Source organism: Streptomyces tateyamensis, from assembly GCF_003205575.1.
Taxonomy (GTDB): domain Bacteria; phylum Actinomycetota; class Actinomycetes; order Streptomycetales; family Streptomycetaceae; genus Kitasatospora; species Kitasatospora tateyamensis.
Window position 1 is genome coordinate 38,170 of sequence record NZ_PYBW01000030.1, and the last position, 56,953, is coordinate 95,122.

52 protein-coding genes and 1 pseudogene are annotated in these 56,953 nt (G+C 71.8%); 32 read left to right on the forward strand and 21 right to left on the reverse strand.

The window, feature by feature from the left end:
* Positions 1–220 precede the first annotated feature (220 nt).
* The 13 genes from C7C46_RS09610 (at position 221) to C7C46_RS09670 (ending at position 10,815) form a co-directional block, all read left to right on the forward strand.
* A complete protein-coding gene (locus tag C7C46_RS09610) occupies positions 221–772 on the forward strand; it encodes a hypothetical protein (RefSeq protein ID WP_110667805.1) in 552 nt (183 codons plus the stop codon).
* On the forward strand, positions 769–1,467 hold the full coding sequence (locus C7C46_RS09615) for a hypothetical protein (RefSeq protein WP_110667807.1): 699 nt from the start codon (positions 769–771) through the stop codon (positions 1,465–1,467). The genes C7C46_RS09610 and C7C46_RS09615 overlap by 4 nt, the downstream gene beginning before the upstream one ends.
* Positions 1,468–1,690: 223 nt before the next feature.
* Entirely contained in the window at positions 1,691–1,897 is a 207-nt protein-coding gene (locus tag C7C46_RS09620) for an antitoxin VbhA family protein (protein WP_110667809.1), read from the forward strand.
* Between the two features lie 2 nt (positions 1,898–1,899).
* Complete coding sequence (locus tag C7C46_RS09625; protein ID WP_110667811.1) at positions 1,900–2,577, forward strand: Fic/DOC family protein; 678 nt, start codon at positions 1,900–1,902, stop codon at positions 2,575–2,577.
* A 589-nt stretch (positions 2,578–3,166) separates the two neighbouring features.
* Positions 3,167–3,616 (forward strand): hypothetical protein, encoded by a 450-nt coding sequence (locus C7C46_RS09630; RefSeq protein ID WP_110667813.1) that lies wholly within the window; start codon positions 3,167–3,169, stop codon positions 3,614–3,616.
* A gap of 169 nt (positions 3,617–3,785) precedes the next feature.
* Positions 3,786–4,934 (forward strand): DUF932 domain-containing protein, encoded by a 1,149-nt coding sequence (locus tag C7C46_RS36330; RefSeq protein WP_110667815.1) that lies wholly within the window; start codon positions 3,786–3,788, stop codon positions 4,932–4,934.
* Between the two features lie 84 nt (positions 4,935–5,018).
* Positions 5,019–5,291, forward strand: a complete 273-nt coding sequence (locus tag C7C46_RS09640) for a hypothetical protein (protein ID WP_110667817.1) — start codon at positions 5,019–5,021, stop codon at positions 5,289–5,291.
* Positions 5,292–5,563: 272 nt separating this feature from the next.
* Positions 5,564–6,079 (forward strand): hypothetical protein, encoded by a 516-nt coding sequence (locus C7C46_RS09645; RefSeq protein ID WP_110667819.1) that lies wholly within the window; start codon positions 5,564–5,566, stop codon positions 6,077–6,079.
* Positions 6,080–6,145: 66 nt separating this feature from the next.
* The gene (locus C7C46_RS36335; protein WP_245984317.1) at positions 6,146–6,628 is read left to right on the forward strand and encodes a hypothetical protein; all 483 of its coding nucleotides are present in this window, start codon (positions 6,146–6,148) and stop codon (positions 6,626–6,628) included.
* An 88-nt stretch (positions 6,629–6,716) separates the two neighbouring features.
* Complete coding sequence (locus C7C46_RS09655; protein WP_110667821.1) at positions 6,717–7,634, forward strand: DUF2637 domain-containing protein; 918 nt, start codon at positions 6,717–6,719, stop codon at positions 7,632–7,634.
* The gene (locus tag C7C46_RS09660) at positions 7,597–8,445 is read left to right on the forward strand and encodes a phosphoadenosine phosphosulfate reductase domain-containing protein (RefSeq protein ID WP_110667822.1); all 849 of its coding nucleotides are present in this window, start codon (positions 7,597–7,599) and stop codon (positions 8,443–8,445) included. Before C7C46_RS09655 ends, C7C46_RS09660 begins: the two co-directional genes overlap by 38 nt.
* Positions 8,442–9,629, forward strand: coding sequence for a hypothetical protein (locus C7C46_RS09665; RefSeq protein WP_146259033.1), 1,188 nt, complete (start codon positions 8,442–8,444; stop codon positions 9,627–9,629). The genes C7C46_RS09660 and C7C46_RS09665 overlap by 4 nt, the downstream gene beginning before the upstream one ends.
* 184 nt (positions 9,630–9,813) lie before the next feature.
* Positions 9,814–10,815 carry a hypothetical protein gene (locus C7C46_RS09670; RefSeq protein ID WP_110667825.1) on the forward strand — a complete coding sequence of 334 codons (1,002 nt, stop codon included), beginning with the start codon at positions 9,814–9,816 and terminating at the stop codon, positions 10,813–10,815.
* 78 nt (positions 10,816–10,893) lie between these two features.
* On the opposite strand, the gene C7C46_RS09675 is transcribed toward C7C46_RS09670, so the two are convergent.
* Complete coding sequence (locus C7C46_RS09675) at positions 10,894–11,772, reverse strand: hypothetical protein (RefSeq protein ID WP_110667827.1); 879 nt, start codon at positions 11,770–11,772, stop codon at positions 10,894–10,896.
* Between the two features lie 94 nt (positions 11,773–11,866).
* Positions 11,867–12,400: a hypothetical protein gene (locus tag C7C46_RS09680; protein WP_146259034.1), complete on the reverse strand. Its 534-nt coding sequence runs from the start codon at positions 12,398–12,400 to the stop codon at positions 11,867–11,869.
* Positions 12,401–12,643: 243 nt separating this feature from the next.
* On the opposite strand from C7C46_RS09680, the gene mobF reads away from it, so the two are divergent.
* Positions 12,644–17,671 (forward strand): MobF family relaxase, encoded by a 5,028-nt coding sequence (gene mobF, locus C7C46_RS37275; protein WP_181442275.1) that lies wholly within the window; start codon positions 12,644–12,646, stop codon positions 17,669–17,671.
* 1,411 nt (positions 17,672–19,082) lie between these two features.
* On the opposite strand, the gene C7C46_RS09695 is transcribed toward mobF, so the two are convergent.
* Complete coding sequence (locus C7C46_RS09695; protein ID WP_110667835.1) at positions 19,083–19,331, reverse strand: vitamin K epoxide reductase family protein; 249 nt, start codon at positions 19,329–19,331, stop codon at positions 19,083–19,085.
* Between the two features lie 435 nt (positions 19,332–19,766).
* Between C7C46_RS09695 and C7C46_RS09700 the strand changes: the two genes are divergently transcribed.
* Both C7C46_RS09700 and C7C46_RS09705 read left to right on the forward strand, forming a co-directional pair.
* On the forward strand, positions 19,767–20,768 hold the full coding sequence (locus tag C7C46_RS09700) for a 2-hydroxyacid dehydrogenase (protein WP_110667837.1): 1,002 nt from the start codon (positions 19,767–19,769) through the stop codon (positions 20,766–20,768).
* A 277-nt stretch (positions 20,769–21,045) separates the two neighbouring features.
* Entirely contained in the window at positions 21,046–21,729 is a 684-nt protein-coding gene (locus tag C7C46_RS09705; protein ID WP_245984318.1) for a helix-turn-helix domain-containing protein, read from the forward strand.
* 166 nt (positions 21,730–21,895) lie between these two features.
* Here the strand turns inward: C7C46_RS09705 and C7C46_RS35870 are convergent, their stop codons facing one another.
* The 7 genes from C7C46_RS35870 to C7C46_RS09740 all read right to left on the reverse strand — a co-directional run bounded on the left by C7C46_RS35870 (position 21,896) and on the right by C7C46_RS09740 (position 28,969).
* Positions 21,896–22,375, reverse strand: a complete 480-nt coding sequence (locus C7C46_RS35870; protein ID WP_110667842.1) for a DUF5994 family protein — start codon at positions 22,373–22,375, stop codon at positions 21,896–21,898.
* Positions 22,351–23,220, reverse strand: coding sequence for a CBS domain-containing protein (locus tag C7C46_RS09715; RefSeq protein WP_110667844.1), 870 nt, complete (start codon positions 23,218–23,220; stop codon positions 22,351–22,353). The genes C7C46_RS35870 and C7C46_RS09715 overlap by 25 nt, the downstream gene beginning before the upstream one ends.
* An 8-nt stretch (positions 23,221–23,228) precedes the next feature.
* Entirely contained in the window at positions 23,229–24,230 is a 1,002-nt protein-coding gene (locus C7C46_RS09720; RefSeq protein ID WP_110667846.1) for an Acg family FMN-binding oxidoreductase, read from the reverse strand.
* A gap of 27 nt (positions 24,231–24,257) precedes the next feature.
* Complete coding sequence (locus tag C7C46_RS09725) at positions 24,258–24,536, reverse strand: dsRBD fold-containing protein (protein WP_425470045.1); 279 nt, start codon at positions 24,534–24,536, stop codon at positions 24,258–24,260.
* A gap of 311 nt (positions 24,537–24,847) precedes the next feature.
* Entirely contained in the window at positions 24,848–27,814 is a 2,967-nt protein-coding gene (locus C7C46_RS09730; RefSeq protein WP_110667850.1) for a cation-translocating P-type ATPase, read from the reverse strand.
* A 7-nt stretch (positions 27,815–27,821) separates the two neighbouring features.
* Positions 27,822–28,253 carry a CBS domain-containing protein gene (locus tag C7C46_RS09735; RefSeq protein WP_245984319.1) on the reverse strand — a complete coding sequence of 144 codons (432 nt, stop codon included), beginning with the start codon at positions 28,251–28,253 and terminating at the stop codon, positions 27,822–27,824.
* A gap of 14 nt (positions 28,254–28,267) precedes the next feature.
* Positions 28,268–28,969 (reverse strand): BON domain-containing protein, encoded by a 702-nt coding sequence (locus C7C46_RS09740; protein ID WP_110667854.1) that lies wholly within the window; start codon positions 28,967–28,969, stop codon positions 28,268–28,270.
* 423 nt (positions 28,970–29,392) lie between these two features.
* On the opposite strand from C7C46_RS09740, the gene C7C46_RS34235 reads away from it, so the two are divergent.
* Positions 29,393–29,746: a hypothetical protein gene (locus tag C7C46_RS34235; protein ID WP_146259036.1), complete on the forward strand. Its 354-nt coding sequence runs from the start codon at positions 29,393–29,395 to the stop codon at positions 29,744–29,746.
* Positions 29,747–29,810: 64 nt separating this feature from the next.
* On the opposite strand, the gene C7C46_RS09745 is transcribed toward C7C46_RS34235, so the two are convergent.
* On the reverse strand, positions 29,811–30,524 hold the full coding sequence (locus tag C7C46_RS09745) for a CBS domain-containing protein (protein ID WP_110667857.1): 714 nt from the start codon (positions 30,522–30,524) through the stop codon (positions 29,811–29,813).
* A 150-nt stretch (positions 30,525–30,674) separates the two neighbouring features.
* A complete protein-coding gene (locus tag C7C46_RS09750; protein WP_110668156.1) occupies positions 30,675–30,977 on the reverse strand; it encodes a DUF4193 domain-containing protein in 303 nt (100 codons plus the stop codon).
* A 179-nt stretch (positions 30,978–31,156) separates the two neighbouring features.
* Between C7C46_RS09750 and C7C46_RS09755 the strand changes: the two genes are divergently transcribed.
* Positions 31,157–31,618: a universal stress protein gene (locus C7C46_RS09755; protein WP_181442276.1), complete on the forward strand. Its 462-nt coding sequence runs from the start codon at positions 31,157–31,159 to the stop codon at positions 31,616–31,618.
* Positions 31,619–31,690: 72 nt separating this feature from the next.
* Here C7C46_RS09755 and C7C46_RS37280 read toward each other — a convergent pair whose 3' ends face one another.
* A complete protein-coding gene (locus tag C7C46_RS37280; protein ID WP_281278534.1) occupies positions 31,691–31,873 on the reverse strand; it encodes a hypothetical protein in 183 nt (60 codons plus the stop codon).
* Positions 31,874–31,888: 15 nt separating this feature from the next.
* Here C7C46_RS37280 and C7C46_RS09760 point away from each other — a divergent pair, with 15 nt between their 5' ends.
* The gene (locus C7C46_RS09760) at positions 31,889–33,436 is read left to right on the forward strand and encodes a sensor histidine kinase (RefSeq protein WP_281278535.1); all 1,548 of its coding nucleotides are present in this window, start codon (positions 31,889–31,891) and stop codon (positions 33,434–33,436) included.
* Here the strand turns inward: C7C46_RS09760 and C7C46_RS09765 are convergent.
* Positions 33,428–34,135 carry a response regulator gene (locus C7C46_RS09765; RefSeq protein WP_110667860.1) on the reverse strand — a complete coding sequence of 236 codons (708 nt, stop codon included), beginning with the start codon at positions 34,133–34,135 and terminating at the stop codon, positions 33,428–33,430. The two genes, C7C46_RS09760 and C7C46_RS09765, sit on opposite strands and share 9 nt — an antisense overlap.
* Positions 34,136–34,477: 342 nt before the next feature.
* On the opposite strand from C7C46_RS09765, the gene ppsA reads away from it, so the two are divergent.
* The 4 genes from ppsA (at position 34,478) to C7C46_RS09780 (ending at position 38,731) form a co-directional block, all read left to right on the forward strand.
* A complete protein-coding gene (ppsA, locus tag C7C46_RS09770) occupies positions 34,478–36,847 on the forward strand; it encodes a phosphoenolpyruvate synthase (RefSeq protein ID WP_110667862.1) in 2,370 nt (789 codons plus the stop codon).
* 98 nt (positions 36,848–36,945) lie between these two features.
* Positions 36,946–37,134 (forward strand): hypothetical protein, encoded by a 189-nt coding sequence (locus C7C46_RS34240; protein WP_146259037.1) that lies wholly within the window; start codon positions 36,946–36,948, stop codon positions 37,132–37,134.
* Entirely contained in the window at positions 37,131–37,790 is a 660-nt protein-coding gene (locus C7C46_RS09775) for a cytochrome b N-terminal domain-containing protein (protein WP_110667864.1), read from the forward strand. The genes C7C46_RS34240 and C7C46_RS09775 overlap by 4 nt, the downstream gene beginning before the upstream one ends.
* Positions 37,787–38,731, forward strand: coding sequence for a hypothetical protein (locus tag C7C46_RS09780; RefSeq protein ID WP_110667865.1), 945 nt, complete (start codon positions 37,787–37,789; stop codon positions 38,729–38,731). The genes C7C46_RS09775 and C7C46_RS09780 overlap by 4 nt, the downstream gene beginning before the upstream one ends.
* A gap of 112 nt (positions 38,732–38,843) precedes the next feature.
* On the opposite strand, the gene C7C46_RS09785 is transcribed toward C7C46_RS09780, so the two are convergent.
* The 4 genes from C7C46_RS09785 to hypE all read right to left on the reverse strand — a co-directional run bounded on the left by C7C46_RS09785 (position 38,844) and on the right by hypE (position 42,102).
* A complete protein-coding gene (locus C7C46_RS09785) occupies positions 38,844–39,287 on the reverse strand; it encodes a universal stress protein (protein ID WP_110667867.1) in 444 nt (147 codons plus the stop codon).
* A 185-nt stretch (positions 39,288–39,472) separates the two neighbouring features.
* Positions 39,473–39,613 (reverse strand): universal stress protein, encoded by a 141-nt coding sequence (locus C7C46_RS09790; RefSeq protein WP_110667869.1) that lies wholly within the window; start codon positions 39,611–39,613, stop codon positions 39,473–39,475.
* Positions 39,614–39,719: 106 nt separating this feature from the next.
* Positions 39,720–40,829 carry a site-2 protease family protein gene (locus tag C7C46_RS09795; RefSeq protein WP_342775389.1) on the reverse strand — a complete coding sequence of 370 codons (1,110 nt, stop codon included), beginning with the start codon at positions 40,827–40,829 and terminating at the stop codon, positions 39,720–39,722.
* Positions 40,830–41,025: 196 nt separating this feature from the next.
* Positions 41,026–42,102 carry a hydrogenase expression/formation protein HypE gene (gene hypE, locus C7C46_RS09800; RefSeq protein WP_110667873.1) on the reverse strand — a complete coding sequence of 359 codons (1,077 nt, stop codon included), beginning with the start codon at positions 42,100–42,102 and terminating at the stop codon, positions 41,026–41,028.
* Between the two features lie 216 nt (positions 42,103–42,318).
* On the opposite strand from hypE, the gene C7C46_RS09805 reads away from it, so the two are divergent.
* On the forward strand, positions 42,319–43,758 hold the full coding sequence (locus C7C46_RS09805) for an MBL fold metallo-hydrolase RNA specificity domain-containing protein (RefSeq protein ID WP_110667875.1): 1,440 nt from the start codon (positions 42,319–42,321) through the stop codon (positions 43,756–43,758).
* Between the two features lie 72 nt (positions 43,759–43,830).
* Here the strand turns inward: C7C46_RS09805 and C7C46_RS09810 are convergent, their stop codons facing one another.
* The gene (locus C7C46_RS09810) at positions 43,831–46,557 is read right to left on the reverse strand and encodes a bifunctional acetate--CoA ligase family protein/GNAT family N-acetyltransferase (RefSeq protein ID WP_110667877.1); all 2,727 of its coding nucleotides are present in this window, start codon (positions 46,555–46,557) and stop codon (positions 43,831–43,833) included.
* Between the two features lie 249 nt (positions 46,558–46,806).
* Here C7C46_RS09810 and C7C46_RS09815 point away from each other — a divergent pair, with 249 nt between their 5' ends.
* Entirely contained in the window at positions 46,807–49,257 is a 2,451-nt protein-coding gene (locus tag C7C46_RS09815) for a glycoside hydrolase family 65 protein (protein WP_110667879.1), read from the forward strand.
* Positions 49,258–49,264: 7 nt separating this feature from the next.
* Here C7C46_RS09815 and C7C46_RS09820 read toward each other — a convergent pair whose 3' ends face one another.
* Positions 49,265–50,314 (reverse strand): zinc-binding alcohol dehydrogenase family protein, encoded by a 1,050-nt coding sequence (locus tag C7C46_RS09820; protein WP_110667882.1) that lies wholly within the window; start codon positions 50,312–50,314, stop codon positions 49,265–49,267.
* A gap of 366 nt (positions 50,315–50,680) precedes the next feature.
* Here C7C46_RS09820 and C7C46_RS34915 point away from each other — a divergent pair, with 366 nt between their 5' ends.
* The 7 genes and pseudogenes from C7C46_RS34915 to C7C46_RS09855 all read left to right on the forward strand — a co-directional run bounded on the left by C7C46_RS34915 (position 50,681) and on the right by C7C46_RS09855 (position 56,062).
* Positions 50,681–50,989 carry an Hsp20/alpha crystallin family protein gene (locus tag C7C46_RS34915; RefSeq protein WP_181442277.1) on the forward strand — a complete coding sequence of 103 codons (309 nt, stop codon included), beginning with the start codon at positions 50,681–50,683 and terminating at the stop codon, positions 50,987–50,989.
* Positions 50,990–51,063: 74 nt separating this feature from the next.
* A complete protein-coding gene (locus C7C46_RS09830; RefSeq protein WP_110667887.1) occupies positions 51,064–51,597 on the forward strand; it encodes a flavodoxin domain-containing protein in 534 nt (177 codons plus the stop codon).
* A 136-nt stretch (positions 51,598–51,733) separates the two neighbouring features.
* Complete coding sequence (locus tag C7C46_RS09835) at positions 51,734–52,414, forward strand: helix-turn-helix domain-containing protein (protein ID WP_110667889.1); 681 nt, start codon at positions 51,734–51,736, stop codon at positions 52,412–52,414.
* A 52-nt stretch (positions 52,415–52,466) separates the two neighbouring features.
* Positions 52,467–52,694, forward strand: a pseudogene (locus tag C7C46_RS37535) (DUF1918 domain-containing protein); the annotation flags it as partial.
* A 176-nt stretch (positions 52,695–52,870) separates the two neighbouring features.
* Complete coding sequence (locus C7C46_RS09845; protein WP_110667894.1) at positions 52,871–53,743, forward strand: universal stress protein; 873 nt, start codon at positions 52,871–52,873, stop codon at positions 53,741–53,743.
* 102 nt (positions 53,744–53,845) lie between these two features.
* Positions 53,846–54,754: a universal stress protein gene (locus tag C7C46_RS09850; RefSeq protein ID WP_342775390.1), complete on the forward strand. Its 909-nt coding sequence runs from the start codon at positions 53,846–53,848 to the stop codon at positions 54,752–54,754.
* Positions 54,755–55,018: 264 nt separating this feature from the next.
* The gene (locus C7C46_RS09855; protein WP_110667898.1) at positions 55,019–56,062 is read left to right on the forward strand and encodes a zinc-dependent alcohol dehydrogenase family protein; all 1,044 of its coding nucleotides are present in this window, start codon (positions 55,019–55,021) and stop codon (positions 56,060–56,062) included.
* Between the two features lie 253 nt (positions 56,063–56,315).
* Here C7C46_RS09855 and C7C46_RS09860 read toward each other — a convergent pair whose 3' ends face one another.
* Positions 56,316–56,591, reverse strand: a complete 276-nt coding sequence (locus C7C46_RS09860) for an SHOCT domain-containing protein (RefSeq protein WP_110667900.1) — start codon at positions 56,589–56,591, stop codon at positions 56,316–56,318.
* Between the last annotated feature and the right edge of the window lie 362 nt (positions 56,592–56,953).

Sequence of the window (56,953 nt, forward strand, 5' to 3'; positions counted from 1 at the left end):
GAGCTGGCCGCCGAGGAGGAGCTGAGCCGGCACCTGGCGATCATCGCGGGTACCGGGTCGGACGACTCGGAGAAGGACTGGGAAGCGATGTACCCCGAGATCAACGAGGCCATTGCCGCCTAGGCCCAAGGGGACGAGAGTCCCAGGCTGAACCGGCCGGGGGGTCCGATGGCACCGGACCTCCCGGCCCTGCTGACCACACCACCCCGCCGGAGGACCCGTGCACCTGCATCTCGCCACCACCGACCACCGCCCGGCCACCGTCCGCGCCGACCTCGCTGTCCATCTCGCCGGGCACCACGAAGCCCACGCCGTGCTGATCGCTCGCACCATCCTGCTGACCATGCCGTCCGTCCGCGTCCGCCTGGCCCACCCGCAGCCCTCGTATGAGGCGTACAAGGCGTGGACGAGCCTTGCGGACCGCGCCGACCGCGTGTTCGCCGGGACGGGATGTGGCACGGTTCCCGAGCCCGAGGGAGCCGTGTCCGGAAATCTCCGCCTCGACCGTCCGGTGCCTCCGGCGGTCGTGGAGACGCTGCCCGCGAAGTTGAGCCCGACCCGCGCGCCGCAACTGCGGGTCAGCGTCGGCGGCCTGCTGACCGTGGTCACCGACAAGGCGGCGTTCGCCAGCCAGCTCAACCTCTGGACCACCGCCTACCGCCACGCCGCGCGCCGGTGGGACAACCTCCCCTCCGTCGAGGAGCTGGCGGCCGGATCGCTGCCCCGCTTCGACGACATCGCGGCTCCGGTGCTCGCCAAGGCGGCGGCATGAGTGACACCCGGCCGACCGGCCCGCAGTACGTCGCTCTGGTCACCGAAGGCGGCTACCGGATTCACGCCACGATCACCCTGGACTGGGAGATCGGTGCCGCCCTGTATCGAATCCCGGAGCTGGGCGGCACGATCACCGTGGGGTGGGAGTCCGGCCACTACTACACGCGATGCTGCGACGGGAACGCGATCCAGATCACCTACGGCAAGCCCGACCGGAGCCCGTTCACCAAGCACTACCAGGACGCGCCGACCGTCTACGGCGTCCGACTCGCCGACCAGGCCGTTTTCCATCCCGAGTCGATGAGCCCCACCAATCACCGGTGGTTGATCGTCCGGCGCGAGATCGGTGGCCACTACAGCCCCAGCGCGCCGGAGGGCACCCAGCGCAGGACAGCCGCCATCGTCCACGCGATCACCCAGCACATGCTGTCCCGCCCGTGGGCCGACGAGCTTCGACGCGCCCACGACGAACAGCAGGCCCCCGCCCGGCACCGTCACCACCAGCGGACCATCACCGAGCTGGAAGACGAAGCGGCCAAGCTCCAGGAGAAGATCACGCAGGAGAAGACCCGGGCGGCCGTCCAAGCCATCGTGATCGAGGAAGCGGCCAGCAGAGCGGGCGGAGCCCAGGCGCCGCCCGCTCTGCTGGCCCAGCACCAGCACCAGCACCAGCACCAGCAGCTCGCTGCCTGAGACCGGCCGCCCGATCCGACGACACGGGTCGGGCGGTCGGGCGGCCGGCACCGCTGGGGAGGGGGCATCGAGCCCCCTCCCCAGCGCCCGCCTCCGCCGTCCGGGGCTGACCCCCTGCCGCGACGGACCCGCCGACCATCCGGGCACCACCGTGCCCACCGCAGGGACGTACGCTGATGAGAGCACCCGCGCCCGCCCGGCGCGAACCCGAGGAGCCAACCCGATGCGCCACCCCGCCCCCTCCCCGGAGGACCGCCGCCGAGCGGTCTCCTCCGCCACTGGCTCGGTCCGAGCCGAGCGCCTCACCCCCAGCGCGGACTACCTCACCGACGCGGAGGAGTACGCGGCCGGGCGGATCACCGCCGACGAGCTGGTGCAGCGCGCCGAAGCCCGTCACCGCGTGCCTGACGTCGAGCAGCCGACCCCCTGACGATGGCCGACCCCTACGCCGACTCAGACAGCGGCGTCCTGCGCAACCGGCTGGGCATCACCGACCACCAGGCCCTCGCCGCCGCCGAAGCCGACATCACCGCTGCCCGCCTCACCCGGATCGCCGAGCAGCCCGTTCCCGGCCGGTACGACCTCGCCCACCTCCAGGCGTTCCACCGCGAGGTCTTCGGCAGCATCTACCCGTGGGCGGGCGAAGTCCGATCCATCGAGATCGCCAAGGGCAACACCCAGTTCTGCCTCGTCCGAATGATCCCCGCCTTCGCTGACGACACCTTCGGCCGCCTTGCCCGCCGCCAGGACCACCTCCGCGGCCTCGACCGCGACCAGTTCCTCACCGGCCTGGCGGACCTCTACGGAGACGTCAACGCCCTGCACCCGTTCCGCGAGGGCAACGGCCGTGCACAACGAGCCTTCCTCGGCCAGCTCGCCGCCGACGCGGGGCACCCGATCGACTGGACCCGACTCGACCCCGACCGCAACGAGCTCGCGTCCATCGCCTCGTTCAACGGCAACACAGGCCCCCTCCGCGCGATGCTCGCTGACCTCACCGTTGAGCAGCCGGCCCCCAGGACCACGCCGACAGCCAGGCCCACCGCACCGGTGCAGCTGATTCAGCCGCCGCCGGTCCAGACGGACATACGGCCGACCATCCGCCCCTGATCCCCAAATGTGGACGGCCGGTGGACACCCCCGCGAGCGGGTTGGCACGGTCCACCGGCCAGAGACCACAGCACCCCGCAGGCGGGGCGTGCAGAACCTCCAGCGTAGACGAGACGCCACCTGCCTCGAAACACCGTCCCGGGGGGTTGGTCGCGCCGTTGGCGCGGCGGTGTTGTCGGGGCGGCGTTGCCGCCGGCCGCCTTCGGCGGCGGATGCGGGAGCGCCTTCGGCGCTGCGTTCCTCTTGCCGGGCGCCCCGCTGCGCGGTTCCCCCGGCCCCCCTCCCGCGGCCCAGTATCCGGAGCCGGCCGCCCGCCTCAAGGGCGCTCCCGTTGGTCGCGTGGCTGCGCCACCGGCCTGCGGCCGGCCCTTGACCCGGACGACCTCTTTGCCCCGGACCCCAGGCAGCTATCGGGGGGACGGGGGAGGTGCGCCCGCTGATCTGACGGTCCGTCAGCCGTCCGACCGGCGTGCCGGACCACGCCTTCAAACTTGACCAGAAACCCCCAGTGAGGTAGTATTGTCATTGTTGGGAGGGGAGGGCAACCCCGACCGGCGCCCACGATGAACCGAACGAAAGGCGTCATCGCATGACGATCACTCTCGACCGCGCCCGACTCGAAGAGATCAACGCGGCCAAGCAGGCCGAGTGCGGCCACAGCGGCGGGTCGGGCTGCGCCTGGTGCTGGCTCACTCCCGACGCCATCGCCGAACTCCCCTACGCCGAACGTCTGGCCGTCGCCGTCGATCTCGACCACCGGCTCACCGGGCTCGGCATCCCCCGCGCGCCCCGCACGGTCGTGATCGTCTCCGCCGCCCACACCTACGCCGTGCAGGTCATGTGCGAGGAGCTCGGCACGTGGGAGCTGCGCATCCCTGCTTCCGGCGAGGAGTACGCCCTGTTCCGGGGCGCGATGTGGGCCGACCCCGACGCCCAGGTCCGCAGCGACGAGGTTCCGACGTGGGTCAGGGGTCAGGACGACCTCGCCGATATCGCCCGCAGCTTCGCGGGTCTGCTCTGGGCCGCTGGCCTCCGTTGAGCCCAGCCCCGGCCTGGCGGTCCGCTGGGCCGGGGCCACTCCTCACTGATGACCCATGCCCAAGGGTTTGACTGAAAACCCCTATTGAGGTAGTATTGTTCTTGTTGGACGGGGAGGGCAACCCCGGCCGGCACCCACGACAGACGAACCCCCGTGCGAAGGACTTCACATGACCATCACCCTGGCCAGGACCTCCACCCGCAACGCAAGCCTGTCCGAGATCGTGGGCATTCTCCGCGAGCAGCACCCCCGCAAGGCGGACGTCGTCGCGCCCGTCCAGAACATCCGAGCGGAGGGCGGCCGACTGATCATCGAGGGCGCGGACCACGACCTCACCCCGGACGGAGTCACCAGCAAGCCTGCGGAGTTCCGGCTCACCGACGTGTGCGAGTCCGGCGTGGCCGAGAAGCTGGGCATCCCCGTCGGCTACCTGCGGAAGACCAGGATCGAGGCCCCGCACCTGTGGGACACCAACGTCAACGGGTGGCTCGGCCACGAGAGCCGCGCCGACAAGTCGTTCATGGTCCGCACGCTGACCCCCGCCCAGGGCGAGGACACCGGCACCGCTCGCGCCTTCCTGAGCCCCAGCTACCGGATCATTGACAATCTGGACATCCTGACCGCCGCGCTCCAGGGCGTGCGGGACGCAGGTGTCGAGGTCCGGCTGGACAAGTGCGACCTGACCGACCGGAAGATGTACGTCAAGATCACCGCCCCGCAGGTCAGCGCCTACGCGCCGGAGCTGTTGAAGGACTACAAGAGCCCGTTCAGCGGCGCGCGCGGCGCGGACAACCCGACCGTGTTCGCCGGATTCGAGATCAGCAACTCCGAGACCGGGTGCGGGGCGTTCACCATCGTGCCCCGGCTGGTCGTCCAGGTCTGCGACAACGGGATGGTGATCACCAAGGACGTGATGCGGTCCGTACACATCGGCGGCCGACAGCAGGACGGGGTGATCCGGTGGAGCGACACCACCCAGGCCCGCACGCTCGAACTCATCGCCTCCCAGACCACCGACGCCGTTTCGACGTTCCTTGACCGTGACTACGTCGTCCGACAGCTGCGGTCCATCCAGGAGACCGCCGCAGCCCGGATCAAGAACCCGGAAGCCACGATCACCACCGTCGCCCAGCGGCTCAAGTTCACCGAGGAGCGCCGGGCCGACATCTTCGCCCACTTCATCCAGGGCGGGGACCTGTCCGCCGGTGGCGTGATGCACGCCGTCACCTCCGTCGCCCAGACTCTCCCCGACGCCGACGACGCCCACGAGGTCGAGGCGCTCGGCATCCGCGCCATGGAGCTGGCCGCCGCTCTGTGACCGGCCCGCCGCCCGGCCCACCCGGGCCGGGCGGACCGGCACAGACCGCCACTGCCGCCAGCCCACCGCGAGGACCGGAAGCCCTTGAACACCACCGTCGAACGCCTGCTCACCCTCGTTGCCGAGGTCACCACCTTCGAAGAGGAGTGGGAGGACAAGTTCCGCGCGGAGCTGCCGTCCTACGACCCGAACCGCGCAGACTTCCCCGTCGGCCCCGACGAGGAGGAGAGCTACTACACGCTCTGCGCCGACCGCGCGGCCGAGGCCCGCGACCAGCTCCACCGGGTGACCATCAGCATCGAAGCCCTCGCCCGCGACCTGACGGACACCGTCGCCGAGGCGGACCAGCCCGGCTGACCGAACCACCGGCCGCCCAGCGCGAAGCTGGGCGGCCCCGGCCGGGAGCGCCGAGCTGCGGGGATCGACCCCGCACCACGGCCCAACCCCTCCCGCAGCCCACCCGCCGAAGCACCATCCGGCCGCACCGCCCGCCGGCCCCTGCCGCCCGCACCCGGGCGGCCCCGGCCGGGAGCGCCGAGCTGCGGGGATCGACCCCGCACCACGGCCCAACCCCGCGCGGCGCCGCCTGCTGCCCACCTTCACCCTTCCCGCACCACCAGGAGAACTACGTGCCGACCCTGCCCCACACCGGGCTCCAGACCCCTGACCAGCCCCGCTACGAGGTCACCAGCTGCCAGGAACTGGTGCTGCTCCGGGCGACTCCGTTCTTGGCCACCCTCAGCTGCGGAGGCCGCAAGATCGGCAGCGCCCAGAACTACGGCGACGGGTACGACACGGAGTTCGTGCCCCACGACGGCTTCGACGTGGCCGACTTCGCCCGCTTCGCCGACGCCTGCCGACGAGACGGCCGAACCATCAGCCTCTCCCTGCTGCTGGACCTGCTGATCGAGGAGTTCAACGTCGGCCGCTCGCTGCGCGCCCACGCGCTCCAGGGCCGCACCCTGCTCCGCGAAGTCGCCCCCGACGGCACCGTCGCCATCAGCGGCACCATCCCGATGCCTGCCACCGCGGACGACCGCCGCCGCGCGCACGCCGCTCTCGGACTGCCGCTTGCCACCGGTGCCGCGACCCAGTTCTGGAACGGCACCTGCTGGGAGCACCTGGCCGGCACCCCCGCGGCCTGACCCGCCCCGGCGCGACCCGGCCAGACCAGACCCCGGCCCACCCCGACGACCGCAGGAGACATCAGCATGCCCAAGTTCATCGTTCCCGTAGACGTCATCACCGTGCACGTGGTGCCCGTCCTCGCACCGACCGCCGACGCGGCCAAGGCAGAGGCCGAACGCATCGTCGCCAGTGACCGACGGACCTGGTACGACCGCACCGAGCCGCTGTGCGTCGGCGACGCGCACACCGAAGCCGAGTGGGACGCCCACCAGGAAGCCTCCAGCCGTGAGGACCTCGGACGGATGACCGTCCCGTTCCGTGCCCGGCCGCCGAAGGAGACCACCCCCGTCGGCCGGTTCCGCGCACCGCGCACCGACCACCACGCCGACGACACCGCGTGCCCGCCCGAGCACCGGCACACCACCTCCGGCAAGCCCCTGACCCCGGGGTGCCCCGGACGCGCCTACTCCAAGGCCGAGTGCAGTTGCGGCGAGTGGTCGGTCAAGCACGCCGCCAAGGGCTACGTGGACGACGCGCGCCGCCAGCACCTGAGCACTGCGCACTGACGGCTCGCTCCAACCCCGACCGATCAACGGGTGCGGCCCGGAGGGCAACCGGGCCGCACCCGCCCACGAAACCCGAGAGAACAAGACCGTGACCCCGACCACCACCGACAGGGACGCGCTCACCGCGGACCTCACCGTCGGCATACTCGGCGTCTGCGCGTTCGCCGTCAGCTTCACCCACGTCGTGCAGACCGCCACCGAGGCCGGCCAGACCGGATGGGTGGCCTACGCCATCGCCGTGTCCGTCGAGCTGATGGCGCTCGGCGCCGTCGCCGAGATCCGCCGCCGCAAGCGGCACGACCAACCCGCCCGCTGGCCTCGCGGGGTCCTCGTGCTCGGCGTGGCGATGAGCCTCGCCGCCAACCTCGCCGTCGCCCGGCCCACACCGTGGGGATACGTGATGGCCGCCTGGCCCTCCCTGGCGTTCCTCGCCGCCGCCGGAATCATCGAGTCCCGCCCCTCCGGCCAGCGGGCCGACCCCGCACTGCCACGGCCCGCCGACGCAGACACCCCCGAGCACCAGGACGTCGCCGCCGACCCGCCGCCGACCGCCCCACTCCCAGCTCAGCCGGACGACCGGTCCCGGACCGAAGACCCCGTCGAAGCAGCCGACGAGACCGCAGCCGATGAGCCCGACGAGCAGCCGGCCACCAAGCCGCTGACGGAGCGGCCGAGCAAGCTGCGCGTCATCACCGACCTGCTCGCCGCGATGCGCGCCGACCCCGACTGGCGCCCCGACTACGACGAGCTGACCACCACCACCGGCTACAGCCGGTCGTGGTGCGAGAAGAGGGTCTCCGACGCCCGCACGCTCCACGGCGGTACGGAGTCCGGCCCCACCCAGGAGCCACCCGTCCACACGGGAGACCCGCAGCCCCGCACCCCGATCCGTACAGCCCGGGACGCCGACGACCAGCCCCTCCCGCCCACCTCCCTACCCGCACCGAACCCGTACGAGGAACCCGCACATGAGCACCACCCTCCACATACCGCCGCAGCTGCATGACGCCGACGCCGTCGTGTGGAACAACAGCGGCGGCAAGGACTCCGCCGCGAGCCTCCACCTGTGGGGCACCACCGCCCCCGAGCACCTGTTGAAGCGCACCGTCGTCCTCCACCTCGACCTCGGTGACGCGGAGTGGGACGGTGTGCCCGCCCTGGCCGCCCGGCAGGCCGCCGCGTACGGACTCCGCTTCGAGGTCCGCCGCCGCGAGCGCGGCGGACTCCTCGACCTGGTCCGCGCCCGGGGCCGCTGGCCCGGGCCCAGCACCCCCTTCTGCCGCAGCTACCTCAAGCGCGACGTCGCCCGGAAGTTCTACACGGAGCTGACCAACGAACTCGGCATCACCGGCCGGCCCGCCCGCATCGTCACCGCGCTCGGCCTGCGCGCCGCCGAGAGCACCGTCCGATCCCGCCGCCCCACCCTGGCCCTGGACCGCGCGGCCAGCTCCGGCCGACGCCAGATCACCACCTGGCTGCCCATCCACCAGTTCAACACCGACACCGTGTGGAAGACCGTACGGGCCAGCGGCATCCCGCCCCACCCCGTCTACCAGCAGCTCGACCGGCTCAGCTGTCGACTGTGCCCGTTCGCCGGACGCCGCTCCCTCATCACCGCCGCACGGATGGCACCCGACACCGCACTCGACTACGCCCTGGTCGAAGAAGAGATCGGCCGGCCCTTCCGCCGCGACCTGTCGATGGCCCAGATCATCGACACAGCCGAGCGTGAGGACCCCGGCCCCGTACAGGCCCTGCGCCCGTGCGGAGCCGCGCTCCGCACGCTCCCGCACGGTACGGGGGCGTGTGCCGCATGACCCGCACCGACTCCGCAGCCCTGCCGGTCGTGCTCAGCTTCGGCATGGGGATCGACAGCGCCGCCGTCGCCGCCCGGTGGTTCACCGAGCCGGCCAGCCGGGACTTCCCGCTCGACCGGCTGACCGTGCTGACCGCGATGACGGGAGACGAGCCGGACGTCACCCGGCGTCTGGTCGAGCAGCACCTTCTGCCGCTGATGCGCGGCAGCGGCGTGCGGTTCGTCCAGATCAGCCGGACCAGCCAGCGCGGCGGGTACACCGTGCTGGACGACTCCCGCAGCCCGCGCCGCCTGATCACCCGCGGACCGTGGCGGCTGTCCGACGAACTCCGCGCCAGCGGCACCGTCCCGCAGATCGCCGCCAAACGGCGCCTGTGCAGCTTGCACGCGAAGGGCGACGTGCTCGACGGGTGGCTGGGCGACGAATTCCGTGGCAGCCCCTTCCGGCACATCCTCGGCTTCGCCGGCGAGGAACTGCGCCGAGCGGAGCGGGACGAGCGCTACACCACCCTCGGCCGCATCCCCGAGTACCCGCTGATCAACGACTGGTGGTGGGACCGCCAACGGTGCGAGCAGTACCTGCTCGACCGCTTCGGCGAGCCGTGGACGCGCTCCGCCTGCGGGTACTGCCCATTCTCCGCCGGGCGGCGCGGGAGAGCCGAACTGGTCGAGCGCTGGCGGGCGGAGCCGGCCATCGGTGCCCAGGCCCTCACGCTGGAGTACACCGCGATGGCCCTCAACCCGCGCTCAAAGCTCTACGGCACCGTCGCCGCCCAGGACCTCGCCCGCACCCACGGCCTGACCGACGTCCTCGCCGCGTTCGAGCACGACCTTCGGCGGCAGCGCTGGAGCGTCTACGAGGTCCGGCGGATCATCCACCCCCGACGCGACGACCCCACCGCCAGGGGGACCGCATGGCGCAGCGTGCGCACGGTGTTCACCGGCAGCCGGACCGACGCCACCGCCGCGCTGGCGGCCATGGCCGCTGGCGGAGCCGTCACCGACCAGTACGGGATCAGCAGGGCCGAGATCATCCCCCGAACCGGCGGGTTCCCCGCGCTCGAGATGACCCTGGCCCTGGCACCGGTCGGCGTTGCCGACAAGGAACGGCCCGCGTTCGCGGCGTGGTGGGAACGTCTGCACCACCAGCCCGATCTCACGCCTCCGGTCGCGCTCGCGGCGTGAACGGAAGACGGGGGCCAGCAGCACGGCCGAAGCCGTGCCGGCCTCGATGGACCGGCTGGGCAAGCCGCTGGCCCCCTCCCACGAAGGCCGATCCCGAAAGACCACGGCTCCGCGCCGGTAGATTAGTCCATGTCGAGCCGGGGAGGGTTCTCCCCCTGAACAACCACCCCAAGGAGACCAGCCGATGGCCCCCGCCCCGACGCTCGCCGAACGGCTGGACGCCGCCCCCTCGGACAGCCTCAGCGTCGCCGACATCGCGACCGCGACCGGCCTGTCCGAGTCCACCGTCCGCCGCCTGGCCAAGGAACCCGGGTGGCCCGCTGATGCGTCCGGGGACCATCGCGAGCAGCGGTACCCGCGCGAGGCCGTCGCCGCGTGGATGCGCGACAACCAGGGCACCCGCGTCAACCCCGAGGAACTGCCCGGCGCCGACGACGACCGCGTCACCCTCACCGAGGTCGCCAACCGGACCGGCCGACTGCGCGAGACCGTCAGCCGCATGCCCTCCACCTACCGCAACAGCGCGGACCCGTTCCCCACCGCCGATCCGCTCGGCACCTACAGCTGGGGCGAGGTCAAAGCCTGGCTCGGCCGACGGTCCAGCCGCACCGGCCCCCGCGGAACGGTCCAGCCGCCCGCCGCCGCTGCCGAGGCCGCCACCCAGCCGGTGCTCGACAAGCTCACCACCGCCATGATCGAGCGCCTGACCGGCAAGAGCAAAGAGGCCGTGAAGACCCTGGTGCGCAGGCCAGAGATCGCCGAACTCAGCACCGCCAAGGTCGGTCGGCTCCGGGTGTGGTCGGCCGACACCCTGCTGCCGCTGCTGTGGCAGCTCGGCTACCTGCCGGCCTCCGGCCCGCTCGGCACCGAGCAGCGCGCCGTCCTGGTCGAGCTCGGCTACCTGCCCGCCACGGGGAAGCCGACCGCCGAGCAGCGCGCCGTGCTGCGCGAGTTCGGCTACGACGAGCAAGGCAGCGTCGAACACCGTGCCTGGCTGCGAGGGCCCCACCGCACCGCGACCGAGCTGGCCAAGTACTACGGCGTCAGCATCAGCGCGATCAGCAAGCGCATCGCCCGCGCCCAGGAAGCCGGCCAGCCCGTACCGCACCCGGCCGACACCGAGGACGGCACGCGCTACGACCCCCGCGCCTTCGACGCCTTCTGGAACCCCCCGGCCGCCGACTAGCGACCGCCGAACACCACGAAGGCGCTGCCGACCAGCTCATGGTCGGCAGCGCCTTCGTCTCTCCAGGAGCGTCCTCGGCTAGCGCGGCACGGCGTCGCTGCTGCCCGCACCGGCAGGCTCCGGGTAGGACTTGAGGAGCACGCGGTGCCTGGCCCCTCCCTCGATCTCCGCAGTCGCCTCCCGGGGGATGACCACGACCCCCTCCAAGAGCCCCACGGCGCGGCGGTAGGCGGTCTGACGCTCGGCGTCGGACGCCCCCTCGCCCAGCGCGGTACGCAACAGGCGCTGAGCCTGCGCGACCGCCGCCCGCTCCCGCTCCGGCAACCGGCCCGTGCCCACCTTGCGAGCGTGGCGATCAGCGACCTGCCAGGCGATCTCCAGGGCCGTCACCGCTCGCCCGTACTCCGCACCACCCTCCGCACCGGCGGCACGGGCGTCGGACGCCGCAGCGAGCGCGTGCACCAGCTCGGCGGTCTCCCGCACGGAGACATCCGTCAGCAGCGGACGCTCCAGCACCGCCAGGATGTCGGAGCAGAACGCGCCGTACTGCTCCAGCACGAGGTCGTGCCGATCCTCGATGCGCTGACGCCGAAGCTGCGCGGCCCGGCCGGCCGCCCGGCGCCTTCTCGCCGCCAGGGTGACCACGACCGCCCCGGCCACCGCCGCGACCCCGACGGCCACCCAGCCGACGACGCCCCAAGGCACCTCGAAGCCGTGGTCTGCCTCCACCGGCTCCGCCTGCCGCGAACCGGCCGAGTCCCAAACAGCCGGAAGCACCTTCGCCAGCAACAACGGGAACCCGGCGACGAACGCGCTCGCAAGGAGGCCGAGAACCGGCGAGGCGTCGCGCCGCCCCGTCAACCCGTTCACGGCTGAGCGGACCAGCGTGACGAGTGCGATCACAGTGCCGAGCATCAGCCCGACCCACTGGACCCACTGACCAAGGTTCTGGCTCATCCGTCACACGTCCAAGGCACTAGTTCGAATACCGTCGCATCTTCTCACGTCACCCCCGCTCGAAGCAGTGGCGAACGACACCGGCACCTGCCTGTCACCCCTGGACCGGCTCACCGCCCGCCCCGCCGTCGGAGCCGGCCACCGCGCGTCCCGGAGCGGCCTCCACGGCCGCCACCGCTACGCTGCCGCCGCCCTCGCTGCCCGCCTTCCCGGCCCCGGCAACTTCCGCCAGGACCGCCCGCACGTCCGGCAGCGACAGCCCGGTCAGCTCCGCGATCTGATCGCGCGGCTCACCCAGATCGGCGAGCGCCGCCACAGCCTCCCGCGCCCTGCGCTCCGGCTCCAACGCCGCCGCCTCCGCGTCCGCCAGGACCTTCTCCGCCCGAGCCCGCGCGGTCGCCCGCAGCTGCTCCGCCCTCCCCGTCTGCTCGTAGAAGTCGACCAACGCCGCCTCCACCTGCCGCTCGCGCCGGAGACGCTCCGCATCCCGCGCTGCCTTCGCCTGCTGCGCCGCTCGAACCGCACTGGCCCGCGACGCTGAAATTCGTCCGCTCATGCATCGAACATAGCCGGAAAAGCCTAGGTCGCAAACCCCTTTGAATCCCTCTCGATAAACGTCGATAAACATTGAGAGAATTCGATAGAGAAACCGAGGCGCACGTCACACTTCCACTCTCACAGACGCTCTGAGCTGCCCATCTGCCAGCATCGCCAAGCCATCCAGACACCTCTTGCAGATATTCTGAGCATGGTCCGCTGCGCGGGGCTAAAGTACTCACATGACATTTGATGAGGTAGGTGAATCGGCGGCTCGAATAGCCGTCGCACCCACCCTCATTCGGGATCGGAAAAGCTGGGGGTGGTCGCGTTGATGACCATCCACAAGCTCACCTCCGGCACCGGCTACACCTACCTGACTCGCCAGGTCGCGGGCGGCGACGTACAGCGTCAGCGGGGACAGTCGGCAGCCGAGTACTACACCCAGAAGGGCAACCCCCCGGGCGTCTGGCTCGGGCGGGGTGCGCCCCTGCTGGGGCTCGACGGCACCACCGTGACCGAGGAGCAGATGAAGCTCCTGTACGGCCTCGGACAGCACCCCGAGGCCGAGCGGATCATCGCCGGGCACCTGGCCGCCAACGTGCGCGCCGACATGAACGACGAGCAGCTCAAGGCGACCCGGGCCGCCGCGGTCAAGGCTGCGACTCTCGGCCGCGCCTTCCCCGAGTACAAGGCCCTCGACCCCTTCGGCGAGCGCGTCGAGAAGCGCCTGGCCGTCATCGAGAAGCAGGCCCGCCGCGAGCCCACCCGCGCGGAGACCAAGAAGATCCAGCGCGAGGAGTCCACCCGGCAGCGTGCCGCCGTCGCCGGCTTCGACGCCGTCTTCGCACCCGTGAAGTCCGCCGCCGTGCTGTGGGCGCTGGACGAGCGCGAGGAAGTGCGCGCCGCCGTGCGCGAGGCCCACGAGGCCGCCCGCGACGCCGCGTTCGCGATGCTCGAAGAGCACGCCGCGTTCACCCGCACCGGCAGCACCGGACAGGCCCAGATCGAGACCAAGGGCCTGATCGCGGTGGCCTTCGACCACTTCGACTCCCGGGCCGGCGACCCCAACCTCCACACCCACGTCGCCATCTCCAACAAGATCCAGGGCATCGACGGGAAGTGGCGCTCGCTGGACGCCCGCGCCCTCTACTCCATGACTGTGGCGGCCTCCGAGTTCTACAACTCCCGCTTCGAGACCGAGCTGTCCGCGCGCCTGGGCGTCACCTTCGAGGCCCGCGAGGACGCCGTCACCAAGCGGCAGCCGGTGCGCGAGATCGTCGGCATCCCGGTCGAGGCGATCACCCACTTCTCCTCCCGCCGGACCGAGATCGAAGCCCGCTACGAGCAGCGGCTGCGCGAGTACCGCCGCGACCACGGCCACGACCCGTCCCGGGGCATGACCCACCAGCTCGCCCGGCAGGCCAACCTCGACACCCGCGAGGGCAAGAAGGCCGCCCGCTCCCTCCAGGAGATGCGCGCCGACTGGACCCAGACCGTCACCGCCGCCCACGGCCAGGACGTCATTGACCGCGTCATGGCGGCCGTCCCGGCCCCCGGAAGCGCCCCCGCCACCGCCGAGAACGAAGAGCAGAAGCCGGTCGAGATCCCGACCCTGGCCGCTGCCGTGATCACCGCTGTCGCCGAGGAGCGGGCGGTGTGGACGGTGTGGAACCTGCGCGCCCACGCCGAGCGCCTTGCCCGCTCCGAGCACCCCACCACCGACACCGCCGAGCACCAGGCCCTGGTCGAGGCGATCGTCACCGAAGCCGTCTCCCCGGTCCACAGCATCCGCGTGGACGCCTCTGCCCTGCTGACCGAGCCCGAGGAACTGCGGCGGTCCAACGGCGACAGCGTGTTCGTCCAGCACGCCTCCGCCCGCTACACCAGCCGCGACATCATCGAGGCCGAACGCCGGCTCGTCGTCGCCGCCACCACCCCCACCACCAGCGGCCTGAACGCAGGCTTCGTCGGGGCCGCGCTCGACGGCTTCGAGGCCCGCAACCGCGCCCTGGACGAGGGGCAGCGGGCCCTGGTCACCGCGTTCGCCACCGACAACCGCCTGCTCGCCGTCGGCCTTGGCCCGGCCGGCTCCGGCAAGACCACTGCCATGCAGGCATACGTCCACGTCGCCGCCCAGGCCGGCCAGCGCGTCGTCCCGCTCGCCACCTCCGCCGCAGCCGCCGCCGTCCTCGCAGCCGACCTCCAGCAGCCCGCCGAGAACCTCCACAAGTTCCTCTGGGAGTACACCGGCGGCAAGCACGCCAACGCGCTGCACACCGGCCAGAACGTGCCCTCCCACCGGGCCTCATTCGCCCTGAACCCCGGCGACGTCGTCCTGGTGGACGAGGCCGGCATGGCGGGCACCTTCAACCTGGACAACCTCACCCGGATCGCCGCCCACCGCGGAGCGACCGTGCGCCTGCTCGGCGACTACCGCCAGCTCGCCTCCGTCGAATCCGGCGGCGCGCTGCGCCTGATCGCCGCCGAAGCCGGCGCCGTCGAACTCACCCAGCTCCACCGGTTCAGCAACAAGGCCGAAGCCGACGCCACCCTCAAGATCCGCGTCGGCGACAACGCCGGACTCGACTTCTACCTCGCCAACCAGCGCGTCGTCGGCGGCTCCCGCACCGCCATGATCGAAGCCGCCTACGACGGCTGGAAGGCCGACATGCTCGCGGGCCGCACCACCCTGATCAGCGCCGCCTCCGGCGCCGACGTCACCGCCCTGTCAGCCCGCGCCCGCGACGAGCGCGTGGCCGCCGGCCAGGTCGAGGCCGACGGCGTCATGCTGCGCGACGGCAACCGCGCCGGCCGGGGTGACTGGATCGTCACCCGCGACAACAACCGCAAGATCACCACCAACCGGGGTCGCGACTTCGTCAAGAACGGCGACGCCTGGCAGGTCCTCAAGCGCCACGAGGACGGCTCACTCAAGGTCCGCCACATGGGCCACCGCGGACGCGTAACCCTGCCCGCCGAGTACGTCGCCGCCAACGTCCAGCTGCTCTACGCCTCCACCGTCATGCGCTCCCAGGGCGGCACCGTGGACACCGCCCACCCGCTCGTCACCGAGGACATGACCCGCGAGGACCTGTACGTCCAGCTCACCCGCGCCCGCCACAAGACCACCATCTACACCGCCACCCACGACCTGCTGCCGTTCGACAACGACGACCAGCTCGCCCAGACCAAGCACGACCCCGACACCTTCGCCGCCCGCGAGGTGCTGGAGCGTGTCTTGAACCGCGAGGGCGCCCAGCTCTCCGCCACCGACACCATCCGCAACGCCCAGGAGGACGCTGTCTCCCTGGCCACCCTGGCGCCCCGCCACCAGCACGCCACCGAGACCCTCACCACGCCCTACTACCAGCAGCTCGTCCACCGACTCCTCGGCCCCGCCCTCGCCGAGCAGATCACCACCGACGACGCCTTCACCGCCGTCACCCGCGCCCTGCGCAACGCCGAAGCCAGCGGCTGGCAGCCCGAGCGGCTCATCGCCGCCGCCACCTGGCGCGGCGACCTGACCACCGCCGACTCCCCAGCCCAAGCCCTCGCCTGGCGCCTCAACACCATCACCGACGACCGCCCCGCCCCCGCCCACCTCAACGCCCCCACCACCGCAGACACCACCCGCTACGCCGCCCTGGTCGCGCAGATCACCAACCTGCCTGCCCACCGATTCGACCCCGAGAGCGCGACCGCCCAACCGGCGGCCCTGCACGTGGCACCCGCCGCTGCTCAGGCCCCCGACGCGCACCCGCGCGTCTCCACCGACACCCTCAACCGCTACGCCACCGCCGCCGCCAACCTGATCACCACCACCACCGACAAGGTCACCGCGCACCCGCAGTGGCCCCACCTCGCCGGAGCCATGGCCGCGGCCGAGCGCACCGGCCGCGACACCACCGCCCTGCTCGCCACCGCCGCCACCCAGGCCACCAACGCCAGCGACCCGGTCACCGCCCTGACCCGCGCCGCCCGCACCACCCTGGCCGCCGACGGCACCCCAGAAGTCCACCAGAACACCCCCGAAGCCCTTCGCCACCAGGCCCTGGCCACCGAGGTCCTCGGCGCCGAGCACGCCACCCGAGCCCGCAACGAGAACACCTGGTCCGCCCTCACCGCCGCCCTGCGCCGCGCCGAGACCGCCGGTCACGAACCCGCCGCCCTGCTGCGCCAAGTCGCCGAAAGCCGCCCGCTCACCGGCGCCGACAGCCTCAGCCAGGTCCTCGCCTGGCGGATCGGCCGCCACCTCGCCACCAACGCCCCGGCCACCACCGCCCAGCAGGGCGACCGCGTCGAAACCGAGCTGTGGCGCACCCTCGCCTGGACCCTGAAGACCATTGAGAACACCGGCGCCACCGTGGAGACCGCCCTCTCCGAGGCGACCGGCGGCCCCGCACTGCCCGAACTGCTCCAGCACGCCCAGCAGCAGGCGCTCGCCCACACCCGAGCCGCCTCCGGCCGGCCCGACCTTCCGGCCTGGATCAGCGCCGTGCCGCGCTCCACCGCGGCCAACCCGCACCACCACGAGTACCTCACCGACAGCGCCGCACTGATCGCCAACCGCTTCGCTGTGCTCGCCGACCGCACCGTGGAGAACCGCCCGGCGTGGAGCCAGACCCTCGGCGAAGCCCCACAGGACCCCACCCAGCGCGCGCAGTGGCAGCACCAGCTCGCCGTCGTCGCCGCCTACCGCGACCAGTACAAGGTCGCCGACGACAACGCCGCCCAGCCCACCGGCCCCTACATCGAGGAAGGCCGCACCGGCCACCACGCCTACTGGCAGGCCACCGCAGCCGCCATCAGCGCCCGGCACATCGCCACCGCACCGAACGCCCCGGCGGTCACCACCGCGGACCCCGACCAGCAGGCCCGCGGCCAGTTCGCTGCCGACATCTACCGGGCCCTGCCCGAGGCCGACCAGGCCGAGATCGTGCGCACCGTCGCCACCCGGACCGGCGCCACCTGGCTCGCCGGCCTCCCGCGCCTGGACGACGCCGCGCTGGCCCAGCAGCACGTCGCCGAGCAGGTCAGCACGGTGCTCACCGAGCGCCGCCAGCTCACCATCGAGGCCGCTCAGCCCGAGCAGCAGCCGCAGGCCGAGGAAGGGCGCCAGCCGACCCTCGCCGAACGCCGCCGAGTCGGCCGCCAGGCCGAACGCCAGGCCCACCGCGAACAGCTCCAGCAGCGCGGCGGACAGCCCACACGCGCCGCTCGGACTGCGCCGACCCGCCGGATCGAGCCCGCCGACCAGCGCCAGAACCAGGCCCCGGCCCAGCGCCCCGCCGGTCCGCAAACGCAGGTTCAGCAGCCGCCGCTGGTCCGCCAAGACCAGCAGGGCCCGCGCATCCGCTGAGGTTCTGTGTCCTGGGCGGCCCTAGCCTGCAAGGCTGAGATCGTTCTCCGCATCTCGTCTGTCGTCGGCGTCTGCTGCAAGTGCCGCAGAGGCAGCACCGACCAGCCTTTCGAACTCGGGCCGGTCGAGGAGGACATGGAGGCCGTACAGGATGGCCCAAGCGACCTTGAGCTCCGGGCTCTCGTCCTCATGCTGCTTGAACAGAGCCAGCCCGATGTATCGGATCTGGACCTCTCGGCGGTTGAACCTTGCCCACTTCTCGATGCCTTCTTCGGCGCAGTTGATCAGCTCCGCGTACCGCTCATCGCCGATCAGGTCCCTCAGCTGTTACGGCCCGGCTGCCAGACTCCACCGCCCGCCCGCCGGCCGGTTCCCCTTCTCGCCGGCCGCGCGTTGTAAGTTGTGCTCCGGCCGGGCGGGATCACGGTCCCGACGTGGCCGGGCCGCTCATGGTGCCGTGCGAGGCGCCGAGGAGCGGGATCCGAAGGGGCCGACCGAGACAGTCCCTCCGGCCGACCCCGCGATCGCCGGGAGCCGTTCGGGGTGCAGGGTAGTGCCGGCGACTTCACGGACCGTCCGGCCAGGCGAGGGCAGGCACGGCGCCAAGCGTGAGCGCCGGGTCCTTGCGGAACCCGCCACCCTATTCGGCCAGGCGCCCCCTTTCGGAACGCCCCCGGCGGGCCTCCGGCCGATACCGAGGAGGAGGCACCAGCCTTGTACTGGAGAGGTCCCGCTGAGGTCCCTCGAGGGGCGCGGCGCAGGCGGTGGAGTGCAGGTACATGTGCTTGATGCCGACGGCGGTGAAGTCCTGCTCGGTGGGCACGTCACCCATCCCGCCCGTGCCGGCCGCGCGGGTGAGCGAGTCGATGTGAGGCCGGCTCCGGAGGCGGGCAGCTTCTCCTTGGCGATCACCATCCGGCCGGGCACCGGGACCTTTGCGGCCTGGCCAGCGAACCGGGCAGGCATGCCGCCCCTGGCAGGCGGGAAGCCGGTGCCGGTCACCCTGTCCCCAGCGCCGGGCTGCAGCAGCATCTCCGGGTTGGACGAGTTGCTCGTGGCGGTCTTCTTCGGAGCTTCAGTGAAGGTCGTCTCCAGATGCACGCAGTCGGCGGCCATCACCGGAAGGTCTTGGCCGCGCCCGCCGCCCGGTCGCGGCAGGTGTCGCGTCGCCGGCCGCGACACCTCCGCTGCCACAGGCCGTGGCGAACAGGGTCTCCGCAACCGCGGTACCGCACAACACGCGAGGACGCCTGCCAACTCTCCTGGAAACCCGGGAGCACGGTGAGCCCGCCGCCGCGGACCCCGGAGTTCCAGGAAAGCTGGACCGATCGTCGCAGCAGTTCCCGGGGAGACCGAGATTCTCAAAGGCGGGGCGCCGGCCGGCCGGGCTCTACAAGAGGGTGCGCCAGTATTACCAGACACGCTTGAGGATCATGAGCGCGATCAGCGGGTACCAGACGACGGGGACCACCCAGTGATATCGCACCGCCAACTCGGTGGCGGGACGCCAGCGCGCGGGCAGCGGGATCACCTCGTGCTGGAGGTTGTGCAGGGTGGTGTACCAGAACAGCGGGATCGTGGCGGCCCACACGGCGATGCAGTACGGGCAGAGCGCACCGATCTCGGTGGCGCCGAGCACCTCCAGCAGATCCCCGAGCACACCTTCGCCCCCCAACTCGCCTACCCATACCGCAGCGACTCCGAATCCGTCCACAACCAGTTCGACCAGATCCTGTGGACCCGCCGGATGATCGCAGGAGTCAACCTCCAGAAGATCTTCGTCCTCGGCTTCGCTCTGTCCCAGAACGCCACCAGCCGCCGCGTATTCCAGGAGGACGAGCGGATCTGCCCAGAGCGATCGTCCTCCTGTCAACTTGCGGGCGCCAGAGTGTGAGCACCGAGCTAGTCTGGCGATCGGGGGAGGCTCATGCGGGCGGACTTCGAGGCTCTTGGTTGTTATCTTCCCGCTGCGGTGGTCGGCGGCACGGCGGGACCGGCGGCCATGGGCCCTCGGCTGACGACATCCGAAGGCACGGTTGGCCGCGTCGCCGTACGGTTGGCCCGTCGGCGGATTCCACAAGAGAGAAGAACCGCCATGGAGATCCTCGTCTTCGGCGTGCAGGCGGACGAGAAGCCCCTGCTCGAACAGGCCTTCGCGGCACACCACCAGGTTCGCTGCCTGGACGTCTTCCTCAATGCCGAGACCGCCCCGCTCGCCGCAGGGCACCAGGTCATCAGCACCAGCGTCAACGCTCAGCTCGACGCTGACACCTTGCGTATCCTGGCCGCCGGCGGCACCCGCATGGTGGCCCAGCGCTCCACCGGCTTCAACAACATCGACCTCAACATCGCGGCCGAGCTCGGTCTCACGGTCTCCCGTGTCCTCTCGTACTCCCCGCACTCCGTCGCCGAGTTCGCCTGGGCCCTGGCACTGGCTGTCAATCGCCACGTCATCCGCGCCGCCCACCGCACCCGCGAGTTCGACTTCCGCCTTGACGGGCTCATGGGACGTGACATCCACGGCATGACCGTCGGCGTGATCGGCACCGGCAGGATCGGCGCGTGCTTCACCCGGATCGCGCACGGCTTCGGCACCACCCTCCTCGGCTGGGACATCGCCGAGAACCCGGCCTGCCTGGGCCTCGGCATGACCTACACCGACCTCGACCGGCTGCTCGCCGCCTCTGACCTGATCAGCTTGCACGTCCCGCTGCTGCCCGCCACCCACCACCTCATCGACGCCACGGCACTCGTCCGGATGAAGGACCACGCGATCCTTATCAACTCCAGCCGTGGTGGCCTCATCGACACCGCAGCCCTCGTCGAGACCCTGCGCGCCGGCCGGCTTGGCGGAGTCGGACTGGACGTCTACGAGGAGGAGACCGGGCTCTTCTTCTTCGACCGTTCCCTCGACGTCGTCACCGACGACACCCTCGCCCGGCTGATGACCTTCCCTCAGGTCCTGGTCACCTCACACCAGGCGTACTTCACCAGCACCGCCGTCCATCAGATCATCGACGCGACGTTGCGCAACATCGACGACTACCTCGCCGCCCGGACCAGTGAGAACACCCTGGTGCCCAGGCCGACGATCTGAAGAGTGCGCATTCCACGTCCACGACCGCAGGCGTGGACGCCGATCGGTCTCCACGCCCCTCGCCCCGCCCCGGGGCCCGACGCCGTCCCGGCACGCTGGAGACCATCAGCCGTGGCCGTGCCGCGCGCGGGCTTGTCACCTGAAGAGGACGGGAAGGACTTCTTACGTGCGTACGGAGGAGCAGGTGGGTGGCGTGCCCCGTGGCCGACGTCCGTGGGCGGCAGATGGGCGCCTTCGCGCCACCGGTGACATGCTCGACTGCAGGAGGTGGGCGGTCGTGAATGAGAGCAGGACACCATCCGACGGGTCAGCCGGGGCACCGACGCCCCAGCCCGGCGAGCTTGCCCGCCGCGTCGCGCTGCGGCGTGGGCAGCTCGGGCTCAGCCGCGAGGAGCTGGCGCACCAGGCTGGCATGGCGCCGCGCTACCTCCAGCTTCTGGAGGAACTCGGAGGCGACTTCGACACCGGCGGTCTCCTGCGGCTGGCGGCCGTCCTGGAGACCACGCCCCGGGAACTGCTCGAAGGCAGCACCGATGGCCCTCCCGGCCAAGGCGCAGCTGCTCCCCGGCCCATTCTCTGGAAGCTTGAGCCCGAGGAGTGTCGGGACCGGCTCGGAACGCACGGGGTCGGCCGCGTGGCACTGTCCACGCCCGCAGGGCCCGCTGTACTCCCGGTCAACTACACCGTTCTCGGCGGCGCGATCGTCTACCGCACGGCCCCCGACACCGTGACAGCGGCTGCGGCGGGCAGCGAGGTGGCCTTCGAGGTGGACCAGGTGGACGAGGCCCTGAGGCAGGGATGGAGCGTTCTGGTCGTCGGCAGGGCAGAGCGCGTCACCGAGCCCGACGCAGTTCAGCTGCTCACCGAGCAGGCCGCTGCGGAGCCGTGGGCGGGCGGGAAGCGTGACCTGTGGGTCCGCATCAACCCAACTCGCGTCACCGGCCGCATCATCCGAACCTGAGCCTCGAGACTGCTGAGCCAGTCGCGCCCGGCGGGCAAGGCCGATTCGCGGAGCAGATCGCCTGTTCTGGCAGCCGCGCGTCGGAAGCCGCCGCGCGGCCTGCTCTACCAGCGCCCCCGGCATGCCAAGGCCAGCTCTCGGCGAGGCGGGCCTTGGCAGCGGTGTGTCACTCGTGAGCGGCCGGCCGCTCAGCCGCGGGTACGCCGTTGGCGGCCAGGAGGGCGGTGCCGGTGTGGATGTTGGCCGGGTCTGCCGCGGCCGTCATCAGGCGCTCGGCGATGGATGCTTCGGTGTCGGGTGGAATCACCAGCAGTTCCAGGCGCCGCGGGATGAAGGAGCAGACCATCACCTCGTCCGCGTCCTGCTCCTGCTCGAACCATCCGATCTGGATGACATGGCCGGTGACCGGGACCTCGCGGGGGATGACCGGCCAGTGCGTCGGGTTCACGGTGACGCGGATGATCCGTCCCCAAGTCGGGTCCATCTCCGCTGCGAGCGCCGGAAGTTCGCGTAGGAGGTCGTGCGAGCGGGGCCACCAGGCGCCGTCCAGCCTGCCTGGAGTGACACCGGTGGGTGTCAGCGAGACCCGAGCCGGCAGATCGGGGGGCGCGGGGCGGTTGGTCACCGGGTTGAAGGGCATGGCCATCTCGAATACCTGCCTCGGACTCGTCGCGGACTACCCGGTGCCGCCGATGATCGGCGACACCGCATGTCATGAAGAGGCCACGTGAGCCGACCACGACCTCGTTCCAACGTACTGCGCACCCAGTCGGCGGGCATCCGTACCAGGAGTCTGCCCGGGCCGCACCACCGGATCAGCGCGCAGACTCCTCCACACGGGCAGTCACTCCTCGGTCGGTCGGTGCGGTCGGTGACGGATACGACCCCGTCGACGGAGCGGCACAGGCGCAGCACGATCGGGACCAGCCGGCGTGGTTCGATGGTGCCGCTGAGGACGACACGTCCCTGCGCGACCTCGACCCCGATGGCGGCCGGGCTAACGCCCTCGACCTGTCCGAGTACGCCCTGCACGATGTCGTGCCGGATGACCTGGTCGTCGCGCAGGAACACCTGGATCAGGTCGCTGCGGCTGACCATTCCCGCAAGTCGGCCGTCCCCGTCGACGACGGGCAGTGGCTTGATGTGATGGCGGGCCATCGAGCGGGCAGCGGCCACCACGCTGGCGCTCGGCGTGCTGCACACCGCGGGGCTGGTCATCAGCGCCTGCGCCGTGTCGGCGCCGGTCCGGTCCGGGCCTCCGGCTTGCGCGGGCGTTGGGGGCAGCGGGGAGGACGGGTCCTCCTGGGCTGCCTGGGTGCGCATCAGATCGGCTTCCGAGACGATGCCGACCGGCCGATCGGCATCGTCGACGACCGGGACGGCGGTGATGTCGAACTCGGTGAGCAGGGTCAGGATCTCGTGGAAGCAGGTGGCGGGTGCGACGCGGACCACTTGGCGGGTCATCACGTCCCGGACCGTGCGGTGGCGCATGGCTCACCTCACTCCGAGACGTTCTGACTGCCGCTCAGGTCCAGCGTCTCCGCGACCGGGCGGCGGGGTGTGGCAGGTCCGGGCGGACCGTATCCCAGGCGCAGGACGAGCTGGACGTGGCCGGGTCCCTTGGCCGGGTCGCGCAGTCCCCAGCGGGTGTCGGGCCACTCGACGGCCTGGTGCAGGACCGAGACGCGCACGCCCTGGACCGTCGCCAGCAGCCACACGCGCTCCAGGGCCTGTCCGGCGCGCAGCCAGTCGGCCGGGAGGTCGGCATGGGTGGTGAGGGTGGCCAGTTGGGGCAGCGCCTCGAAGCGTTGGGACCTTGTGGCGTCCGTCGACGGGCGGCCGGTGAAGCTGCGCATGGGCACCCGGGCTTCGTGGTCCTGCGGGCCGAGTGCGGTCGGCGGGATGCCGTCCGTCGCTGGCTGCTCCAGTCGCAGCCAGCTGCGGGTCTCGGCCATCCGGGCCAGGTCGGTGTCGGTGCGCCGTTCGGCCTGGGCGGTCAGTGACAGGACCCGGCGCACTCCGTCCTCCTCCAGCGGGGAGAGCGCAGTGCCTTCGTCGAGCGCCGCCGCCATCAGTTCGCCGAGCACCGTCTCGGGGACGTCACGGTTGGCGAACGGCTGGCGGCTGGAGTGGCGCTGCGTGATCGCCGGGTAGAGGTCCCGCCCGTAGGGGTGCGGGTCGGTGGCGGGCTGGGAGAGGTCCAGTACGGCGACCAGCTGTGGGTCGCCTCCGTCGGGAAGCAGCCGTACGGATGGCTCCCGTCCGAGGTGGAGGGCGGCGAGGCGCAGGTTGAACAGGGCTGCGCCCAGCGAGATGTGCAGGGCCCTGCCGTCGGGGTCGGTGAGGGGTACGGCCCGCTGTGGATCGGCGGACAGGCACAGACCTCGCGCATCGGAGGCCGGTCGGAAGCGCCACGGCTGGCTGTTGTGCAGCGACGGTGCCGCGCCGCCGGCTTCGGCCAGCAGGCGCAGGTCGTCGGGGGTGAGGGCTTGCATGATCATGGTCGTTCGCTCCTGGCCGGCAGGACGTCAGTCGTGCGGGGTGGGGTCGTCCGTCCAGGAGTCGGCCCTGCCGGCGCGCAGCAGTTGCCGGCCGAGGTCGACCAGGGCGCGGCCTGCCGCGTATTCGTCGCCGATCTCGGGGACGGGCGTGTCGTGCGGGTTGCGTCGGGCGGACGTGTGGCTCTGCAGCGTGTTGTCGCCGGTGTCGAGGACGGCGTGGACCTTGGTGGTGTCGCCTTCCTCGAAGAGGTCCAGTCGCAGCGTCCACTGCTTGGTGCGTGTCTCGGTTGCGGTGCGCTCGTTCACGGCCAGGTACATCCTTCCGTCTGCCCTCCAGGGGCACTGCTGTGCGGGCTGGTGCGGATCGGTGCCGGGAACTGGTGGCCCGCGATCGCTGAGGGCCGGTTGGCGGCGGTGCGCCGGCTCTCGTAGGTGACGGGTTGGGAGTGCTCGGGCATCCTGCGTTCGCGCTGCCGCACGATCGTGACTCTCAGGTTCGGCATGACAACCGCCTCCTGCGCTCGCAGTCGCCTCCAGCCTGCCCTGTCGGTGTCCTGCCGGGCTTGGGCCCTTCGGCCCTTCGTCGGGTGCCGGACGGGTCCGTTCGGGCTGTTCGTTCACGGTGCTCGCCGTCCATGTTCGGCGCCGATCCGGCGGGCGTGGGCGACGATGCCGGCGGCCGCGTGTTCGCTCACGCCTAGGGCGCGGGAGAGCTGGCGGGCACTCCAGCCGTGGCGGGCCAGCAGCACGGCCAGCGGGTGGTGGCCGGTGTCGGCCGCGGGTTCGGGGAGGGCCGGCGCGGTTGGAGCGGGCCGCGGCGCGGTGGGTGGGCTTGTGTGGCGGCGCAGCAGGGCCCGGCGCAGTTCGTCCGCGCCCCAGACGACGAACGGGAAGGGCAGCACTGTGGCGAGCTGGAGCGGGGTGAGGGCTGCGGTGCCGAAGACGGAGTGCAGCGGCGGCAGGTAGATGAGGGCGGCGGCGAAGGTGAGCGAGAAGGCGATGCCGCCGAGCAGGTAGTGGTTGCTGAACACTCCCAGGGAGCGCAGCGAGGCGTGCTCGGTCCGTACCGCGAAGGCGGTGCCGATCTGGCAGGCGACGATGCCGAGCCAGGTGACGGTGGTGGCCTGCTGGTAGGTGAGGTGCAGTGCGGTGCCGGCGCCGGTCGGATCGCCTGGGTGCCAGCCGCCGCGGCTGAGGGTGAGGAAGTAGCCGCCCATGACGAGGGCGGTCGAGATCAGTCCGAGGAAGCCCCAGGCGCGGGCGAGCATCACCGGCTGGATGACGCCTTCGCTGCGCGGGCGGGGCGGGCGGTCCATCAGCCCGGGTTCGGCCCTCTCCCGGCCAAGGGCCAGCGCGGGGAGGGTGTCGGTCCCCAGGTCGATGGCGAGGATCTGCATCACCGTCAGCGGCAGCGGGATCATGCCGCCGGCCAGGGCGAACACCAGGAACGGGACGACCTCGGGGACGGCGTGGGTGAAGATGTAGACGATGAACTTGCGGATGTTGTCGTACGTCCGCCGGCCCGCCTCCACGGCGGCGATGATGGTGGCGAAGTTGTCGTCGGTGAGCACCATGGTCGCCGCCTCGCGCGCGACGTCCGTGCCGGATCTGCCCATGGCGATGCCGATGTCCGCGCGGCGCAGCGCCGGTGCGTCGTTGACACCGTCTCCCGTCATGGCGACGGTGTTGCCCGCGGCGCGCAGCGCGTCGGCGATCCGCAGCTTCGCCTCGGGCGAGGAACGGGCGAAGATCACTTCTTCGCCGCGGGCGAGCAGGATGTCCAGTTCGGGCTCGCTCATCGCCTCCAGTTCGGTGCCGGTGACGATGCGCATGCCGCGGTGGCCGATGCCGACCCGGGCGGCGATGGCGGCGGCGGTCAGGCCGTTGTCGCCGGTGACCACGTGCACGGTGATCCCGGCCCGGTGCGCCAGTTCGATCGCGTGGGCGACCTCGGGGCGCGCCGGGTCGGCCATCGCGACCAGCCCGAGGAGGCAGAGGTGCTGCTCGGCATCCTCTCGGCCGCCCGGCGGCGACTGCCCGGGCGCCAGGCGTCGCCGGGCCACGGCGAGCACCCGCAACCCCCGTTGGGCCAGCGAGCCGACGGTGCGAAAGACCTCCGCCCGGTCCGCGGAGGTGAGCGGGCGCTCACCCCCGCGGTCGAGGACGGCATCCGCGTGGACGAGGAGTTCCTCCGGCGCGCCCTTGGTGTGCAGGACCACGGCATCGCCGTTCTCGGCATCGGCGGTGGTCATCAGTTTGATCCGCGGGTCGAAGCGGAACATCGCCCGCCGCTGCCGGTCGCGCTCCTCGGGCGGCCGCTGCTCGCCGAGGCGGGCGGCGAGGTCGATCAGCGCGAGCTCGGTGGGGTCACCGGTGGGGTGCCCGTCCGGGCCGGCGGCCGGCGTCGCGGTGGTGCAGGCAGCAGCCGCTGCGGCCAGCAGGTGGACCTGCTCCGGCACGGCGGCGGGGACGGCATCGCCGAGGTCGCACTCACCCCCGGGAGTCCAGACGGTGGTGACCCGCATCCGGTTCTCGGTCAGAGTCCCGGTCTTGTCCGTGCAGACGACCCTGGTCGAGCCGAGCGTCTCCACGGCGGACAGCCGCTTCACCACCGCGCCGCGCCGCGCCAGCGCGCGGACCCCCGAGGCGAGGGCGAGGGTGACCGTAGGCAGCAGGCCCTCCGGCACGTTGGCGACCAGCAGACCGATCGCGAACGCCACCGTAGCCGTCAGCGACAGCCCGGACGCCAGGCCCAGCGGGACGAACGCCACACCCACACCGACCGCGATCACCGCGATCAGCCTCGCCACCCGCTTGACCTGGTGCTCCAGCGGGCTCTCCTCACGCTGCGTGCGCTGGCTGAGCGCCGCGATCCGACCCAGCTCCGTGTGCATCCCGGTGGCAGTGACGACCGCCCGCGCCTGCCCGCCGGTGCACGTCGTACCCGTGAAGAGCAGCTCGCGGGCCTGGAGCAGCGGGCCGGAGGAGTCGACGAAGTCGGCGGAGCGGAACACCGGGACCGACTCGCCGGTCAGCGCCGACAGGTCCACCTCCACCCCGCCCGACAGCAGCCGGGCATCGGCACAGATCCGGCTGCCCTCCTCCACCACCAGCACGTCACCGGGCACCAGAGCGGTCGCCTCGACCTCCTGACGCACCCCGCCCCGGACCGCCGCCGCCCGGTCGGGCAGGAACGCCGCCAGCGCCTCCACCGCCCGCTCCGCCTGCTGCTCCTGCGCGAAGGCCAGGAGAGCGTTGAGCACGATCACGGCCAGGATCGCCAGCGCGAGCGCCAGTGCGCCGGTGGCCGCGGCGAGGACGGCGGCCAGGGCCAGCAGCAGGGCCAACGGCTGGGTGAACTGCTGGGCCAGTTCCCGGGGCCAGCGCCGCCCGCCACGGCGTGCCAGCGTGTTCGGCCCGTAGACCGTCAGCCGGCGTGCCGCCTCGCGCGCCGCCAGCCCCTGCGGGGAGGTCCGCATGTCGCGCAGGAGCACGGACAGCGGCTCACGCGGGTCGGGAGAACCGGGCTGCTCGGCACTGTCCGTGGAGGCTTGTTGCGGTGGGAGCTGTTCCGTGCCTGCCATGTCCCGCTCACTCCGCCGGCTGTTCCACGGGCCCCGGGTGATCGTCGCGAAGGACGCTCCAGGAGATCGGGCCGAGCAGATCGGCCAGGCGTTGCAGGACGTCGCGGAAGAGGTCGTCGACGGCGAGCAAGCCGACCGGCCGCTCGCCGTCGAGGACGGGCAGGCGTCGCAGGCCGCTGCGCCGGAAGAGTCGGTAGGCGGTCTCCAGGTCGTCGGCGACGTCGAGGGTGACCACGGGCGTGGACATGAACTCGCTGACGGGCGTGTCCGGGGCCAGGCCGCGGCCAAGGGTGAGGATCGCGAGGTCGCGGTCGGTGAGGATGCCGCACAGGTGCTCGCCTTCGGCGACCAGCAGGCATCCGACGGCCTCATCGTCCATCCGCAGGGCCGCCTGCCGGGCCGCGGTTCGGGGAGCGACGACGACCGGCGGAGTGGTCATCAGGGCGGACACCCTCATCGCGGTGCTCCGCCGTTGCGCGTGGTCGCGCTCTGGTCGTCGTCGGCCTGCGGTGTCGGTCCGCCACTGATGAGGGTCCGCACGTCCACGACGCTGGGAACCGCTCGGGCCAGCAGGTCCAGAACGCCGATCGGGGCGGGGTCCGGGACCGTGCCGCGCAGGGTGACCAGGCCCTCCTCGACCTCCACATCGATGCCGGTCGCGTCGGCCGGGAGCGGGTGCGCGAGCAGGGCGCGGCGAACGTCGCCCGCGATGTCCTCGTCCGAGCGCAGGTAGACCTTGAGCAGGTCGCCACGGCTGACGACGCCGATCAGCTGCCCCTCGGCGTCGACCACGGGAAGGCGCTTGACGCGGGCGTGCACCATGGCCCGGGCAGCCTGGGCCAGGGTGGCATCGGGGTGTACGGTGATCGCGGGGAAGGACATCAGCTGCCCTGCCGTCACCACGTGGGCCTGCTGCTGGAGGGTCGCATCCGCTGCCCGGTCGGACGGGGGCAGGACGGCGGCCCTGAGTTCCTCCCGTGCCAGCAGGTCGGCCTCGGACACCACGCCGACCACGCGTCCGTCGCCGCCCAGCACCGGCAGCGCGCTGATCCGCCAGTTGCGCAGGTTCTCCACGATCTCCTCGAACGGTGCATCGCGGCCCACCGCGATCACGGCATGGGTCATGACGTCGCCGACGGTGTGCAGATGCTTCATGGCGTCCTCCGTACGGTGTGGCCGATCACCGGGACCCCTGTGTGGACTGCGCACTGTAGCCGGGGCGCCCGCCGACCCGTGCACGAGATCGCGGTCAGGCGCTTCAGGCGTCTGCGCCCCGGCCGCGCGGACCGCGACATGGCCTGTCCTGAGGCGATACGGTCGGTGCACTCGTCACTCCCATGATCCTCCCGGTGCCGTCCTGCGGCACGCGGGCTCTGCGGTGGCGGCCACGGCGGGCGGCGGCCACGCTTGAGACACCTGATGCCGGCCGCGATCGAGCTACCTTGCCAGGCGGGCTCACCGAGAGGGTGCCGCGCAGTCACAATCAGCCTGTCGGGCTGCCCGAAGCCTCGTCCGCCGACCGCTCTGTCGGTCGGCGCGCCGGTGCGACCCTTGTGGAATGCCGCGTGAACCTGAGGCATGGCGATGGAACTGACCCCTTCGAGCACATCTCTGCCGGCGCCGACCACGGGCGAATCACGACAGGGGGCCCTGCTGGTGGGGCTTCTGGAACATGCCGGGCTCCCGCAGGCCCTGCTCGTCCTTCTGGCCGACGGAAGCCGCGTGGTCACCCAGCCGCTGGAGGAGACCGCGGCCCGGCGTCTGCTTGCCGTCGTCTCGCATCGCCTGCGCGCCGCCCACGGGCAGCACCGCTCACTGGTGCGCTGGCTGGACCCGCCGACGCCGGTGCACGTCGAACTCGCCGCGGTACCCGGCTGTCTGCCCGTCGTCCGCTCCATCAGACGCGCCGCGTTCGCCGGCTTGGGTCGGTAGGTCCGGCGCGAGACGGCCTGCCCCGCGTGATTCGGCGTGCTGTCCGGTGGTGGGACGCAGGGTGTCAGTGGTGGGGTGTGAACGGGCCGACCATGCCGCGGGTGAGGGACTTTCCGAGGTCGAGGTCGGTGTCGTCGGTGGTGTAGCCGAGGGTGTGGTGGACGGCGACGACACCGTCGACCGATCGGCAGAGCCGTTCGACGATCGGGATCAGGCTCTTCTGCTCGACGCTGCCGGCCAGGGTGACGACGCCGTCGTGCACGGTGACCTGCACCGCGGTGGGGGCCAGCCAGAGGGTCTGACCGAGGACGTCGTGAGTGATCTCCTCGCGGATCGCCGAGTCGTGGCGCAGGAATAGCTGCAGCAGGTCGCTCCTGCTGACGATGCCGACCAGCCGCCCGGCCTCGTCGACCACCGGCAGTCGCTTGACCTTCTCACGGTCCATGACCCGGGCCGCCTCGACGATGCTCCAGTCGGGCCGGGCGGTGACGGCGGGGCTGGTCATCAGACCACCGGCGGTTTCGGCTTCGGCGCGGGCTCGGTCGTGCGGGCTCAACCGAAGCCCGGCGGCGTGGCCCTCGGGGTCCGGCTGGACGGCTTCGTTGCGGAGCAGGTCCGCCTCGGAGACCATCCCGAGCGGGTGGTCCCGGTTGTCGACGACGGGGACGGCGGTGATGTCGTTGCGGTGGAACAGTCCGGCGACCTCCTTGAACGGGGTGTCAGGCCGGGCGGTGACGACCCCCTGGGTCATCACGTCGTGGACGGTGCGGTGTTGCATGGCTCTCACGCCTCCTGGGTGCGGATTCCTGCCGGGGGCACGATCGCCCTCCTGCTCCCAGACTGCGCGCATGCCGCCGCTCCGGAACAGGGCCGATCGGTCCCTGCGCAGCTACCGGGCGACCCGGCTTCCTGCGTGGACGGCCACCGGTCAGGACGCGCAGTCCCGGCAGATCGGCTGACCGTTGCCGTCCTCGCCCGCGAGCCGGCTGCGGTGGTGGACCAGGAAGCAGCTCGCGCACGTGAACTCGTCCTGCTGTTTCGGCAGGACACGGACCGTGAGCTCCTCACCGGAGAGGTCTGCCCCTGGAAGCTCCAGGCCCTCGGCGGCTTCGAACTCGTCGACCTCGACCGTGTCGCTCGACTTGTCCTTCCGGCGGCTCTTCAGCTCCTCGATGCTGTCCTCGTTCGAGTCGTCACTGGTCTGGCGTGGGGCGTCGTAATCGGTTGCCACAGCGGTACCTTCTCGTCGGGTGAGGATTCGGTGCACCAGACTGCCCTGCCGCTTCGGCGGAAGAGCCAGGCAACCCGCGCCCATTCGGATGACGTACACCGACCAGCCCTGGAGTGGCTGCATGCCGCTGCTCCGGGCAGGGTGGGAGGCGGGTTTCCGAGCGCCGGAGGCGGTGGACGATGAGTGACGACCTGATGGCCGCGCCGCGGATCGTGGTGGGGGTCGACGGGTCCGACCCGTCGAAGGCGGCGCTGTGGTGGGCGGTGCGGGAGGCGGGACTGATCGGCGGCGTGGTCGAGGCCGTCGCCGTCTGGGAGTACCCGTCCGCCTGGTACGGCTGGACGCCTCCGCAGGCGGAGGTCTTCGACTACGAGAAGATCACGAGTAAGACCCTCGTCGAGAGCATCGACCGGGCCATCGGCCCCGACCGGCCGGTGGAGATCCGCACCCGGGTGGTCCGGGGCCACCCCGCCGCCGTGCTGCTGGATGCCGCTCAAGGGGCACGGCTCCTGGTGGTGGGCAACCGCGGCCACGGCGGGTTCACGCAGGCGCTGCTCGGCTCGGTCGCGCAGCACTGTGTGCAACACGCCCCCTGCCCGGTCGTCGTCATCCGCGGTCCGGGAGACGGCAAGGACGACTGAGGCCTGACCCGCCCGGGGCACCGCCTCGGACGCAGGTCGGGGCGGTGCCCCGTCCCGAGCGCAGAGAGGATGTCAGTGGACCGTCCATCCGAAGCCGATTCCCCGCACGTGCCGCAACTGGAGCTGGACGACCTGTTGGAGGAACTGCAGGCGAAGCTGGACGTGGCGCGCGGGACTCGGGACCGGGTGCACGGCCTGCTGGAAGCGGTGCTGTCGGTGGGCCGGGACCTGGAGCTGGGCCAGGTGCTCCAGCACATCGTGGAGGCCGCGGTGGAGCTGGTGGACGCCGAGTACGGGGCGCTGGGGGTGATCGGCGAGGACCAGTGGCTGTCGCAGTTCATCCCCGTGGGCCTGAGCGAGGAGCAGATCCGACGGATCGGCCCGCTGCCGGCCGGGCACGGTCTGCTGGGCGAGCTGATCCGCCACCCCGAGGCGCTGCGCCTGGCAGAGCTGTCCGAACATCCGTCCTCCTACGGAATTCCGGCCCATCACCCGCCGATGCACAGCTTCCTGGGGGTGCCGATCCGGGTTCGGGACAAGGTCTTCGGCAATCTCTACCTCACCGAGAAGCGCGGGGGTGGGGCGTTCGAAGCCGAGGACGAGTCGGTGCTCGCGACCCTGGCGGTGGCAGCCGGGGTGGCGATCGACAACGCCCGGCTGTACGCCCAGGCGCGGTTGCGCGAGCGGTGGCTGCTGGCGACCGGCGAGCTCACCAACAGCCTCATGTCGGGGCATTCGCAGGAGGAGGTGCTGGATCTGCTGGTCGCGCGGGCCGGTGAGATCGCCGGCGCCGATCTGACCGTGGTCGCCCTACCGCTTCCAGGCTCCCACGAGCTTGAGGTGCGGTTCGCGGTCGGCCTGGGAGCGGAGGCGCACCGCCGGTTGGTCCTGCCGGTAGAGGGTTCCTTCGTTGGGGCAGCGGTCCGCAGCGGGGGGCTGGTCACCAGCGTCGATGTGTGCACGGACCCGAGGATCACGGCGGGTCCGCCGCGGTGGGATGGCCTGGGCCCGGCGGTGGCTGTGCCGATCGGCACGACCGGGGGCGGTGTGCGCGGGGTGCTGATGCTGGCCCGGGCGGCCGGCCGGCCGGTGTTCGAGTCGCAGGAGTGCGCTCCGCTGCCGGGCTTCGCGGGACAGGCGGCGGTGGCGATGGAGCTGGCCGAGCGTCGCCGGGACTCCGAGCAGGTGGCCCTGCTGGAGGAGCGCGACCGTATCGCCCGGGATCTTCACGATCTGGCTATCCAGCGGCTCTTCGCGACCGGGATGACCCTGCAGGGCGCGGCCCGCTTGATCGAGCATCCGGAGGCCGTCGAGCGGGTGCGGCGGGCCATCGACGATCTCGACGACACCGTGAAGACCATCCGGTCCACCATCTTCGGGCTGCGGGCCAGGCAGGACGGCCCGGCCGGCAGTGGCCTGCGGGCCGGGATGGTGGCGGCGGTCCAACGGGCCGCCGCCACCCTGGGGTTCGCCCCAGCCCTGCGGATGCAGGGGCTGGTCGACCTCCGGGTGTCTCCGCCGCTGGCCGAGGAGGTCCTGGCAGTTCTGGGGGAGGCGCTGTCGAACGTCGCCAGGCACGCGCAGGCCCGAGCGGTGGATGTGGTGCTGGCTGTGGACGGGGAGTTGGCGCTGACCGTCACCGACGACGGGGTCGGCCTGCCGGACGGCGGACGTCGCAGCGGCCTCGACAATCTCGCCGCGCGGGCGGCGAGGCTCGACGGGACCTTTCGCGCCCGCCTGGGCCCGACGGGTGGCACACGTTTGGAATGGCGGGTGCCGCTGCACGTGCTCGGCGAGCCGGATCGGGGTTCAGGGTGAGTGGCGCGGGTGCCACATGCCGTCAGCTCTTGAGGCTGGCGGCTCGAGTCTGGTGGCGAGGACGGCGGCCTGGATCCGGCGTTCGACGCCCAGTTTGGCGAGGATCCGCGAGATGTGGTTCTTCACCGTCTTCTCGGCCAGGTAGAGCTCCCGGCCGATCTGGCGGTTGGTCTCGCCCTTGCCGATCAGGGCCAGCACCTCCTGCTCCCTGGGGGTGAGGTCGGCCAGCCCGGGACCGGCGGCGGGTTCGTCGCGGTGGCGCAGGCTCGCCATCAGGTGGGCGGTGGTCGCCGGGTCGAGCATCGACTGGCCGGCGGCGACAGTGCGCACCGCAGTGACTAGGTCGGCGCCCTTGACCTCCTTGAGGACGTAACCCGCGGCGCCAGCCATGATCGCGTCCAGTAGCGCGTCGTCGTCGTCGAACGAGGTGAGCATCAGGCAGGTCAGCTCCGGCAGCCGGGAACGCAGTTCCCGGCAGATGCTAACGCCGTCCCCGTCGGGCAGCCGGACGTCCAGCACGGCGACCTGGGGCCGCAGCGCGGGCACCCGGGCGAGCGCCTGCGCGCAGGTCCCGGCCTCGCCGACCACCTCGATGTCCCGCTCCGCTTCCAGCAGGTCGCGCACCCCACGCCGGACCACCTCGTGGTCGTCGAGCAGGAACACGCGTATGGAATGGTCACAACTCTCGCTCGTGTCCATTGGTGCTCCCACCCGGGCAGATCTGGAAGTGTCATCTTCGAGTGTGCCGGGAAGGCCGACACCTGGCCCGTCGAGGGGAGCCGTCGGGCGTTGGCGACACGCTTCGTACGGTGGTCCCATAGAAGCAACAGGAACAGCCCGGACGAAGGCACGGGAAGCGGCCGACGGACTCCCACCGGTCCCGTGGGAGGCGGCTGGGTCCGTCGACACCGCGCGCCCGCGATGTCGTCGCGGTGTCCTGTCGGCCACGTCGAGCACTGCCCAGTAGACCTGACCTGATGCACCATCAGTGTTGCTCGATGGCAGGGGCCGTCTATCACTCCCGTATCAGCGGAGGTAGTCATGTCCTCGACCCGTCGTGTCATCCGGTTCTCCGGGATCGGCCGCGCGGACGTGAACGTCGTCGGCGGCAAGAACGCCTCGCTCGGGGAGATGGTCGTCAACCTCGGTCCTGCAGGTGTACGGGTGCCCGACGGCTTCGCGAGCACCGCCGACGCCTACCGGGAGTTCCTCGACACCGGCGGTCTGCGTGGGCGGATCGTCGAGCAGATCGCGCTGCTGCACGGGGGTGCCCCGCTCGACGAGGTGGGTGCCGTGATCCGTGCCGCGATGCTCAGCACACCGCTACCAGCCGCCCTGGAGCGGGAGCTCGCCGACGCGTACGCCGGCCTCGCTCGGGAGGCCGGCCGGGTGGACCCGGACGTCGCGGTGCGCAGCAGCGCCACGGCTGAGGACCTGCCGGAGGCCAGCTTCGCCGGGCAGCAGGACACCTACCTCAACGTGGTGGGCCGCGAGGCGCTGCTGGATGCCTGCCACCGCTGTTACGCGTCGCTGTTCACCGACCGGGCGATCGACTACCGCGAGCGGATGGGTTTCGACCAGCTCGCGGTGGCGCTCTCGGTCGGCGTGCAGCTGATGGTCCGCTCCGACCTGGCCGGCGCCGGGGTGATGTTCACGCTGGACACCGAGAGCGGCTTCCCGGACGCGGTGGTGGTCAGCGCGGCCTGGGGACTGGGCGAGACGGTGGTCAGCGGACAGGTCGACCCCGACGAGTACCTGGTCTTCAAGCCACTGCTCAAGGACCCCGACCTGAACCCGGTGATCCACGCCGAGACCGGGGCCAAGCGCCGCAAGGCCGTCTACGCCGACGAGGGGCTGACCCGCACGGTGGACACCACCGCGCAGGAGCGCAACCGCCGGGTGCTGGACGAGGCGGAGGTGCGCACACTCGCCCGCTGGGGCGTCGCCATCGAGCAGCACTACGGCTGTCCGATGGACATCGAGTGGGCCAAGGACGGCCGCACCGATGAGATCTTCATCGTGCAGGCCCGACCCGAGACCGTGGTGTCCCAGCGGCGCGCGACAATGCTGCACCGCTTCCGGCTGACCGGCACCGGCGAGCTACTCGTCGGCGGGATCGCCGTGGGCGAGGCGATCGGCGCCGGCGCGGTGTGCGCGCTGTCCACCCCCGTCGAGCTGGAGCGCTTCCCCACGGGGGCGGTGCTGGTCACCGGGATCACCGACCCGGACTGGGAACCGATCATGAAGCGGGCCGCCGCCATCGTCACGGACCACGGCGGCCGCACCTCGCACGCGGCCATCGTCAGCCGGGAGTTGGGCGTGCCCGCGATCGTGGGTACGGGCCGGGCGACCGAGCTGCTGCACGAGGGCCAGGAGGTCACGGTCTGCTGCGCCGAGGGTGAGGACGGACACGTCTACGCCGGACTGCTCGACTACGAGCAGTCCGAGATCGACCTTGCCGGGCTGCCGCGGACCCGCACCCGGGTGATGCTCAACCTGGCCGACCCGGCAGCCGCGTTCCGCTGGTGGCAGCTGCCGGCGGACGGCGTGGGGCTGGCCCGGACGGAGTTCATCGTCGCCCACCAGGTCAAGGTCCACCCGATGGCGCTGGTACACCCCGAACGCCTCGACCCCGAGGAACGGCGCCAGGTGGACGCGCTCACCGACGGCTACGCCGACCGCACCCGCTACTTCACGGACCGCCTCGCCCAGGGCGTCGCCCGGATCGCCGCCTCGCGCTGGCCCGACCCAGTCGTGGTGCGCACCAGCGACTTCAAGACCAACGAGTACGCCAAACTGGTCGGCGGCCGCCCCTTCGAGCCGGTCGAGGCGAACCCGATGATCGGCTGGCGGGGCGCGAGCCGCTACTACAGCGAGGGCTACCGGGAGGGCTTCGCGCTCGAGTGCCGGGCGCTGCGCCGGGTCCGCGACGAGATGGGCCTGACGAACGTGGTGGTGATGATCCCCTTCTGCCGCACGCTGGAGGAGGCTGATCGGGTGCTGACGGTGATGGCCGAGGAGGGGCTGTCGCGGGGTGGGAACGGGTTGAAGGTGTACGCGATGGCGGAGATCCCGGCGAACGTGATTCTCGCGGCGGAGTTCGCCGAGTGCTTCGACGGCTTTTCCATCGGCAGCAACGACCTCACCCAGCTCACCCTCGGCGTGGACCGTGACTCCGAAGACCTCGCGCACCTCTTCGACGAGACCAACCCCGCCGTCACGCGGAGCATCGAGACCCTGATCGCCACCGCCCACGCGGTCGGCCGCCCGGTCGGCCTGTGCGGCCAGCGGCCCAGCGACGACCCGGCGTTCACCCGCTTCCTGGTCCAGGCCGGGATCGACTCGATCTCGGTGGCACCGGACAGCTTCGTCGCGGTGAAGCAGCACGTGGCCGCCGCCGAGCAGGACTGACACCTCCACGGGTTCGACCGTTCGGCCCCACGTCGGCATGCCGTTCCCCTGACGCCGGGGGAGACTGACGCCGTACCTGCCCGGGAAAGGGGCCGACCATGGCGATGGCAGCGGCGTACGGCGAGCGAGCGCTCGCCGCGCCCGTCGATCTCAACCACACAGGGCATTATGTCCACTGGGGTGTGGTGCAGATCTCGGTGGCGAACCTGGTCGTCATCGGCCTGATGGTGCTGGTCTTCGCAGCGGCGGTGCTGCTGCCGTTCCCGAAGGGACGGGGGCGCAGATGAGCGAGCCCGCGACGCCGCAGGACGTCCGCTCCGGCGGGTGGACCGGGGCGGTACGCCGCTACGCCGTCCGTACCCTGCCGCCCGAGAAGCTGCTGCCCGACAGCCAGCCCGCGTACATGGCCTCCTGGATCTACGTCTTCGGCGTGCTCACCGTGTCGGCGCTGGTCGTGGTGGTGGCCACAGGATGCCTGCTCTCGCTGGAGGGCCCCGGCTGGTGGCACGTCTCCGGTGTCGGGAAGTACGTCAACAGCCTGCACCTGTGGAGTGTGGAGCTGTTCATGTTCTTCATGGTGATCCACCTGTGGGGCAAGTTCTTCATGGCCGCCTGGCGTGGCCGGCGGGCGATGACGTGGATGACCGGGGCGGTCTGCTTCCTCGCCTCGGTCGGCGCCGCTTTCACCGGCTACCTGACGCAGCAGAACTTCGACTCGCAGTGGATCTCCGGGCAGGCCAAGGACGGCCTCAACGCGGTCGGCATCGGCGCCTGGTTCAACGTCCTGGACTTCGGCCAGATGCTGATGTGGCACATCGTGCTGCTCCCCCTCGTGTTGGGCGGGTTGACAGGCTGGCACGTCCTGCTGGTCCGTCGCCGCGGGATCGTACCGCCGATCGGCGCCGTGGCCCCGGAGCCTGGCGCCGTCCAGGGGCGGCTGTGAAACCGCTCTCCCGCCGTGCGGCGGAGCCCGAGTCCGCCGCGTTCCCGACCCGCCCGTACGACCTGCTCAAGGAGTTCACCGTCGCGCTGGTCGCGGTGGCACTGCTGACGGCCGGCCTCGCCGCACTGTTCTCCTCCCCGGACGACAAACCGGTCACCCTGGCCGCCTGGTCCGCCGCCGCCCCCAACGACTTCACCGCGACGGCCGTCGCCGAACTCGGCGCCACCAGCACGACGGCGCAGTACGGCCCGCCGTACAACGACACCCCGGGCGCGGGCCAGAGGATCGGTCCCCTCGGCCTGCAACGGGCCGCTGGGGTGCGGATCCCGGTCGACACCGCCGAGGACTTCGTGCTGCGCCCGCTGCGCCAAGCCCCCGAACCGGCCGACGTCACCGCGGCTCTGGCCGCCTGGAGCGCCGCACCGACTGACCAGCAGCAGATGTGGACCGCGGCCTACTCCGACGCGCTCGGCAAGGCCCCGGACGGTGACCCCGCCCAGGTCGCCCACGGCGACTACGGACCCGTCCCGGTACTGACCGGGCGCCTGCTGACACTCGCCCAGGCCGGTGGCCTGGACGGACAGCTGCTGGCCCAGGGCCACTTCTACCAGACCGACTACACCAAGCCCTTGCTCTTCCTGGCCGACGGAACCTACCTGGCGGGCCTGGCCGACGGCCAGCACCTGTCCGGCGACCAGTGGGGCATGATGAACGAGACCGGGAACTACCCCGGGCAGGCATGGCTGTGGCTGTACACCTTCTGGTACCAGGTCGACCCGTTCAAGACCTCGACCAACGCGGACGCCCTGATCTGGGCGCTCATGGCGGTGCTCAGCCTCGGTCTCGTCCTGGTGCCGTTCATCCCCGGCGTCCGGTCCGTCCCGCGGTGGACGAAGGTGTACCGCCTGATCTGGCGAGACCACTACCGCCAGCAGCGGTAGCGACTCGGGCCTCGTACGGGGGGCACCACCGGCTCGGAAGGCTGCCGATGCTCCGCGCGGCGGCTGCGAGTCCGCCTTCCGTCGGGCCGGAACCGCAGGGGGAGCTGGTCGGTCAGCTCTCGCCATCGCGGACGACGACGACGGAGCAGTGCGCGTGCTGCACGCAGTGCTGGCCCACCGAGCCCAACAGGGCGCCGGAGAACCCGCCGTGGCCCCGGTTGCCGACCACCAGCCGTTCGGCCCCGTGAGCCCTGTCCAGCAGCACCTCTGCTGCGTTGCCGAGCACGACGCTCTCGCGGATCTCCACCGGTGGGTCGTCGCCGACCACTTCGGCCACCGCCTGGGCGAGCATCTTCCCGGTGATGTCGGGGAGTTCGGGATCCACTCCCGTCATCCCCCACCCGTACACCGTCGGGTACGCCCAGCAGGCGACCGCCTCCACGACGGCACCGGTCCGCTCAGCCTGATCGACCGCCCACCGCAGTGCCTGCTTCAACGACGGCGAACCGTCGACCCCGACCACGATCCGGCTTCCCGCCGACTGTTCTGTACTCATCTCGCACCTCGCACCTCGGTTGACAGCCCCACACTGCTCTCTCCGCGCCCGAGCCGCCCAGGGCCGTACGGCCCCCAGCTTGGCGCTTTCGGGCCCGACAGCCCGGCTGGTCGAACGGTTGCGGGCGGTCGTTCGCCCGCCCGAGGACTGCCGGACCATGGCAATGAGCGGCAGTAGGCCGCCGGTCAGGAATGGGGAACCACCGCGACCGGACGCTGTGTGTGGTGCATCAGCGCGTGGGTGGTGGGCCCGATGCGTGGGGTGCCGTGACGGCGGGTCCGGCGTCCGAGGACGAGCAGGTCGGCTCCGCGTGCCCGGGGAGCCATGGGAACCGCCACCGGCCAGAGCCGTCACGTGCTGCCAGTGCGCTGATCCGCGCGTCAACATCCTCACGCAGCGCACCGGGCCCCGCACCGCAAATGAACGGGCGGGTCAGCCGATCGCCCGGGCCCGCGCCGCATGCGGCCCGGGCAGGCGTTGCCGCGCGATGCGGGCGATGTCGTGGCCGGTGACGATGCCGACCAGCTGCGCGCCGTCGAGCACCAGGATCCGCAGCGGCACTGTCACACCCGGGCGCTCCAGCACATCGACGAGGGTGTCCTCGGGCGAGGCCAGCACGCATCGGGTGAGGGGAGCGGCCACGTCGCGGGCCCGTAGGTCGGCCCGCCGCGCGGGCGGGACTGCAGAGAGTCGGCGCAGTTCGACGATTCCGCTCGGGTGTCCGTTGAAGTCGAGCACAGGAATGGCCGAGTGGTGGCCCTTAGTCGCGAACTCGTCCAGGAGGTGGTCCACGGTCAGCCAGTCGGCCCCGGTGACGACCGGTGAGGACATCACCTGGGCGACCAGTACGCCGCGCAGCGCGGTCTCCAGCGTGGCGCGGCGCACCTCGGCCAGGGCGGACAGCGAGACGAAGACACCGACGAGCACGAGCCACAGGCCGGAACTCGCGCCGTGGGTCAGCTCGAACCAGCCGGCCACGGCCACCAGTGCTCCGACCACCTGCCCGGTGCGTCCGGCGATCCGCTGCGCCTGCTCGCGGTCGCCCCGGCGCCACCAGAGCGCCGCTTGGAGGATCCGTCCGCCGTCCAGCGGCGCGGCGGGCAAGAGGTTGAACGCCCCGAGGAGCAGATTGGCCCAGCCGGTCCAGAGCAGCACGGCCGAGGGCACCGCCCAGTGCAGCACGTGCTGCGTTGCGAAACCGCCTGCGAGCGCGAGCCCGCCGAGCGCCAGGCTGGTCAGAGGCCCGATCGCCGAGACGGCGAGGTGGACCAGGGGGGTTTTGGCGCGTCCCATCCGGGTGACTCCGCCCAGCCCCCAGACCGTCACGTCCTCGACCTTGATGCCGGCCCGTCGTGCGGTGACCGCGTGTGCCGCCTCGTGCGCGAGCAGGCTCGCCACCAGCAGCAGCGCGCCGATCAGGCCGGCCGCCGAGTAGACGGTGCTGGAGTGCCCCGGCGCCCAGGCGGGGAGGGTGCTGCTGCTGAGGCTGCTGCTCAGGAGGAGGATCAGCAGGGGGGCACTCCAGTGGATGCGCAGGGGCACGCCGAAGATCCGTCCCAGTGGTACGGAGCCGTTCATGGTTGTCCCTGCCTTCTGGCGCCACCGTGCCGCCCACCGGGCCGATTGCTTGCCCGGGCGGCGCGGAGGCCACTTCCATCGTCGATCCTTGAGACCGTCGCCGGGGAGGCCCGAAGGTCCCGGGCCCAGGGGCCCGACGGTCCAGGAACCGGTGTGGGGCTCAGCAGATCCGTGGTGATTGCTCGGCTGCAGGCATGTCCACCACCCGGCTGGCGGCTGTCAGAGTGACTCGGCCGGGCGGCCAGTCGGTGACTCGGCCAATGGGTACGGCGGCTTCGCCCTCGCGGGTGGCTCTCATGGCGGCGAGTACGTTCTCGGCCTGCGAGGCGGCGACGAAGGCGACCAGGCAGCCCGCGCTGGCGATCTCCAGGACGTCCAGGCCGAGCTGGTCGCAGGCGGCAGCCACCGGTTCGGGTACCGGGATCGCCGCTTCCTGGACCTCGACGCTGACGGCAGAGTCCCGGGCGATCTCGTTGAGCGCCGTCGCCAGACCACCCCGGGTCGGGTCGCGCAGCGTGTGGACAGCGGTGCCCCCGGCCGCGCCCATCACCCTGACCAGGCCGTGCAGGGGGCGTGTGTCGGAGGCGATCCGGCTTCCGAAGCCGTGTTCCTTCCGGGCGCCGAGCACCGCGGTGCCGTGCAGGCCGATCGGCCCGGATAGCAGGACCGCGTCGCCGGGTTGGGTGTGGGCGGCGGCGGTGTGCATCCCGGGGAGGCGGGTGCCGAGCGCTGTGGTGGTGATGAACAGTCGGTCGACGGCACCCTGGTTGACGACTTGGGTGTCCCCCGTCACCACGGCGACCCCGGCCTCGCGTGCGGCCCAGCCGATGGAGCGAGCCACCTGGTCCAGGATCGTGAGCGGCAGGCCCTCCTCCAGGATGAGTGCGACGGCGAGTGCGGTCGGCCGGGCACCCATCATCGCGATGTCGTTGATGATGCCGTGCACGGCGAGTGAGCCGATGTCGCCGCCGGGGAAGAAGAGCGGGCTGACCACGAAGGAGTCGGTGGTGAAGAGCAGTTCGGCGTCACCGGTCCCGGGGAGGACCGCCGCGTCCTCCATCGGCACCGCGCGCCGGCCAGGTCCGCTGGTGCCGCTCAGGGCGGGCAGCAGCAGGTCGTCCAGCAGTTCGGCGGAGAGGCCGCCGCCGGCGCCGTGGCCCAGCCGCACAAGGTTGCTCTTCGCTGGAGGCGGGAACTGCACCGAAGGCACATCGGCGTGGACGGTGCGATGCTGCATGGTCCATACGCCTCCTCGGAGCGTGTCGGCACGGCCGGGCACAGAGCCCGGACGGTCTCATGGCCACTCTTCGCCTCGTCCCGGGCCGTTGAACAGGGCCGATCGGTCCCCACCCGGGGCCGGTGCGGCCCGTGCCGGGTGCGCGCCGTGGTGTGACAGTGGACTGGCAGGGATCTCGTCCGCGCGCGGCGCGGCGTGCCAGGAGAGGCGGTCACCATGGTCGGCGCAGGCGAGAGTGGCACGGAGGCCCGGAGCGGCCCGAAGCTCCGGCCGGGTCTGCTGACCTTCCTCGGCGGGGTCGGTACCGTCACTGGCAGCAAGTTCATGGTCGAGACGGATCACGCGCGGGTTCTGGTGGACTGCGGCATGTTCCAGGGCATGGCCGAGCTGCGGCGGCGCAACTGGCGCCCGCTGCCTCTGGACCCCGCCGACGTGCACGCCGTCGTCCTCACCCACGCGCACCTGGACCACTGCGGCTACCTGCCGCGCCTGGTCAAGGACGGCTTCCACGGCCGGGTGGTGTGCACGCCCAACACAGCCCGCCTCGCCGAGATCGTGCTGCGCGACAGCGCACACCTGCAGCAGGAGCAGGCCGAGCACGCCAACTCCCACGGCTGGTCCAAACACCGCCCCGCGCAGCCGCTCTACGACGATGGGGACGTCGACCGGGCCCTGAGCCTCTTCGAACCCGCTCCTGTCGGCGCCGAGACCGAGATCACCACCGGCACGGTGCTGCGCCTGCACCACGCCGGCCACATCCTCGGCTCCTCCTGGGCCCACCTCACCCTGGAGGACGGCCACACCCTCGCCTCCAGCGGCGACCTCGGCCGCCCCGTCCACCCCTTGCTGCGGCCGCCCGACCCGTTCACGGGCGCGGACGTGCTGCTGGTGGAGTCCACCTACGGCAACCGCCACCACGACGAGCGCGGCGCCCGGGCGCGCTTCGCGGACGCGCTGTCGCATACCCTGGCTCGCGGCGGCACCGTCGTCATCCCGTCCTTCGCGGTGGACCGCACTGAGGTCGTGCTGCACGAACTCGCCGAACTGCGCCGCTCGGGCCAGCTGCCCGCCGGCGTGCCGGTCTACGTGGACAGCCCGATGGCGCTCGCAGCTTTGCAGGTCTACCGCGATGCCTTCGTTGAGAACGCCCCGGAGCTTCGGTCCGATGTGGCGGGCGACGGCGGAGCGGCCCTGGACCCCGCGCCGTTCACGGCGGCGCGGTCGGTGCAGGAGTCGGGCGCGATCCAGCGCTCGGTGATGCCGTCGGTCATCGTCTCCGCCTCGGGCATGGCCACCGGCGGACGGGTCGTCCACCATCTGCGCAGGCTGCTGCCCGACCCCCGCAACACCGTGATGATCGTCGGCTTCGCCGCGATCGGCACCCGGGCCCGTGACCTGGTGGACGGGGCGCGCACGCTGAAGATGTTCGGCACCTACGTGCCGGTGCGCGCGGAGATCGTGAGCGTCCCCGGGTTCTCCGCGCACGCCGACGCCGGCGAGATCCTTGACTGGCTGGGCGGCGCCCTGCCGCCGAGCGCGACCTACCTGGTGCACGGCGAGCCGGAGGGTTCCCAGGCGCTGCGCGACCGGATCGACCGCGAGTTGGGCTGGACGGCCGTGGTGCCGCGCTCGGGTGAGCGGGTGCTGGTCAAGTGAGGTGAGCCGCGACCGGGGCGTGGCGTTGTCGCCACGCCCCGGGTTCGGCCCGTCCGTCGAGATTCCTCGCGCTCAGTCCTCCACCGGGCGTCGTAGGCGGCGCAGGTACGGGTCGAAGGGGTGCCGCGGCTCCAGCCGTACTCGGGCGTCGACGCAGAGCAGGGCGTCCGGAGTTGCGATGACCGGATTGAGGTCGGCCTCGGCGAGCTGGGGCACGTCGTCGGCCAGCCGGGAGAGCCTGGCGAGCAGATCCTGGACGGCGGTCAGGTCGACGGCCGGGTGGCCGTGGTACCCGAAGAGCAGCGGGGCGCAGCGCAGTTCGGTGGTCATGGTGTGGAGGTCGTTCTCGGTGAGCGGGGTGAGGCGGGCGGTGCGGTCGTCCAGCAGGTCGGTGGCGGTGCCCCCGAGGCCGAAGACGGTCAGCGGGCCGAAGACCTGGTCCTGCACGATCCCGGCGAACAACTCGGTGCCCGGCGCGGCCATCGGCTGGACGACCACGCCGGCCAGGCGCTCGCCGAAGCGGTTCTCGAAGTCCCGGAAGGTGGACCGGACCGACGCGTCGTCACCGGGGCCGAGGTACACCGCGCCGACGTCGCTCTTGTGGACCTGGCCGGGCCAGTAGGCCTTGAGCGCGATCTTGCCCTCGTGCCCGAGCTGACGCATGGACCGGGCGGCGAGCACCATGCCGTGCTCGTCGGGGGCCCAGACCGAGGTGGTGAGCGGCAGGCTGTAGCAGCCGAGGAGGTCTGCGGTGAGGGAGGGGTTGAGCCAGCCGCCGTCGGGATGCGCGTCCAGGAATCGCGCCACCAGGTCCTTGGCGGCTTCCGGGTCGCAGTCGGTGAGGGCCGGTTCGGCTCCGGGGGGCTCGGCCAGCCAGGCGGCCCGGTCGCGGGCGTGGGCGAGGGCACGGGCGGCTGACTGCGGGTCCGCGTAGATGGGAATGCGCGCGCCGTCTGCGCAGTCGAGATACTGCACCGGGACCTCCTGGCCGAGGAGTACGGCCACGACCGGGATACGGCGCCGCCCGGGCGAGTCCCGCAGGGCGCGCAACGGGTCCTGCTCGGGGCTGGTGGTGAGCGCGGTCGGGACCAGGCAGACCAGCAGGGCCTCGACGGACCGGCTGCGCTCCAACAGGTCCAGGCAGGAGCGGAGTTCGTCCGGCCCGACGGCGGCGGTGGTGTCGACCGGGTTGGCAGCCGTCGCACCCGGTGGGAGAAGGTCGACCAGATCGATCGCCAGGTGGGCGGGGAGTTCGGGGAGTGTGAGCCCGTAGTCCACGCAGGCGTCGGCTGCCAGGATGCCCACGCCGCCGGCGTTGGAGACCACGGCGACCGAGGACCGCGCGGTCGGCAGCGGCTGGGCGTGCAGCAGGGCGGCGGTCTCGACGAGTTCGCCGATGCCGCGGGTGGCGGTGATGCCGGCCTGGCTGAACAGGGCCTGGCGGGTCACGGTCGAGGTGGCGGCGGCAGCGGTGTGCGAGGCGGCTCCCCGGCGGCCTGCGGCGGAGCGTCCGGCGTCCACGGTGAGTACCGGGATTTTGCGGGTGACGCGGCGGGCGGTGCGGGAGAAGGCGCGGGGGTTGCCGAAGGACTCCAGGTGCAGCAGGGCCAGGTTGGTGCGGCCGTCGCTCTCCCACCACTGCAGGAGGTCGTTGCCGCTGACGTCGTACTTGTCGCCGAGCGAGACGAAGTCGGACACCCCGATGCCCAGCCAGGTCAGCCGCTCCAGCAGCGCGATCCCGACGCCGCCGGACTGCACGGCCACCCCGGCGGTGCCCGGCAGCGGCCAGGCCGCGCCGAACTCGGCGTCCAGGCGGACGGCGTCGTTGGTCACCGCGATGCCCAGACAGTTCGGACCGACCAGTCGCATGCTGTGCCGACGGCAGCTGTGCAGCAGCTGCTGCGCGTCGGCGCCGCTCAGGCCGGAGGTGAGCACGACCAGGGCACGGACACCCGCCTGCCCGCACTCCTCGGCTGCGCTGGACACCACACCGGGTGGCACTGCGAGCACCGCCAGATCGGGGGTACCGGGCAGTTCGCTCAGCCCGGGGTACGCCGGCTCGCCCCCGATCCTCTCCGCGTACGGGTTGACGGCCCACAGCTCGCCCTTGAAACCGCCCTGCCGGATCTTCTCCAGGACCGTCCGCCCGACCGACCCCGGCCGCCGCGAGGCGCCGACCACCGCGACCGACCGGGGCCGCAGCAGCGGCACCAGGCTCGCGACGTCCGCGCTGCGCCCCCGCTCCTCCACGGCGCTGCGGTAGTGCTCGTCCCTCTCGTCCAGGGGGACCTGGACCCGGATTTCACCGTGGTCGAGGTGGCGGTGCACCCGCAGCCCGAGGTCGGTGAAGACCTTGTGGACGGCCCGGTTCCCGGCGAGGGTGTCGGCCTCGATGGCGAGCACGCCCTGCTCGCGCGCCGCGTGCAGCAGGTGCTCCAGCAGCAGGGTGGCCACGCCGTGGCGCTGCCACTCGTCGGCGACGGCGAGCGCGATCTCGGCGGTGTCGGGGCGGCCGCACACGGTCTCGTAGTCCGCGGCGCCGACGAGCTCCCGGTCCACCCAGGCGCCCAGCGCCAGGAATCCCGGGCGCGGCGGCGCGCACAACCGGTCTGCGGCCAGCTGCGGGGCCAGGCGGCTGGCGCCGAAGAAGCGCTGCCGCCGGCTCTCGTCGGACATCCGCACGGCATGCAGGTCGTAGGCGGCCTCCCGGTCGGCGGGCCCCAGCGGTCGGATGGTGGCCGTGGTGCCGTCGGAGAGCAGGGCCTCGACGGTCGACGGGAAAGGCTGGGCGGTGGGCATGGAAACTCCGTGAGGTGTCGACAGCCGTGCCGCAGTACCCCGGCCGGGCGGGCACGGAAGCCGTGCCATACCTGGTGCCCCGGGCGTGGCACACCCAGCCGGTCACCCCCCAGCCTCGGCCCGGACCGAAGCAGCCGCACAGGGCCGGTCGGCCCATACCGCAGGGCCGGTGAGGTTATCTGCGGCCGAGGCCTCTGACCGGCAGACTGGGCTGAGGGCGTGCGGTGCCGCGCCCGGCGAGGAGGCCCTGTGGACACCGAGGCCCAGCCGGACGGACAGGCCGCGCGGCGGGTCGACCAGCCCCCCACGGCGGACCCGTGGGTCCTCGCTTTCGACGGCTTCGATCCCGCCGACGAGGGCCGCCGGGAGGCGCTGTGCGCGGTGGGCAACGGGTACCTGGTGACCCGGGGAGCCGCTCCTGAGTCCCGGGCCGACGGGATCCACTACCCCGGGACCTACCTGGCGGGCTGCTACGACCGGGCCGCCTCCGTCCTGGACGGTCGCGAGGTGGAGAACGAGGACCTGGTCAACTGTCCCAACTGGCTGCCCTTGACCTTCCGGGTCGCGGGTACGGAGGACTGGTTCGGCGCTGACGCGACGACGGAGGTCACATCGCAGCGGCTGGACCTCGACCTGCGGCGCGGCGTGCTGACGCGGCGGGCCCTGGCCGTCGACGCCCTGGGCCACCGCACCCGCCTGGTGCAACGGCGGCTCGCCAGCCTCGCCCAGCCCCACCTGGTGGCCCTGGAGACCGTTCTGGTCCCGGAGAACTGGTCCGGCCGGCTGGAGGTCCGCTCCGCGCTCGACGCCACGGTCACCAACACCGGGGTGGCCCGGTACCGGGGCCTGACCAGTCGTCATCTCGACCCTGTCGGTCAGGGAACGGACGGTGAGGAGCTGCTCTGGCTCCGGGCCCGCACCATCGGCTCGCCCCTGCACCTCGCGCTGGCGGCCCGGACCCGACTGCACCGCGGCGGTATCCGGCTGGCGGCTGACCGTCAGAACGAGCTCCGGGATAGCTGGGCCGCCCAGACCATCACCGTGGACGCCGCCATCGGCCAGGCCGTGACGGTCGAGAAGACCGTGGCCGTGTACACCTCCCGCGACCCCGCTGTCGACGATCCGCTGCGCGCCGCCCGACGCCTGGTGTCCCGTGCAGACGGGTTCGAGACCCTGGTGCGCGCGCACGCGCAGCGTTGGGAGGAGCTGTGGCGCCGCTGCCGCACGGACGTGGATTTCGCCGATGTCGGCGCGCTGCACCTGCACCTGTTCCACCTGCTGCAGACCTACTCCGAACACACCGCCGACCTGGACGCCGGGATCCCGGCCCGGGGCTGGCACGGCGAGGCCTACCGGGGCCACATCTTCTGGGACGAGCTGTTCGTGCTCCGGACCCTCAACCTGCGCCTGCCGGAACTCAGCCGCGCTGTCCTGCGCTACCGATATCGGCGCCTGGAAGCGGCGCGCCAGGCTGCCCGCGACGCCGGGTACCGAGGGGCGATGTACCCGTGGCAGAGCGCGAGCGACGGCACCGAGATGGCACCGCGCCTGCACCTCAACCCGCTGTCGGGCCGCTGGCTTGCGGATCGCAGCCACCTTCAGCGTCACGTCGGCTCGGCGGTCGCCTACAACGTCTGGCAGTACTACCAGGCCACCGGTGACCTCGACTTCCTGGCCACCACCGGGGCTGAAATGCTGCTCGAGATCGCCCGCTTCTGGGCCGACACCGCCACCTACGACCCCGAGCGGCAGCGGTACACGATCCGGGGCGTGATGGGCCCGGACGAGTACCACGACGCCTACCCGCAGTCCGAGCGGCCCGGCATCGACGACAACACGTACACCAACGTCCTCGCCTCCTGGGTGCTCGCCCGAGCGCTCGACTCCCTGGACGTCCTCCCCGGCTACCGCCGCGACGAACTCCGCGAGCGCCTGGCCCTCGACTCCACCGAACTCGACCGCTGGCAGGACGTCAGCCGCCGCGTGCACGTGCCCTTCCACGACGGCGTCCTCAGCCAGTTCGCCGGCTACGAGCAACTGGCCGAGCTCGACTGGGACGGCTATCACAACCGTTACCCGGACATCCGCCGCCTCGACCGCATCCTGGAAGCCGAGGGCGACAGCGTCAACCGCTACAAGGCGTCCAAACAGGCCGACGTCCTGATGCTCTACTACCTCTTCTCCCCCCGGGAGATGCGTGACCTGCTGCGCAGGCTCGGCTACCGGGCCGGACACGATCTGCTCCACCGGACGGTGGCCTACTACCTGCCACGCACCGTGCACGGGTCGACCCTCAGCTCGGTCGTGCACGCGTGGGTTCTGGCCCGCTCGGACCGCCGAGCCTCCTGGCGCTTCTTCCGCGATGCCCTCGCGAGCGACTTCCAGGACGTCCAGGGCGGGACAACCGCTGAGGGCATCCACCTCGGCGCCATGGCGGGCACCGTGGACCTGATGCAACGCTGCTACACCGGCCTTGAGACCCGGCAGGACGCGCTCTGGCTCGACCCGCACCTGCCCGCACCCCTCGGCCGCCTTGAGGTCGAGCTGCGCTACCGGGGTCACTGGGGCGTGGTCGTCACGGTGACCCGCCGCCAGATGACCGTGAGCTTGCGACCGGGGCAGCAAGTCCCCGTCCAGATCGGCTTCCGGGGCTCCCTCACCACCGTACGGCCCGGCGAGAGCCACACTTTCACGCTCTGACGCGGCGTCACTCGGCGAGCAGGACGGCGACCCCGGTGACCCGGTCGGCCGCGAGGTCCGCCAGCGCGGTGTCAGCCCGGCTCATGGCGTAGCGCTGTACGTGGACGGTGGGGCGGTGCCGGGCCGCCTCGGCCAGGTAGGCGCGGCCGTCCTCGCGGGTGTTGGCGGTGACACTGCGCAGGGTGCGCTCCTGGAACAGATGCCGGTCGTAGTTCAGGCTGGGGATGTCGGTGAGGTGGATGCCCGCCACAGCAAGCGTGCCGCCCCTGTCCAAGGCGGCCAGCGCCACCGGCACCAGCTCGCCGACCGGCGCGAAGAGGATCGCCGAGTCGAGGGGCTCGGGCGGGGCATCGTAGGCGCCGCGGGCGGAGGTCGCGCCGAGCTCCAGGGCCAGCCGCCGGGCTTCCTCGGCCCGGGTGAGGACGTGCACGGTGGCACCCCGGGAGAGCGCGAGCTGGGCGGTCAGGTGAGCCGACGCCCCGAAGCCGTAGATGCCCAGTCGGCCGCCCGGCGGCAGTTCGGCACGTGCAAGGGCCCGGAAGCCGATGATGCCCGCGCACAGCAGCGGTGCGAGTTCCTCGTCGGGCGGGCCCTCGGGCAGGTGGTAGGCGAACGAAGCTTTCACCACGGTGTGCCCGGCGTAGCCGCCGTTGATGTCCCAGCCGGTGTAACGGGAGCGCGGGCAGAGGTTCTCACGCCTCGCCCGGCAGTACTCGCAGATCCCGCACGTGCTCGCCAGCCACGCCGCGCCGACGCGGTCACCGGGAGCGAAGCCCCCGACCCCGGGGCCCGCGGACAGCACCCGGCCCACGATCTCGTGGCCTGGAGTGCAGCGGCGCACACGGGGCGGCAGATCGCCCTCGGCCAGCTGCAGGTCGGTGCGGCACACTCCGCAGGCCGCGACCTCGACCAGGATCTCCCCCGGCCCCGGCCCCGGCCCCGGCCCCGGCTCCGCGACCGGCCGCTCCACCCTGCGTAACGGGGACGAGTCAACCGGGCCGGGCCGCTCCACCACCCAGGCGGTCGTGCTGAGCAGATCGGATCGAGACGTGGCCATGTCCGGCCCTTCCTGGAGCACTCGCGCTATCCGCTGCGAGGCTGCGACCCGCGTCGAGGCGCCGGCGGCGCGGGGATCGCCCACCCATCCCATCGTCCACCGCGACCGGGCTCGGCGGATGAGGGCCGAACGGCCCCGGAACGGGACTGAACGCCCCATGACATCGACTGCCCGGCGAGAGACGGTGACAGCGCAAGGACCCGTATCCGTCCCACGGTGCCTCAGCGCCGAAGAGGAGGCCATGATGGCTGGATCTCTGCTCCCTCGGCACCGGGTGACGCGGCCGGACCTGATCGACTGGCTCGGGTCGGGCTTCCCCCCCTCCTGGCGCGCGGCGGTCCCGACCTCCACCCGATCCCGATCGAGGTGACCGAGGAGGACGAGAAGTACATCGTGCACGCCGAGCTGCCGGGCATGGACCCCGACCACGAGATCGAGATCACGGCCGAGGGCGATGTCCTCACTGTCCGGGCCGAACACACCGAGAGCAAGCAGGACAAGCAGCACTCGGAGTTCCGCTACGGCTCCTTCCAACGGTCCGTGCGGCTCCCCGTCCCGATCCCCGAGGAGGGCGTCGAAGCTGACTACCAGGACGGCATCCTCACCATCCGCGTCCTGCTGGCCGAACAGGCCAAGGAGACGGCTCGCAGCATCCGGGTCAAGCCGCCCCAGTAGCCGCACCTTGCGGCCGGGCCTCGCGGCTCCGGCCGCGCAACCCGTCGCCCCCGCACAGTCAGGAGAACCGACCAATGAAGACGAAGCGGATACTCGTGGCCTACGGCAGCAAGCACGGTGCCACGGCCGGTATCGCCGAGGAAATCGGCAAATCGCTGCGCGAGGACGGCTTCGACACGGCCGTGGTCCCCGCCGGAGACGTCCAGGACGTCACCGACTTCGACGCCGTGGTGCTCGGCAGCTCCCTGTACGCGGGCCACTGGAACCGTGACGCCCTGCGCTGCGCCCACCGCAACGCCGAGGCCCTGAGCGAGCGCCCCGTGTGGCTGTTCAGCAGCGGCCCGGTGGACAGCTCGGCCGAACAGCACGACATCCCTCCGGTGCCCGGTGCGGTCAAGGAGATGGAGCGTCTGCACGCCCGTGGGCACGTCACGTTCGGAGGCAGTATCACCGCCGCGACGCCTGGCTGGATCGCCCGCACCCTGGTGCGGCACGGCAAGGCCGGCGACTTCCGCAACCCGGAGCACATCCAGCACTGGGCCCACGAAATCGGCGCCGAGCTACGAGAGCAGGACGCCGCACCAATGGAGGGGAACGGTGGCCGGTAGTCCGGCCCCGGCGTGGGTATCCGGTCCGCCGAACGCATTATCACGCGTGGTGGTAGCCGGCCCACCGGCCCGGGATCGGCTCCCCATGCAGGACGTGATCCCAAGGCCGGGCAACGAGAGGACGCAAGGAGGAGTCATGTCTGAGAACACCTCGAGCGAGCCGGTCGGGGCACTCGCTGCGGACCCTGGCGATGTCGGCAGACGAGTGGCACTGCGGCGCCGAGAGCTGGGACTCACCCGCGAGGAGACAGCGGCGCGTGCCGGCATGGCACCCAACTACCTGGAATACCTGGAGACACGGCCCGCAGAGGTCGACACCGGCAGTCTGCTGCGGCTTGCGGGCGCGCTGGAGACGTCGGAGTCGCAGTTGCTGGGCGGTGGAGTCGATCTGCCACCTGGCCGGGGGGACGCCGCCGCCAGGCCCGTCCTGGAAACGCTCGACCCGGCGGAGTGCTGGGCCCGGCTGTCCGAACACGGCATCGGCAGGGTGGCATTCTCGACTCCGCTGGACCCGGTGGTCCTTCCCGTCAACTACCAGGTGCTGGACGGGGCGATCGTCTACCGCACGGCTGCCGGCAGCGTGCCGGCCACCGCCGTCGGCCATCGGGTCGCGTTCGAGGTCGACCACATGGACGAGGCCCTCAGCCAGGGCTGGAGCGTGCTCATGACCGGCCCCGCCGAGCTCGTCACGAGGCCTGCCGGGAGCGGTCGCCCGGCGCACGGAACCGGTCCGACGCCTTGGGCCGGCGGGCAACGCGACGTATGGGTACGGATAGCGCCAGACGCGATCACCGGCCGCGTCATCCGGGTGCACTGAGACATGCCGCGCAGAGGGTTCCTGCCCGGTGCCAGGACGGAAGGAGGCCGTAATGAGAGCGACCGTAGGGGACCGGCTCATTGTGGAGGGCCCCACCACCGGAGCGCCGCGCCGGGACGGCGAGATCGTCGCCCTGCACCACGAAGACGGCAGCCCGCCCTACGACGTGCGCTGGTCGGACACCGGGAGGACCACGCTCCTGTTCCCCGGCCCAGGCGCGCACATCCACCACTTCGTCCACCTCGAGCACGCGGAGCCCGCCCGGACGCCGGGCACGAACCCTCCGCTGGGGCGCCCTGGCAGGTTGGGCAGGCCCGGCGAAGACCTGGGCGTTTGACGGCGCGAAGCCGCCGTTCGACGATCGAAACCGGGGCAGGCGGCTGCCAGCCCCGGTCCGGAGGAGCTCGGACCCGCAGCCACGGCGCGGCCCGCGCATCCGGGGAAGAGGAGCATGCCATGACACATCCCGTGATAGCCGGAGTCGACGACCCTGCCGGCGCCGGTGATGCCGTCGACTGGGCCGCCGATGAAGCCCAGCTCAGAGGTGTGCGGCTGCACCTTGTCCATGCATGGCTGTGGGAACCGCACCAGGCACCGGAGTCACTCGACGCCCAGCTCCTCAGACGCTCGGGCGGGGAGGCGCTCGCAGCGCTGGCGGAGCGGGCCGCGAGCCGCCACCCGGACCTGGAGGTCAGCAGCGGGGTCGTGGACGCGAGCCCGCGCGAGGCGCTGGTCGCCCTCAGCGCGGCGGCCGGGCTGCTCATTGTCGGCTCGCGCGGCTCGGGAGGATTCCCCGGACTGCTCGTCGGCTCGACGAGCCTGCACGTCGCCGCCCATGCCGCCTGCCCGGTTGTCGTATTCCGCGGCCCTGGAGGCCAATTCGAGGCTGCCAGCGGCTCACGAGGCGGCGTGGCGGTGGGTGTGCACGGCCGCGAACCGTGTGACGGGCTGCTCTCCTTCGCCTTCGAGACCGCCCAGCGGCGGCAGCTTCCGCTGCGCGTCGTGCATGCCTGGAGCTACCCGCTGGTCCTCGGCCCCGGGCACGCGTTCCCGCCCGTGTACGAGGAGGGCCACGTGGCGGCGGAGGAGAACCGGCTGCTCTCCGAAGTCCTGTCCGGATGGCGTGAGAAGTACCCGGAGGTCCCCGTCACCGAGGGCATCGTCCGCTCCGGGCCCGCGAAACACCTGGTGGAGCTGTCCCAGACGCACCAGCTCGTCGTGGTCGGCCGCCACGGAGAGCCGCAGGGGCCCTTCCGCCGGCTCGGATCCGTCAGCCAGGCGATCGTCCACCACGCACACTGCCCGGTCGCAGTCATACCCGTCGAATGACCCTCCGGACGACGGGAACGTCGGCGGTGGCGAAGCCGCCCGAGGCTCGACGTTCCAACGGTCTGCAGACGGGGCGGTTCCCAGCTGCCTGGAGGAGACATGATGAGTTCTGGCGGGCAACGTCCCGTACTGGTCGGCGTCGATCCCGAACACCCCAGCCGCATGGTGCTCGTCTGGGCCGCTGACGAGGCGAAACGTCGCCACCTGCCGTTGCACGTCCTGCAAGCCTTCAAACCCCTCACCCGCAACGGAGCATGGCCCCGGACCTGGCCCGACCTGCAGCAACGTGCCCGACTGCTCCGCACCGCCGGGGAGGAGGCGCTCGACGAGGCGACCCGCTTCATCCGCGAACGCCACCCTGGCCTGCCCGTGTCGGCCACGCTCGCCGACGGGGACCCCGTCGATGTCCTGCACCGGCAGGCCGAGGGGTCCGCTCTGCTCGTCCTGGGCTCCCGGCACCTGTCTGCGGCGCGTGAGCTGTTCACCGCCGGATCGGTGGCCCTGCCGCTGATCGCGCACGCAAGCTGCCCTGTGGTGGTCGTCCGGGACCCCGAGCACATCACCCAGCAGCCCGCGTACCTCGTCGTCGGAGTGGACGGCAGCCCGGCGTCGCAGTCAGCAGTGGATTATGCCTTCGAAGCCGCGGCGCTGCGGGGCGCGCAGCTGCGCGCGCTGTTCGCCTGGCAGCCCTCGCACCTCCCGGCGGCCGAGGAGTACCGGGTGGAGCAGGAGTCCCGCCGAGTGCTCGCGGAGACCGCTGCCGGGCGGCGGGAGTCCCACCCCGACGTGACGCTGACGCACGAGGTGGTGCGCGGCCACCCGGTGGCCGTCCTGAGCGAGGCCTCCGCCCACGCCCTGGCACTGGTCGTCGGGACACGAGGCCTCGGCGGTTTCACCGGCATGCTCCTCGGATCCGTCGGCCAAGGCGTCCTGCACCACGCCCGGTGCCCGGTCATCACCGTGCCGGGCCCGGTCGGCCTCGGGGGCGAGACGCGAAGGGCCTCGGGCTGAGCAGCGGAGTGACAGCGGCTGCACCCGCCGACGTGGGGCCGGGCACCAGCGAACCGCTGATGGTCCGTGCGGTCTCCAGGCACGACTGCTCGCCGTGGCGCCCTCGTGCCCTCACACGCCCCCGTGCCGGAGGGCATCCGATGGCATGGCAGAGGAGTGGCCTGGCTGTCCCCGGGGACCGGGCCGACCGGCCCTGTGCACGGCCTCCTGCCGGCGAAAGGCTGGGGGACAGTGTGACCGCGAGCAGGAGGAGAGTGATCGGACATGAAGGCGCTGACCTACCACGGTCCCGGACGCCGCAGTTGGGGCGAGGTGCCCGACCCGGTCATCCTCGATCCCGAGGACGCGGTGGTCCGGGTGGACGCGGTGACCATCTGCGGCACCGACCTGCACATCCTCAAGGGCGACGTCCCCGAGGTGACCGACGGCCGCATCCTGGGCCACGAGGCCGTCGGGACGGTCATCGAGACCGGGCCGGGTGTCCGCACCCTGGCGCCCGGCGACCGTGTGCTCGTCTCCTGCATCTCCGCGTGCGGACGCTGCGCCTACTGCCGGACGGGGACATACGGCCAGTGCACGGGAGGCGGCGGCTGGATCCTCGGACACCTGACCGACGGCACCCAGGCCGAGTACGTCCGCACGCCCTTCGCCGACAACTCCCTGCACAAGCTGCCCCAAGGCCTCAACGACGAGACCGCCCTGCTGCTCGCCGACATCCTGCCCACCGCCTTCGAGGTCGGGGTCCGCAACGGCCACGTCAGCCCCGGGGACACCGTGGTGATCGTCGGAGCCGGACCGATCGGCCTCGCCGCCATCACCACCGCCCGGCTCTACAGCCCGGCCAAGATCATCGCCATCGACCTCGCGACGACCCGCCTGGACGCCGCGAGACGAGCCGGCGCCGACGCGGTCCTCACCGTAGCCGACGCCACCGACGACGCCATCCGCGCCCTGAGCCCCGACGGCCTGGGCGCAGACGTGGCCATCGAAGCCGTCGGCCTCCCCGACTCCTTCGAACAGTGCACCCGCATAGTGCGCCCCGGCGGCCGGGTCGCCAACGTCGGCGTCCACGGCAAGCCCGCCACCCTCCACCTCGAATCACTCTGGATCAGAAACGTCACCATCACCACCGGCCTGGTCGACACCAGCAGCACACCGCTGCTCCTCGACATGCTCGCAGCCGGCCAGCTGGACGTCGCGGGGCTGGTCACCCACCGGTTCGGCCTCGACGAGATGCAGGACGCCTACGACGTCTTCGCCGACGCCGGGCAGAACGGCGCCCTGAAGGTGGCGCTGTTCCGCACCTGAGCCGGCACGACGGCCGCTCCCGAAGATCGATATCGATACGGGCGCGGCACGAACGACCTGCGGATCGACCGCGGCGACCTGTCCGGTGCGTGAGGCCGCCCCGGGAAAGCCACTCGCGGTGCCCGTGCGCGCCGGGCGGATCCCCGGGAGCCCGATCGTGAACGTGCCCGCGTTCTCGGTACCGCCAACGGGCTTGGGCCGTCTGAGCAGCGAAGGTACTCGCCGCTCGTCTCTGTTCCTGCCCGCGCGCGGGTCAGGCGTGATCCCGCAGGACCTTCAACCGACGTTGGTATTCGTCGTCGTCGATCTCGCCGTGTGCGTACCGCTCGGCGAGCAGCCGTTCCGGGTCGGGATGGTGAGCGTCCGGCCGGCCGCTGGTGACCTGGCGGTCAGAGGGATGCCGGTCACCGAGTCGGTGGTAGGCCAGCAGTGCGACCAGGACGATCAGGCATATCAGGATCAGGATGATCAGCGTCATCAGTCCGTACCCCCAGCCGTTCATGCCCCCGTGGTCGAAGTTGTGGATCATCGTTTGCCTCCCGGGCTGTGCCTGCGCAGGCGTTCCTCTGACCACCTTGCGCTCCCGGCCGGGGCGGTGGACAGGGCCGGTCGGTGGGGAGACGGGCCCGAGCGGCCCTCGCTTCGATGCCGGCTCGGCCGGTGGCAGACGGCCAGGGCTTGAAGACACTGCACCGAACAGTCAACGGATGGGCCCCCGAGGCTCTCCGTCGGTTGGGGGAGGGTGCCAGGCGGCCTGGACATGAGGGCCGGTCGGCCCCTCCTCCCACGGCCCGCCGCGCGCACGATGGGCAGTGGGAGGAGGATCTCCCTCCCCGGACGGCGGAGGAGGCCCTCATGCTTACTTCGGCTCTCGACGCCGCAACCTTGGAG

Bases quoted from the DNA above. Each gene is read 5' to 3' on its own strand.
- C7C46_RS09615 (WP_110667807.1), top strand. From the start codon at position 769: ATGAGTGACACCCGGCCGACCGGCCCGCAGTACGTCGCTCTGGTCACC.
- C7C46_RS09620 (WP_110667809.1), top strand. From the start codon at position 1,691: ATGCGCCACCCCGCCCCCTCCCCGGAGGACCGCCGCCGAGCGGTCTCC.
- C7C46_RS09625 (WP_110667811.1), top strand. From the start codon at position 1,900: ATGGCCGACCCCTACGCCGACTCAGACAGCGGCGTCCTGCGCAACCGG.
- C7C46_RS09630 (WP_110667813.1), top strand. From the start codon at position 3,167: ATGACGATCACTCTCGACCGCGCCCGACTCGAAGAGATCAACGCGGCC.
- C7C46_RS36330 (WP_110667815.1), top strand. From the start codon at position 3,786: ATGACCATCACCCTGGCCAGGACCTCCACCCGCAACGCAAGCCTGTCC.
- C7C46_RS36335 (WP_245984317.1), top strand. From the start codon at position 6,146: ATGCCCAAGTTCATCGTTCCCGTAGACGTCATCACCGTGCACGTGGTG.
- C7C46_RS09660 (WP_110667822.1), top strand. From the start codon at position 7,597: ATGAGCACCACCCTCCACATACCGCCGCAGCTGCATGACGCCGACGCC.
- C7C46_RS09665 (WP_146259033.1), top strand. From the start codon at position 8,442: ATGACCCGCACCGACTCCGCAGCCCTGCCGGTCGTGCTCAGCTTCGGC.
- C7C46_RS09670 (WP_110667825.1), top strand. From the start codon at position 9,814: ATGGCCCCCGCCCCGACGCTCGCCGAACGGCTGGACGCCGCCCCCTCG.
- C7C46_RS09675 (WP_110667827.1), bottom strand. From the start codon at position 11,772: ATGAGCCAGAACCTTGGTCAGTGGGTCCAGTGGGTCGGGCTGATGCTC.
- C7C46_RS09680 (WP_146259034.1), bottom strand. From the start codon at position 12,400: ATGTTTATCGACGTTTATCGAGAGGGATTCAAAGGGGTTTGCGACCTA.
- mobF (WP_181442275.1), top strand. From the start codon at position 12,644: ATGACCATCCACAAGCTCACCTCCGGCACCGGCTACACCTACCTGACT.
- C7C46_RS09700 (WP_110667837.1), top strand. From the start codon at position 19,767: ATGGAGATCCTCGTCTTCGGCGTGCAGGCGGACGAGAAGCCCCTGCTC.
- C7C46_RS35870 (WP_110667842.1), bottom strand. From the start codon at position 22,375: ATGGCCATGCCCTTCAACCCGGTGACCAACCGCCCCGCGCCCCCCGAT.
- C7C46_RS09715 (WP_110667844.1), bottom strand. From the start codon at position 23,220: ATGCGCCACCGCACGGTCCGGGACGTGATGACCCGCCAAGTGGTCCGC.
- C7C46_RS09720 (WP_110667846.1), bottom strand. From the start codon at position 24,230: ATGATCATGCAAGCCCTCACCCCCGACGACCTGCGCCTGCTGGCCGAA.
- C7C46_RS09730 (WP_110667850.1), bottom strand. From the start codon at position 27,814: ATGGCAGGCACGGAACAGCTCCCACCGCAACAAGCCTCCACGGACAGT.
- C7C46_RS09735 (WP_245984319.1), bottom strand. From the start codon at position 28,253: ATGACCACTCCGCCGGTCGTCGTCGCTCCCCGAACCGCGGCCCGGCAG.
- C7C46_RS09740 (WP_110667854.1), bottom strand. From the start codon at position 28,969: ATGAAGCATCTGCACACCGTCGGCGACGTCATGACCCATGCCGTGATC.
- C7C46_RS34235 (WP_146259036.1), top strand. From the start codon at position 29,393: ATGGCGATGGAACTGACCCCTTCGAGCACATCTCTGCCGGCGCCGACC.
- C7C46_RS09745 (WP_110667857.1), bottom strand. From the start codon at position 30,524: ATGCAACACCGCACCGTCCACGACGTGATGACCCAGGGGGTCGTCACC.
- C7C46_RS09755 (WP_181442276.1), top strand. From the start codon at position 31,157: ATGAGTGACGACCTGATGGCCGCGCCGCGGATCGTGGTGGGGGTCGAC.
- C7C46_RS09765 (WP_110667860.1), bottom strand. From the start codon at position 34,135: ATGGACACGAGCGAGAGTTGTGACCATTCCATACGCGTGTTCCTGCTC.
- ppsA (WP_110667862.1), top strand. From the start codon at position 34,478: ATGTCCTCGACCCGTCGTGTCATCCGGTTCTCCGGGATCGGCCGCGCG.
- C7C46_RS34240 (WP_146259037.1), top strand. From the start codon at position 36,946: ATGGCGATGGCAGCGGCGTACGGCGAGCGAGCGCTCGCCGCGCCCGTC.
- C7C46_RS09775 (WP_110667864.1), top strand. From the start codon at position 37,131: ATGAGCGAGCCCGCGACGCCGCAGGACGTCCGCTCCGGCGGGTGGACC.
- C7C46_RS09785 (WP_110667867.1), bottom strand. From the start codon at position 39,287: ATGAGTACAGAACAGTCGGCGGGAAGCCGGATCGTGGTCGGGGTCGAC.
- C7C46_RS09790 (WP_110667869.1), bottom strand. From the start codon at position 39,613: ATGGCTCCCCGGGCACGCGGAGCCGACCTGCTCGTCCTCGGACGCCGG.
- hypE (WP_110667873.1), bottom strand. From the start codon at position 42,102: ATGCAGCATCGCACCGTCCACGCCGATGTGCCTTCGGTGCAGTTCCCG.
- C7C46_RS09805 (WP_110667875.1), top strand. From the start codon at position 42,319: ATGGTCGGCGCAGGCGAGAGTGGCACGGAGGCCCGGAGCGGCCCGAAG.
- C7C46_RS09810 (WP_110667877.1), bottom strand. From the start codon at position 46,557: ATGCCCACCGCCCAGCCTTTCCCGTCGACCGTCGAGGCCCTGCTCTCC.
- C7C46_RS09820 (WP_110667882.1), bottom strand. From the start codon at position 50,314: ATGGCCACGTCTCGATCCGATCTGCTCAGCACGACCGCCTGGGTGGTG.
- C7C46_RS09830 (WP_110667887.1), top strand. From the start codon at position 51,064: ATGAAGACGAAGCGGATACTCGTGGCCTACGGCAGCAAGCACGGTGCC.
- C7C46_RS09835 (WP_110667889.1), top strand. From the start codon at position 51,734: ATGTCTGAGAACACCTCGAGCGAGCCGGTCGGGGCACTCGCTGCGGAC.
- C7C46_RS09845 (WP_110667894.1), top strand. From the start codon at position 52,871: ATGACACATCCCGTGATAGCCGGAGTCGACGACCCTGCCGGCGCCGGT.
- C7C46_RS09850 (WP_342775390.1), top strand. From the start codon at position 53,846: ATGAGTTCTGGCGGGCAACGTCCCGTACTGGTCGGCGTCGATCCCGAA.
- C7C46_RS09855 (WP_110667898.1), top strand. From the start codon at position 55,019: ATGAAGGCGCTGACCTACCACGGTCCCGGACGCCGCAGTTGGGGCGAG.
- C7C46_RS09860 (WP_110667900.1), bottom strand. From the start codon at position 56,591: ATGATCCACAACTTCGACCACGGGGGCATGAACGGCTGGGGGTACGGA.